Here is a 56,275-nt window from a genome sequence, read left to right as displayed (position 1 = left end):
CTGTTCAGGGATTCTATTTAACCATGAATCTCCCTTGCGTCCCCAACGATTTGTCACACAAAAAATTGTCAGCGCAGCTTGTAATATTGCTCAAGGCATTTCTCAAAAATTACAGTTAGGTAATGTCACTATAAAACGAGATTGGGGTTGGGCTCCAGAATATGTTAAAGCGATGTATTTAATGTTACAACAATCTCAACCGGATGACTATGTAATTGCCACAGGAGAAAGCTCTTCTTTAGAAGAATTTGTTATACAAACTTTTGATTATTTAGGATTAAATTGGCAAGATTATGTCACAACAAATCCTAGCCTATTCCGACCAACTGATCTTGCCTATAGTTGCGGCAACCCCAGTAAATCATGGGAAAAACTAGGCTGGAAAGCCCAATACAAGATGCCAGACGTGGTAAGAATGATGATTGATTATAATATGCAATCACTGAAAAAGGAGTAGAAAATTTAATAATTTCCTACCCCTGATTGACTTAATTTAGGTCTTAGTATTGGTTGCGTCTTCCTCTGCCGCCGCCTCCACCGAAGGAGCCTCCTGAACGTTGTTCGCGTTCCTTGGCTTTGTTGACCTTTAAGGTGCGTCCCATCCATTCTGCTCCGTCTAGGGTAGAAATAGCGGTCTCTTCTTGGGTGACAGAGTCCATTTCGACGAAAGCAAAGCCACGCATCCGACCGGTGTCACGGTCAGTGGGGATATGAACGCGCTTGACTGAACCATAATCGGCAAATACCGAGTTAAGGTCAGCTTCAGTAACGTCATAGGATAGGTTGCCTACATAAATTGACATTTGGGATTATCTCCGTGAATCTAAGATGTTTGTAGAGATTGAGCGGTCGGAGAGAATCGTGCCAAGGCTGAACGGGAAATACCTGTCAATGCTGATAACAAAATCTACTACCGATACTTAGTTGTCTCGTCTTTCATTATAACATAGTTTCTCATTTTGAGTGAATCAACGGACAAGAAATTTAGTTTTCAGGGGATCTTGGATCTGATAGGGGTTTGGGGTTCAGGAATTCGTTGAAAAGGGTAAACTTTACATTGTAAAATCGTGATCGAGCAAAAAACTCGTGAGCAACCTCACAAATAAAGCAATGAAATTATTAATGATTTGTGCTACATTTCCCTATCCACCTAGTCGTGGGGGAACTCAAGGACGGACGTTTAATCTACTAAAATTTATCAGTAAAATTCACGAGATTACATTAATTACTCAATTAACGGAAGACGTTACCAAGGAAGAAATTGAACAACTTCGTTCCTATGTTACAGACTTAAAGGTATTTCCCCGTCCTACGGAAGACAGCAACGGATTTTTGGATAAAGTTATGAGGTTTAGTCAATTTTTTCTGGAAGGGACTCCTCCCAATGTGCGCTATCTTTATCTAGCAGAAATTCAACAATGGATAGATCAAGCGGTAGCTGAGCAACGGTTTGATGTCATTACTTGTGAACATAGCGTTAATGAAATTTATATTCGTCCCCAGTGGAAACAAAAAATAAAAACTATTATTGATATTCATAGTTCGGTATATAAAACTTGTTTAAATCAATTGGCAACGGGAACCTCAGAGAATAAACTCAGGGATCGTCTTTATCTTCCTTTATTGCGTCGTTATGAACAACGGACTGTCTCTAAATTTTCCCAAGTTGTGGTAACAACGGATGAAGATGAACAACAAATGCGGGACTTTGCTCCCAATGCAAAAATTGCTTTAATTGCTAATGGTGTAGACTTAGAAACCTTTCCTTATCGTTCTCATGATCCAGGAGGACATCGTTTAGTATTTGTTGGGGGATTAGATTATTTTGTTAATATTGACGGTGCTGTCTTTTTTAGTCAAGAAGTTTTGCCATTATTGCAAACAAAATATCCTGATGCAACCTTAACCTTAGTGGGTTCTAAACCCTCTCCTGAAGTACAAGCATTAGCAAAACGTCCTGGTATTACCGTAACGGGAAGAGTCCCTTCTGTGGTTGATTATTTACATCAAGCAACTGTGGCAGTTATCCCTTTACGGACAGGGTTTGGTATGAAATTTAAAACCCTGGAAGCGATGGCTGCAGGGGTTCCCGTGGTGGCAAGCGATCGCGGTTTAGAAGGAATGGAAGTGGCGGGAGAAAATGTTCCTTTAAGGGCTTTAAGAGCGAATACGATAGAAGAATATATTAATAAGATTAGTGATTTATTTGAGGATGCTAATTTACGTCATACATTATCTAAAAATGGTCGAGAGTATATTGAGAATAATTATACTTGGGAAGCCTTGGGGAATGAGTATGAAAAAATTATTGCTGCATGATCCCAGACTTTTCTAACAGTTGTTCGAGGGTTATTGTCCCCTGCATAGATAATAAAACGCTAATGAGAAATTCACGAGCAGTGTCAGGATAGGCAAAAAGCTGATTAACTTCATCAATGGCAATAACCAGAGGGCGATTGCCATTAGGGAGGAATCTATAATCATTTCCTTACTTTTCAACTCCCCAGGTAGGATTCGAACCTACGACCAATCGGTTAACAGCCGACCGCTCTACCACTGAGCTACTGAGGATTGCTCACACGATTACTAACTATAGCAATAACCTATGTCATTTGGCAAGGCCTAAATTAATGATTTGTAAAAAAAATCATTAAAAAGGGCGTTGTGAAATCTTACATTAGGGCTTTATCGTAGAAGTATGCCTCTCTCAAGATAAATCCCCATGCCTACCAATCATCGTCGTCCCGTCTCTCTCTCCTTGATGTCTACGGACTTACCCATTCTCTCGACCATTGAAACTGCTGCCACTCTGTACCAAAAAGATCGTTGTCAGTTTCATCTCCTCCTCAACCAACCGGAAGCGATGAAATCAGTAGCTGACGAGGAACCCACTTCAGCCTTAGAAACAGCCAGACAATTACTCTGGTTAGAACTTTCTCCCGCGCGAGTGATTATGACCTTACAAGGTAACGGTAAGTTTTGTTATCGCCATTTCTGGGAACCCGGTATTTATGGGGTCAGTCGCTACTGGCTAAATGATGACTCTGGGGACATTTCTAACGCCTTTCGTCTACGAAACTATACTCGCAGCTTAAAATTAGAGGGAGATGTCTTACCAGAATACTTAAGACTCGAATATGAGTTATGGTCAGGCAAGGTACAACTCGGCAATTATATCTTGCATTTAGACATTCACCATTGATCAACCTTTCAATATCTTCTCCTCTGTCAATATTGGTAATGGGACTTACGCAGCCACATAATGCGTAGAGGTTTAATCCTTTAATTTGGGGGTAAGGTGTTACGCTTTATTCATTTTAATCTACCCCCATAAAGTGGCTTGTTTGTTTATACTTTTGAGACAAATTTGGGAAGTGATGACCCGACATCAAGATTTTTTTTGCCTTTCATGAGCATTTTAACTCCAGTTTCTGGGGCTAAAGTAATACCCCGTCTTTTGGGTTTTTCAGGACGAGAAGTGACTAAACTCAAATCATAATTAGCCAAAATTGTTGCTAAGACCAACTTCATTTCAAATTGGGCTAAAGCATCCCCAATACAACGACGGGAACCTCCCCCAAAGGGGATAAATTCATAGGGAGAAAATTGTTTTTCTAAAAAGCGTTCGGGTTTAAATTGATCGTGATCAGGATAGATATCTTCTCGTTGATGAATTAAATACATACACCCTGCGACAATTTGCCCTGGTTCTAGTTGATATCCCATTAATTCTACGGGTTGTTCCACTTTTCTTCCCAAGGTTAACATGGCAACGGGATAAATTCTTAAGCTTTCTTGGCAAACTGCGGTTAAATAGGGCAGTTTTATGAACTCCATTAAATTAGGATTTTTCCCTAACGTGGCAATTTCTTTGCGAACTTTTTCGCTAATTTCTGGGTGGTAATGTGTCCAGTATAATGCCCAAGTCATGGCAGTTGCTGTGGTTTCATGACCCGCAAATAAAAGAGTTAGTAATTCATCTCTTAATTCTTGATCACTGAGTTGGTTTCCTTGTTCATCAGTTGCTGACATTAATAAAGAGAGAATATCGGTGCGGCTGGGGTCAGGATTTGCTCGACGTTCTGCAATTTCATTATACAGTAAGTCATCAAGTGCTTGTCTTGTTCTTAAAAATTTACCCCAAGGACTCCATGCTCCTAGATCCCATTGTAAAATAGGAAAAAAGACAACCGATGTAGTTAGGGGTGATTTGAAAATTTCTAACCAATCAATTAATAATTTTTCAAGTTTTTGCTGTTTTTCTCCTTCGGGAAATCCAAATACTGCTTCAATAATAACCTGTAAAGAAATACTTTGCATGGCTTTTCGGGCAATAAATAAGCTACCGGGAGAAATTTCTTCCATAACTTTATGGGCTAATTTAATGATTAATTCCCCATAACTTTGCATTCTTTCTCCATGAAAGGGAGGCATTAAAAGTTGACGACGTTTTTTATGGCGATCGCCGTTTATCATCAAAACTGAAGCATCTCCAAATAACATTGATAGGCTTTTATTAATATCTCCTGGCGCACTAAATTCTTGGCGATCATGGGTTAAAATTTGTTGCACAGCTTCAGGATGATTGACAAAAATAATCTCATCCATATCAAAACTCATTTTAACTCTAAATATATCCCCATGAAGTTGCATGGCTTTTTCCATATAGTTAACAGGATCAGCTATCCATTTAATGACTTCTATCAGCGTTGGGGCATTGGCAGCAGCAGGGATTTTAGAAGATCTTATCATGTTTCTTGAAATTTTAATTTCTCTTATTTAGTTTAACAAATATTTTTTGATTTGGCATTGGGTTTAGAGGTCAATTTTCATCTTTACCCAAAAATATTAGGCATATTTTTTTTAATCTTCTCCTATATTTCAGCCATGACATAAATTAATCAATAGCAAATATATTTTGATTATTATTTTAACCTATTGAATCAGTTTTATTGAAAGTAAGAGTATTTTTGAAAATACCCTTACCAAGTTAATTTTTTAGGGATTTATGCCAAGGCTTTATCAGGAAAATATTTCTTGAGTTTAGCCAGTTTTGGAGGAATACTAAAAGCACAATAAGGTTGATTAGGGTGCTTGTTGAAATAGTTTTGATGATATTCTTCAGCAGGATAATAGTCAGTCAATTCCTCTAATTCTGTGACAATTTTTCCCTTAAATATCTCGTCATCATTGAGTTTCTCAATAAGGATTTTAGCTGTCTCTAATTGTTGTTGTGATTCCCAAAGAATAATAGAACGATATTGTGTCCCTACATCATTTCCTTGTCGGTTAAGAGTGGTAGGATCATGACTGGCGACAAAAAAGATTTCTAGGATTTCAGTGAGGGATATTTTTTGCGGATTAAAGGTTACTTTTACGACCTCTGCGTGTCCAGTTTTTCCACTACAAACAGCCTCATAAGTAGGGTTTTTTATCTGGCCACCTGCATAACCAGATTCTACAGCTTCAACCCCTTCTACTGCTTGAAACACTGATTCTACACACCAGAAGCAGCCGCCACCTAATACAATTGTTTCTGACATTTTTTCGTTCCCTTTATCAGTGAATATTATTTTTATTGTAAACACATAAAAGACTATTTAGACAAGGTATAATAAATTATAGATTTAGAACTGACTTGGTAGGGGCCATCCTAAGCGAGTGGGTTGTTGGTAAATTTTTTTTAACGTATTAATATCTCTAGAAGAAATGGTGGGAGGGTTGCCTACTTGGGAGAAATAAAGGGCATCAGTTTCTTCTAAACTATGACCCCAAATTCCCAAAGCGTGACCCAATTCATGACGAGCGGCTGATAAGACTGATAATTCTCCTAAACGGGGACTAATTTGAATGGTCATTTGATGAAATAGTTGTTGATTTTTGATATAAAATTTATAACGAGTTTGGGCAGTTCTAGCTCTAGGAATTTGTAATTTCCCTGTTTCTGGATTAATATTTGTATCTAAGGGAGGATCGTTTCTTTCTATGATAATATCTGCCTGTTCAGGCTCAGAAACTTCAATCATAGATAAGTAGATATTCCATTCAGCGATCGCTTGTTCAACAGCCTTTAACCATTGATTAAAACGACGGGTGACAGCAGCAGGATCATTAGGGTTAGAAGGGCGGTCAAGATATACTTTAATGGGCAATTTTGACCAGATAAGATAACCTGCTAAAATCGGTTTAATTTGCTCGAAATAGTTGCCCAAATTATTAGAATCTTGCCATTGTTCTAAAGTAGTGGGTAGAGGATGAATTTGCAGAGGAGGCAGTAATTTTTCCAGGTCATCTTCTGTAGCATTGGTTGGCATTTTTGTCAACAGCAAAAGGCTAAATATTAGCCATAAATTAAAGATAAATAAGGCAAATTTATTTTTAATTAGTTGACTGGTAATTTGGTTGTTTTTTTTCATTAATTTAACAATTAGGAACAGTGTTTTTATTGTGAACAGGAACAAATTTATAACCGTATTCTGATGAGGTATCGGCAACAACTTTGACTAAAATGGTAGGAGGATTTTTTCGATTGCCATTAGGTTCAAATTCAATTGTTCCGGTTACTCCTTGTAGTTTAAAATCATCCCTTTTTAATTGGTCATGGATTTTTTTACGTTGAAAATTAGAATTGAATAATTGCTCCATTTTTTGAGAAAAACTATTGACTGATGTTTGTTCTATAGCTGTCATAATTGTTTTAGCTGCATCATAACTATTAGCAGTTCGATAACTAGCATATCCTCCCCAAAGTTGCTTAGATTCACAAACAAAGTTATGATCAGCACTATTGAGATAATGCCAAGATATAGAAATTATAATACCTTCAGAAAGTTCTTGTTTAGCTAAAATATCTCTACTGTATAAAGCATCACCACCAATAATTAAAAAGTTATTGTGATTAGCCACAATAATATTTATCGCATTTTTAAAGGCATCATTATCAACTTTAGCATCAGGAAATAAAACCAAAGTATTGACTCCTTTTGTTGCTATTTCAGCAATTGTTTGTCTTTCATTAAAAAGGGAATCGGATAAATTAAAAGTTTGAACAATATTTAATTCCGTGTTAGCATCTTGTTTCAAAAAAGCATTATATAAAGAGAGACTATATTGACTATAAGGATTATATAAAACGGCAGCTTTTTCTCCTTTTTTTTGTTTAATAAGATATTGTGACAGGTTTTTAATATTATCACTATCTTGAGCAATTGTTCTCAAGAAAAAATCTCCTTGACTAGATAATTCATCAGCAGAACTGGTGGGAGAAATTAACACTAAATTCTGAGCTTGATAAATAGGTAAGGTAGTAATTGTGATATCACTGCTATAATGACCAATCACAGCAACAATACTGTGATTTTGTCCGAGAATTTTAGCATTTTCTTCAGCCTGTTTTGGGTTGTTATCATCATTTGCAATAATAATTTGTAATCCAAATTCTTTTTTTTTCTGATTAATTTTATTTTGAAACTGAGCAACTCCCTTTAATATTTCTTGTCCAGCATCGCCACCTTCTGATGATTTTCCTAAAGGAATAGCCACAGCAATTGTTGAAAATTTTCTGTTTTCTAATAACAGTTTTGCATTGTTGATATAGATGAGAGTTTCTGGGTCATTCGGGACTTTTTTAAGAGCTTTATTCCAGCTATCAATAGCACTTTTATAATCTCCAATTTTAAAAAATCTAACACCTTTCTGCTTGTCTAAATTAGTAATTCTAATTAGAGCTTTTTCCCCACAACTTATCTGGTCATAATCTTCAAGTTTTTTAGCACAAGATTGAGTAAAAATTATAGATAAAAATTTTAAATTTCCCATTACTAAAATTGTAAATAATATACAAAAAAATAGAGTTAAATAAACTTTATTTCCCCAAACACTCCCAATCTTAATACTTTCTATATCTCTTAAAACATCTTTACCTAATTGATATCGATTACCAAAGTAAAATCGGACTAATTTATCGATAATCTTAGCAAGATTATGACTAACTTTGATTTCAGGTGATCGCCAAATTATTTCATGATTTTGATCTCGATTAAAGTTGTATGGATGAATTCCTGTTAAGGCCTTAATTGCCGTCATTCCAACCGCATAAAGATCACTACAAAACATCGGATTTCCTGTCAGTTGTTCCGGGGGAGTATAACCTCTTGTCCCTCCACCATGGGTTTCTGGTGGTTCCACAACATATAATGAGGAAATATCTTCGGTAATCTTTCCCAGGCCAAAATCAATTAGACACAGTTTATTATCTTTTTTACGACGGATGATATTAGAGGGCTTAATATCTCGATGAATAATATTATTTTCATGAATATAGACTAAAATATTGAGAATATCTTTGAGGAAATTTAATACATATTCTTCACTATGTTTACATCCTTCTTTAATCTCTTGATTAAGAGGAGTTCCCTCAATATATTCTTGAACTAAATAAAAATCATTGTTTTCTCGAAAAAATTCAATAAATCGAGGTATTTGATCATGGTTTAATCGATATAATGCCTTAGCTTCTCTCTGTAAAATCCCTTCTACTGCTTCTAAGTCTAAAGAATTATGATTATATGGCTTTAAATACTTAACGACGCAATACTCATTGAGTCTTCTCTGATTTATTGCTAGGTAGGTTTCCCCAAACCCCCCTTCTCCGAGAAGCGAGATAATCTCATAATGTTCACCAATAATATCGTGAGGGTGATGACGAGGAGACATGGACATAATGGGAATAGATGACTCAGATTAATCTTGATTTTGCCACAAAATTTCGGTTTAGTGGGTTAATTTGAGAAATTGTGTGTTTTTTTTAGATGTTTATTAATTTAATTAATGAAAAATCTGAACTTTTTTATGAAGTTTATGAATTGATTTTTCTCAACAAAACTATTAGGTAGTGTTTAATAAGTAGTGATAAGTTGAAAATGGTAATGGGATGACGTGGATAAATTCGGATTCAAGTTGAGTTTTGGATGTACAACAAAAATCGGATAGTTGTTGGTATAAATTTTCCTGTAGGAGATTGATTTGTGGGTTTCTTTAAGTTAAGCTATCGAGATAGCTAATCAGACTCAATAGTTCTGCAATGTCCTTAAAACCCCCTTGTCTTTCTTATTGATAAACTGTTATTAGAACGTATTTCTTTAGCAGGAATTACAAGAATTGTAGGAGTATCTATGACTTGGCTTCAAAATTATGTTAATACTAAATATGCTAAGATACCCCGTGAAGTAAAGGTTTCAGGCAAAAAAAATGAAAAGTAACGGTCGAAATAGACGAACTATATTCATTATTACAATGAAACTCTAGCTAACTAATATTTTTTATCACTACATATTTAACTCTACCTACTAAGTTTTAAATAAAGGGACAGAGAAAATACAATAATAAATTTTATAAATAATTGAGGATTGTTATGATAAAATAACTACTATCATCCTATTTCAGCTTTCTCAACTTATTTGGTGAGTTTAGGTTTAGAAGTATCATTAATGAGTTATTCTATGAGTAATTATCAGCTTAATATCTCTCTTATTGTTAGTGACTTATCGAGTAAAGGCGCAGGGCGTTGGGGTGGCGCAATTCGTCCCTTTTTACTAGCCCAAGCATTGCAAAAATTAGGACATAAAGTCAAGCTATTTGGTATTGCTTATGATCAAGATGCTCCCCCTGTTACTTATCAAGATTTACCGATTATTTGTGTTCCCTGTTCCTATTATACAGGGTTAGGAGGAACTTGGCGATCGCTGACTGAATTATTACCTAAAATTGATGGAGATATTATTTATGCAGTCAAACTAAAACCGAGTAGTTTTGGCATTGCTTTACTCAAAAAATATCTAAGTCACCGTCCTTTAATTGTGGATATTGATGACTGGGAAATGAGTTGGTTTGGGGGAGATAGTTGGCGATATAAGTTTAAAATAAAAGGCTTAGTTAAAGACATTTTAAAATCTGATGGCCCTTTAAAACATCCCGATCATCCTTTGTATTTACAACAAATAGAAAAATTAGTTTCCCGTGCGGATGCAATTACTTTACATACTCAATTTATTCAACAAAGATTTGGGGGAATTTATATTCCCAACGGAAAGGATATTAGTTTATTTAATCCTGACAATTATGATCCTGAAAGTAGTAGAAAAAAATATGGATTAGAAAACTATAAAATCATCATGTTTCCTGGAGCCCCTCGTCCCTATAAAGGAGTTGAAGATGTATTAATGGCTTTAGAAAAACTCAATAATCCTGAGTTTAAATTAGTAATTGTTGGAGGAAGTCCCTATGATGAATACGATCAGAAACTACAAAAGAATTGGGGAAACTGGTTAATTCAATTACCAAAATCCCCCGTTCAAGAAATGCCTGAAATTGTTGCGGCGGCTCATTTAATTGTTGTTCCTCAACAAAATACTTCAGCGACTAAAGCGCAATTTCCTTTAAAATTAACCGATGGAATGGCCATGGCTAAACCAGTTTTAGCGACAAAAGTTGGAGATATTCCTGAGATTTTGGGAGCAACAGGTTATTTAGTTGATCCCAGTTCTCCTGAACAATTAGCAGATAAAATTAAGTGGATTTTTGAACATTTAGAAGAAGCTAATTTAAAAGGAAAGCAAGCAAGAGAGCGATGTATTAAATTTTATAGTATTGAGGCGATGTCTGAGATTTTAGCTGAAGTTCTAGAACCTTTTCAAAGAGAGATTAAATCCTAGAAATTCTCATATTAATTTTGAGATAATAAGTTTTAATTTTTGTATCTTTCTTCAAAAAAATTATTAATAATCAGAAATTATTCTATAATTAAGTTAAAGATAAATCTAGCAAAAGGCTAAGGTCTTGAATAATCGAATTGCCATTAAAGAAACCCTTCTTAACACGATTGAGCGACAAAAAAAAACCTATCAAATTAGAATCGGTTCACCGATTACAGATATAAAAATTAAGGCTGAAGCTAAACAAAAAATTGATGAATTAACCCAGTCTTTAGAAGCAGTAAATCCCAATTTATATCCCTTATTGTATAGCCCAAATCTACTTGATGGGGTTTGGCAGTTACAATATGCAACTGCCGGAGAAATTCGTCGTTTATCTTCTCTGAAGTATGGGTTAAAAGTTGGGCCTATTTATCAAGTTATTGATCTTCAGAGTCAGTCTTTCTTTAATCAAGCATTTGTTCAACATCGTTTAGGTTTAATTTCTGGTTATGTTTTAGTGACAGCTATCTTTGAACCTGCCAAAGATGATTCATCACCCCTTCCCAATGACACCCTTAATATTAATTTTAAAAGGCGTTACCTTGCTATTACTAATATGGCTCAAATTAGTACCCCAAATCTTGATCCATTTAAAGTGGTTCCTGCTAATAATCCTAAACAAAGAGTGCCGAGTTTTAAAATCACTTATTTAGATGAAGATTTAAGGATTGGCCGGGGAGGAGACGGAGGATTATACATTTTATCTAAATCACCTGATGCAACAGCAATTCAAGCTTACTATCGATTTATTCAATAGACAGCCTAATAACTTATAACCATTCAATCTCTTTCGCTTTTTCCGGTAATTTAGCCATTTTTTGTCCTTGATTTCTGGCATAAAAACTAAATAAGTCAATGGGCATTTTGATTAAATCAATGGGACTACCTTGGCCAATAATTATCTTAACAGTATCTCTTGGTAAATCTTTAACTGCCCATCTTACGAGGCGATATAAGACCTCTTTTGCCGTAAATTCTCGCATTAAATCTACTCCATATAATTCATGTAAATATTGATTAGATTGACCATAACGTTGCCATTGATTGCGTAATTCTTTAAAATTGGAACGATGACGATGACGAATAATTGCTGCAGGTGAAAAAGTTAATTTCCAGTCAGTTTCTTGTTGAATTCGCCAACAAATATCCGCATCTCCTCCTGTTGTTAAATAAGGACGAAAAAAACCAATTTGAAAAAATATAGACCGACGAATTGCTAAATTGGCTGTTTGCCCATAGGGAAGAAAAGAATGTTCTAAGAGAAACTTTTGGGACATCACCCCATAGCGTTCAGCGTATTTTTCGAGTAAACTATTACCAGCTAAAGCTGCTAATTCTCCCACGACAATACCGATAGTTTCATCAATAAATGGTTGCACCAATGCTTCTATCCATTGGTAAATCGGACGACAATCAGCATCAGTAAATGCTAAAATATCTCCGGTTGCTTGACGAATTCCTTGATTGCGGGCCGCATAGGAACTTTGAATCTGGTTTTCATTTAAAGCTTTAAGGGTAATGCCAATTTTCTGAGCATCGATAGCAGCCTTTTCAAGAATTTGGGGAGTGCGATCACTGCTATTATTGTTAACCAAGAGATATTCAACTCGGTCTTTGGGATAGGTTTGCGATCTTAAACAATCAATTAAATTCGGCAAATCTTCTTCTCCATTATAAATGGGAATAATAACCGAGACTTTAGGTAAAAAATGAGGGTTGGTAGATAGGTTTTCTGTCGAGTTTGACATAATGGTTAGTAAAAATAAGGTGATTTATGGGTAATTTAATGATAAGATAAATTATTCTTAGAATCAACCTCAAACCTGATTTTGAACCCAAGATGAAAAGCTTTCTCAGAAAAATCCTCTTTTTTTTAGGAATTATTGGTGTTTTTCCTCTCTTAATTCCTTTTATTTTAACCACAGAACAAAAAATAATTAAAGCTGATGTTGAACGTTGGCAGGATTGTTTGGGTTGGGAACAACGCCCGATTATAATTCAATTACTCGCTCTTTTAAAAGAAGCGAAAGAATTTAGAAACCTATATTATTTACGTTTGTTCAAAGGAAACTTCTTGGGACGATTTTGGATGTATTTACTGAAAACAATTTATCGAAAATGTCCCTACTTTTTTCTAGATAGTTCCTGTAATATTGGCCCAGGATTATTTATTCAACATGGTTTTAGTACGATTATCATGGCAGATATGGGGGCAAATTGTTGGGTAAATCAACAAGTTACTATTGGTTATAAAGATAAAACGGGACGACCCCAAATTGGAGATAATGTGAGAATTACCGCAGGTGCTAAAGTGATTGGTAATATTTGTTTAGGGAATAATATTACGGTGGGAGCGAATGCTGTTGTTATTAAAAATGTTCCCGATAATTGTGTGGTTGTTGGGGTTCCTGCTTATATTATTAAACGTGATGGAGTCAAAGTTAAGGAAGAGTTGTAAATTCTGTATAAAGTTAATAAGGTGGACGAATGAAAACAGTATTAAAGTGGACAGTAGAGGATTATCATTATTGAGATTATAAGGGATAAGTTTTGGCAATAAATCTCAGTTATAATCGCTGTTTAAGAATAAATTCAGCAATGGCCAAATCAACGGGGGTTGTTACTTTTAAATTGGTTTCTTCTCCTTGGACAATTTTAACGGGTAGCTGACATTTTTCAAACAAAGCGGCATCATCCGTTACTGCCCATCCTAATTGATAGCCTTTTTCATGACAATCTTTTAATAAGTTTACATCAAATCCTTGGGGGGTTTGAGCCGCCCATAAATTATCCCGATTAGGAGTATCTTGAATCAAATAATTACTATCAACCACTTTAATGGTATCTTTAACTGGAATAGCGGCAATTAATCCCTGACAATGGGATAATTCTGAAGCACATTTATCTAATAAATCACCCGTGACTAAACATCTTGCCCCATCATGAATTAAAACCTGTTTAGCTTCCATTGGTAGGGCTTTTAATCCTTTAAATACAGAGGCTTGACGAGTTTTTCCTCCTTGAATTAATTCAACAGGTTTACTTAAAGAAATAGTTGATAACATGGACTTAAATTCAGGGAAATCATAGGGCTGTCCAATAATACCAATCCAGCGAATTGTTTGAGAAGCTTCAGCCGCTAACAATGTCCAAGTTAACAGAGGTTTTCCTAAAAGAGTGAGGAGAAGTTTATTGCGATCACTTCCCATACGTTTTCCTAATCCAGCAGCAGGAATTAATAAATACATTCTCTTGATTTTTAAATACTTTACTGTTTAATTATAACAAAAAAAGTCTCTAAATAAACTAAAGTATTGTCTCAATTTCTGCTACTTTTTTATCATAGTCGGCATCATTAAACACCTCTTGACTTCCTTCTAATATAATTGAGTGATTGAGTTGAATCCAAGAACGACATCCCCCATATTTATCGCTATAAGAAATTAAAACAGGTTTCGGTAATAAATAAACCCGTAATAACAATAGAAAAAGGGGTTGCCCAGGTTGCCAATTAAATCGTTCTTCAGCAAATTTTTCTGTCCAAATATGGTAGGGTAATAAAAGGTTTACTTTAACAGATTCTTGAATTTGAAAAACCTTAGTAATATTAGCCCAACTTTTAATGGGAATGGTATCAGGATGCCAACCCGAAGGCACAGGGGTTACTGAAGTCTGATAAGCTGACTTTAATAAATCCGGTTTTTGGTGTTCATAGGTAGGGTATAATAAAATCGGATTGTAATTGATTTTAAAATGACCGCCGGCTTCTCGAATTCCACCCTTACGCAGTAGCAAAATTGTTTGTCCTTTTTCTAGGGCATTAACGGCAATATCCCATTCTTTTAAAGCATGAATTAGGGGAGTTAACATCAGTAAAAACTCAGTTACAAGGGGTAAACAATTAGAGTCATGATCACCATATTAATTATTGGAAATTTGTCAAGTAAATATTCAATTTCCTGAACAAAAATTAACGTTTGACTAACAACTATCTATGAATGAGATTGCAGCAGTTATATTAGCGGGAGGTTATGGAACCAGGGTTAAACACCTACTTCCTAATATACCAAAACCCATGGCTCCGGTGTCAGGTAAACCCTTTTTAGAGTGGATTATTAGGTATCTCAAACAACAAGGAATTACCCAAGTAGTTGTATCAACAGGTTATTTAGGGGAAGTAATTGAGGAACATTTTCAACAGCAAAAAGTCAAAGAAATGGACATTTATTGTTGTCGAGAAGAACAACCTTTAGGGACAGCAGGAGGATTTTTAAATGCTGTTAATCAGAGTAAGCTATCTCCTCAAGCTTGGTTAGTAATGAATGGAGATTCCTTAATTGTAGCCCAATTTAAACAACTTTCTCATTATTTAAAAGATGATGCCGTCGATGGAGTAATCTTAGGAGTATCAGTGGATGATGCCTCTCGCTATGGTTCTTTAGTTATTGATTCAGCAGGAAATCTGGTCAGTTTTGCGGAAAAAAAAGCAGGACAAGGTATCATTAATGGTGGCGTATATTTGTTTCGGCATCAACTATTGAAACAATTTCCTTCAGGGTTTCCCTTGAGTTTTGAATATGATGTTTTTCCGACATTACTTGAGGAGAAGATCAAGGTTAAAGTTCATAGCATTCAAGCCCCATTTTTAGATATTGGAACCCCTGAAACATTGCCAAAAGCTGAAGCATTTATCCAAGAAAACTTTAATTATCTCAGAGAGCTATGTTAATTTCACGCGCACCCGTTAGAATCAGCTTTTTTGGTGGAGGAACAGACTATCCTGAGTATTTTTTACAACAGGGTGGAGCCGTTTTAGCTACAGCCATTGATAAGTTTTCTTATGTGACAGCAAGTCCTTTTCCCAGTCATTTATTTGACTATTCAATGCGCGTATCTTATCGCAAAGTTGAGTTAGTTAAAACCGTCGAAGAAATTGAACACAAAGTGTATCGTGAATGCTTAAAATTTTGTGGTTTAGAAAAAGACATTGAATTACATAATGTGGCTGATTTACCTGCTTTTACAGGATTAGGTTCTTCCTCAGCCTTTACTGTCTCTTTACTCCAGGCTTTACATAGTTTTAAAGGGGAATTTGTGAAACCATTAGACTTAGCTTATGAAGCCATTTATGTTGAGCGTCATCTGGTTAATGATCGGGTTGGTTGTCAAGATCAATTAATGTCAGCCATGGGAGGATTTAACTTAGTAGAATTTAGAACAGAAGAGGATATTATTGTTAATCGTGTGGCTATTTCTCCCCAACGGCTTGCTGAATTTGAATCCCATATTTTTATTGTATTTACGGGTATTAAACGGCGGGCATCTCAAGTTGTTGAACAACAATTAAAACGAGTGGCTGATAATACTGAAACCCTCAAAAAAATGCGTAAAATGGTTGATCAAGGTTGGGATATTCTCACCAGTAATCAACCTCTTTCTGCGTTTGGAGAATTATTACATCAAGCTTGGGTGGCTAAACGTAGTTTAGATACAGTTATCTCTAACCCAGAAATCGATCATCTTTATCAATTAGGCAAAGAATCAGGAGCTTGGGGTGGTAAATTATTAGGAGCAGGAGCAGGAGGATTTATGTTATTTTTTGCTCCGCCAGAAGTCCATCCTCAGCTACAAAAAGCCTTTGTAAATCATCAGGTACTTTCAGTTAAAATTAATGCCCCAGGTTCTCAAATTATTTTCTCATAACTATTTATTTAAGTTTGTAGTAAGCCCTTTAGGGCTTATTTTGAAGGCTAAAGCCCCAACTACGAACCTAATTAAATCAGCTTAATGTATGAAAATTTTTGCCTATATATATAGTGATCCATTATTAGAATCTTCTGATAATTTATCAACTCATAATCTCAGGTTTGATCAAATTTATCATGATATGGGGGAACGTGATCAGTTACAAACCCTGTTAAAAGATTGTCAAAAAAATCCTCCTCATTATTTAGGTATTCGTTGCTTAGAGGAATTAGGCAACTCTTGGGAAGAAATTACTAAATATTGGCAACAGTTAACCTCTCTTGGTATTTTAATTATTCTCATTGAATCTGATGATAATAGGGATAAATTATTTAAGAAACAACCGTTACATATTGATCTCAATTCTTCAGAATTACAGGAAAAAATTCAGCAAAATCAATATCGTTTAAAACGGCAAAAAGGACAGGCAATTAACCGTATTAAAGCCTTACCTCCCCCTGGAAAAGCCCCCTATGGTTATCGTCGAGGTAAAGATCGTTATATTCTTGATCGTAGTACCTCTCCCGTTGTTAAAGATTTTTTTGAACAGTTTTTATTATTTGGATCTCTAAGAGGAGCAGTTGATTATTTAGAGAAAAGATATGGTAAAAAAATTGCAGTTTCAACGGGTAGTCGTTGGTTAACAAATCCCGTTTATCGAGGAGATTTAGCCTATCAAAATAATGAGATTATTTCTGATACTCATACCCCCATTATTTCACGGGAAGAAGCAGCACAAATTGACCGTTTATTGCGACGAAATCGTCAATTACCCTCTCGAACTGCCAGTGCTGCTCGTTCTTTGGCAGGATTAATTATCTGTCAAAACTGTCAACAACCAATGACTATTACGCAAGTCACTCAGAGAAATAAAAAACAAACTTATCTGTATATTCGTCCGAAAAATTGTCCCACTAAACCGCAATGTCAATCCCTTATTTATCAAGATGTTTTAAACAAAACCATTGAATATATTTGTCTAAATTTTCCCGAAAGAGTAAAAGAATTTAACCTGACGAATCTTGCTCTTCTTAAAGAAGAAATACAACAGAAAATACAGAAAAAACAAACAATTATTGAACAACTTAAGGATTTAGTTACGACAGAAATTCTCGATGAGCAAACCGCCCAAATTAGAGAGTATAAACTGAAGGTAGAAATTAGCAAATTACGTTCTCAACTTGCACAATTACCCCCAGAAAATCTGAAAAATATTGCCGATGCTGTGTCCTTACCGAGATTTTGGCAAGACTTATCAGAAGCAGAAAGACGCTTTTATTTTCGTGAATTTATTCGTCAGATTCAGATTAATCAAATTGGGAAAAATTCCTGGGAATTAGAGATAGTATTTATTTTTTAACCATGTTAGGGATAATTCATAAATTATCCCTAACACTGTCATCAAGATATAGGATTAACCATCAAAACAACACAAGACCGAGCTTGAACGGGATAACTTTCCCTTGTAACTTGAGAAGCGGACTCTAACTCACAAAAGGTTTGATTCAAGGGTAAAGCCGTATCAATAATGCGATACCAACAGTCTCCATGGCCCAAAAGTGGTAATTCAAACTCGACAGGTTCCCAATAGGCATTAAACATCACGTGCAAATATTCATCAGCCTCAGGATGACGCAAACTAAAGGCCAAACAATGGGAATAAGAAGACCAGTCTGGTTGACCCAATTTCATGCCATGCCAACTAATATGGGGATGATGAAGACTAGCATAAGTGACTTCTAACCGTCCCTCTTGACGAAATAATTCTAATCCTTGGATAAAGTGAATTAAGCGTCGAATAAAACACCACAAATCATATTCTTTTTCAACCGCATCCCAATCAAACCAACTTAACTGATTATCCTGACAATAACCATTATTATTTCCCCGTTGAGTCCGTCTCACCTCATCCCCCATTAAAATCATCGGGGTTCCTTGGGATAAAAAGAGAATGGTCAGCAGATTTTTAATTTGTTGGAGTCGCAATGCTTCAATTTCAGGCTCATTTGTTTCCCCTTCAATCCCACAATTCCAACTATAATTATCATTCGCACCATCGCGGTTGTTTTCGAGGTTTGCTAGATTGTGTTTTTCGTTATAAGAAACCAAATCATTGAGGGTAAATCCATCGTGACAAGTAATAAAATTAATACTGCGGTTAATGTCAATATCCATACGGTGATAGATATCGGGACTACCTAAAATTCGGGCCGCTAAACAGGGAACCATCCCATCATCACCTCTCATGAAACGACGGACATCATCCCGAAATGGCCCATTCCATTCCGAAAACCAGTCCGCTAATTCCACAAACCGCCCCACATCATAGAGTCCCGCAGCATCCCACGCTTCTGCAATTAATTTAGTCCCGGCTAAAACGGGGTCAGATTCAATCACCCATAAAATATCAGGAGCATAAGTTTTCCACTCTTCTAGGGGACTTCCAGAGGCATCTCGCGCCAAAACAGAGGCGAGATCAAAGCGAAACCCATCGATGTGCATTTCTGACACCCAATAGCGCAAACACTCTAAAATGAGACGACTGACAATGGGATGATTGCCCCGAAAGGTGTTACCACAACCACTATAGTTTTTGTAATGGGCTTTATTTTTCTCTAAAATGTAATAGGTTTCATTGTCTATGCCCCGAAAACAGAGGGTTGGCCCCCGTTCATCTCCTTCTGCTGTATGGTTAAACACCACATCAAGGATCACTTCAATTCCCGCTTTATGTAAGGCTTTTACCATGTCCCGAAATTCATTGAGGGGGCCGAGGGGACTTTGATCGGAACTATAGGGATGATAGGGGGCAAAAAAGCTGATGGTACTATATCCCCAATAGTTGGTGAGGCCCTTCATGGCATCTTCGGGATCAAAATAATGAACGGGGAGTAATTCAACGGCTGTAATGCCTAAACTTTTGAGATAGGGAATTTTTTCGATTAATCCGGCAAAGGTTCCCCTTTTTTCAGGAGATACCCCAGAATTAGGATGACGAGTGAAACCTCCGACGTGCATTTCATAAATAACACTACTCGCATAGGGGGTTCGTAAACGGGGATGTTCTGCCCAGTCTCCTTCCCAGTCGTAGGTTTCGTTATCAACAACGACGTTTCGCAAGGCTTGGGCGCAATTATCCCCTAGCTCGACTGCTGCTTCTCGATTATAAATCGAAGATCCCACAATCGCTTTGCCATAAGGATCTAAGAGAACTTTGTTAGGATTGAAGCGATAACCGTTTTCGAGATCATAGGGGCCATGGACTCGGTAAGCGTAAACTTGTCCTGCGGTGAGTCCAGGGATGAAAACGTGCCAATAGTAATTGGTTCGATTGATTTTGGGATCTAACGGGATAATTTCACTGGGTTGGGGGGCGTTGGGTTCATCAAATAACAGTAATTCTATAAGTGTGGCGTGTTTAGAAAAAAGGCAAAAATTAACCCCATTTTTACCGTCTTTTTCAAAAGTAGCACCTAGGGGGTAACTTTCACCAGGAAGGGATTTCAGGGTCATAATACAGAAAAGATTTAAACTTGACGGATCTACCCATAGTCTAGGCTATTTTTTGGAGTTTATTTGGTTTTTTTAGTATATTTTTATAAGAATGATTTTGGTGTTTTTTTATGATCATTTTTCCGGTTTTCTGAAGAATAATGTTAAAGGATTTGATGTCCAGTGACGGTAATAAGTTTGTTGATCTATGGTTAATTTATTAGGGATGTTTGGAGAATTTTTTTGAGGTTTTTGGATTATTAAAATACCGCAAGGATGAAAGGTGTTAAAGGGGAATTTGGTACTTTGTTGATAGGATTCGTTTTTCATCGAGGAAAAATGCTGAAATCGGAATGATTTTTCTGGATTATTTGATTTTGTTAAGGGCCACAAGGGATATTCCCAAACCTGGGAAGCTGTATCAGGAAAATCTAGGCCAATTTGACGACACTCTTGATTTTTTAAGATAGTAGCTGCTTCTAGATAAGGGGTTTCGAGAAATTGACGATTAAGAAAATAGATTCTTTCTCTTTCTGTGTTTAAGATATTGGTTTCACCTAGCAGGGGTCGCTGTTTAATAAATAATAAAAACTGTAGGGAACTTACCAAAAGTAATACAGAGACAGAAATTACAATCAAGGATTTCCAATATTGAGAGATAAGTAACCCAAATACAGGAGAGAAAAGCACAAAAATAGACAGGTGATGACGACTCTGATAGGGTTGGATTTTTAACATAAGGCAAAAAAGTAAAAATCCAGAAATTACGATTAATGAATAGGAGAGAATTTCTTGCTTTTTAGGAAGGGATTTTAAACGCCATAATAACAACGATAATAAAGTCAAAATAATCAGGAGTAAATGGAAAGGATTTCCCGCTACATCTTCGCTAAAAGATACCCCAAGAACACCATAAGAATTCGGGGGATAAGTGGTTCTGATATCATTAACATCAACTCCCAAAAGCTTGTGAATTAAAGCGATAATTTTCATAGATATTCCCGTAGTAGGTGTTATCCAATTATCTAAGTTAAAATAGCGGACAATATCTAGATGTAGGGAAAGATTACGAATAATATTAGAAATCAACGTTGGTAAGCTATAAACCTCAATTCGATAATGATTTTTATATTCTGCGGTGGATAAAGGATTCCCATAAACTTCAAAATTTCGTAAGTAATGGTTGCCATTGATGACTAAGATAAACACAAGAATTATCGCAAAAGGTAGCCATAATTTCCAGCGTAGCTTATTGAAATGTATCCACAATAAAAATAGCATAAAAGGTAGGGTATAAATATAGCCAGAAGTCTTGGTGAAAATGGCTAGACTAAAACTAGCTGCAATCGCAACTATAACGGTTAGGGGAATTTTGGGGGAGGAGAGACTTAAGAGAGTAAAATAAGCTAAACAAACTAACCAATAAGCAACTGCATAATCATTTTGGGTACTGGTTGATTGTAAGATTCCCATAGGAATTGTTACGCAAAAAATAGAGGCTAAAATTTGTCCTATGATACTTGAACCTAATTGTTTTGCAATTAAAGAAACCCCAATAACACTACCGATCATACTCAACCATTGGATTAAATTAACATAGCGATCGCCCTCACTTAAAATTCGCAGATTTAAGATAGCAAATTCCGCAAAAGGAGGATGCACTAATTGAGCAGAATAATAAGTAGGATAATGCTGAACACTGTGATTTTGTATCCAGTGCATTACCCTAGGAAGATGATAAGTCATCGAATCCCAATTATTCGGTGCGGCAATAATTCCGATAAATCCTGTTACTATAATAAATAAAATTATTGCACTGACTAAGATCAAATCAACAAGTTTTAGTCTGTTAAAATTTATTTTACTTGGGGTGATTTTTTGGATCTTTAGAAGACGATAATAAAACCAGATTAACCCCAAAAGTGTGAAACTCCAAAGAGTTAAAATCACCCCGAAGGTTAATTGATGAAATAAACTTGGAATTTCGGTAAAAAGAGTAATTAAAACACCCCAAACCAACGATCCAGATAACACTGAAATTCGCCAATCATCGCTATAATAATTACTAATCAAAATCAGCAATAACAAGGTACCTAAAGGAATTAAATCTGGCATAATTAAGAAAATTAGATGATGATCAATTAAGAAAATTTCCATTATTATACACAATTTATTCAAATTCCTTTAGTCGGCTTTTTATTGATAATTAACTCATATATCCCATTTTAAGCTGATTTGTTGGGGAATTATCACTAATCACCTTACCAGGAATGTAAAGCCCTTAACTGAGGGGTTTTTTTCGATTGATGGGCCTCCATTCTAGATAAAACCCCATCTAAAGTCGTCACAGCTTCTCCGACAAATTTCCCTTTATTTAACATGACACATTCTGCTCGTTCTGCCATCGCTGCATCAGTCATTTCTGCACGAGAAGGAATACTGTTTTTGACTAAATTTTCTAAGACTTGAGTGGCCCAAATGACTGGAACATGGGCCGCTTGACATAACCAGAGAATTTCTTCTTGTATTTCAGCTAACCTTTGATAACCAATTTCAACGGCTAAATCTCCTCTAGCAATCATTACACCAAAGGGTTGTTTTCCGGCCCCATGAATGATTAATTCTGGTAGATTTTTGACCGCAGTAGGAGTTTCAATTTTAGCGATTATTGCTACTTTTTGCCAATCTTTTCCGAGGCGATTTTTTAATTCCCATTGCAATATTTCAATATCATTGGCTTTTTGGACAAATGAGTAACCAATTAGATCAGCATGAGTCGCCACAAAATCAAGATCTTGGCGATCTTTTTCCGTTAAAGGGTTAAGATCTAATGTGGTATCAGGAAAATTAATTCCCTTATCATCTTTTAATTTTTCTCCTTTGGAACGGGCATGATTAATTCGTAATAATGCTCCTTCTGGCATTAACTCTTCAACGGTTGCCCCTATATGACCATCATCAATCCAAACTGTTTCTCCAATTGTCAGTTGATCGAAAATTTCAGGCAGGGTACAACTTGCTTGGAAATACATTTCATCGGGTGTTTCTGGCTCATTTCTTGTTAATAAAAGACCATCTCCTTGATGAATACGCTTTTTGCTATTTGGCAATAAAACATGATTCAACCTGATTTTTGGACCCCCTAAATCCATCAAAATTTTACAAGTTTTTCCCAGAACTTTTTCCGCTTCACGGATATGATTGATCATGGCTTGCCATTCTGTTTGGGTGTCGTGGGCGCAATTAATTCTGAAACAGTCAGTTCCCCGTTTAATTAAGTCTAAGATTAACTCAAAATCAGTGGCGGCCGTTGTGGGTAACGTAACCATGATGCGGACTTGACGGCTTTCATCTGCATGACCAAAAACTTCATCGGTATGACTTTTTAGGAGGCGATCGCCTTCAAAAAATGCTCTGAGGGGAGGATGTTTCGGTAACAATGTCGGATCTTGGCCACACAAGGCCCCTAAAGTGGCAATGACTCCATCTAAATTGGGTAAAACTCGCGCTTCAATTTGTCCAAGGGAGGAAAGTCCCCAAGGTATTAAGGATAATTGAATTTCTCGCATATCATGGCGACGGAAGGCTAAATAGTAGGCCAAATTAATGGAACTAGGGATAAATGCTTTTCGTTCAATCAGCGATCGCCATTGTTCAAAAATTGCGCTTCCGTCCCTGACAACAGCATGACGCACAGATTGCAACACTTTGAGTAAAATATGAGGGGAAGCGAGTTGTTCTTGTGTTAAGGTTTCTTGGTAAAAATCTATTTTCGACATACTTATTACTCTCCTGATTGTTGGCACTTTTTTAAAGTTCTAAACTTTTAAAGAAAAGTAGCTTAGTTCTTTAATTGAAGCTTGAAAATTATTATTCCACGATGGCCTTTGAGGAGAATTAACGGGGGATTCTCATGAAAGCTAAGTAAAGTATCTAATATCCCCTATTATCTTAATCGTATAAGGTTAAGTCGGGGTTAAAATAACCAAATTCCTATAAGTAAGTCGTCGGAAAAAATTACGGTTAAATAGGAGGTAATGCCACAGACAAGAGTTTTTGCTAGTTTACATTTATTAACAAAAGTTATAGTGATTTATGTTTAGTTACTTAACAGTCTTAGTTTATAATAGAAAAAGAATCATAAAAGATACTGTATATGGACTGGAATTCATCCACCGTTGAAGAAAAAATCAGCTTTAACTTTAAAAATCCCGATCTGCTATTTTTGTCCTTAACTCATCCTTCCTACGCTAAACAAATTGACCAGCCAGAAAATGATAATGAAAGACTAGAATATTTGGGAGATAGTCTACTCAAATTTATTATTGTGGATTATCTTTATCATCACTTTCCCTATTTAACGATTAGCAAACTCACTGCTTTACGAGATAAACTTTTAGAAGGAGAACGATTAACAAAACTTTGGTTTAATCTGGGATTAGGAGAAAGTTATCCATTTATTGTAACTAAAGAAGAAAGACACCGTTTGCGTGTTAAAAGTAGTAACCCCTTTGAAAAAACCCTAAAAGCGTTAGTGGGGGCTATTCATATTGATCGGGGATTTTCTCAAGCTTATAATTGGGTGAATAAACAATTAATTGCGCCTTTATTAGAACGTCATCAAAAAGACTCAAAAGAGCGTGTTTCTCCTGATAAACAAGTAAAACTTCTCGGTGATACTCTTTTTTCTACCATCATCATTGACCATTTATATGGACTGCTTCCATTAGTTAATCCAGGAAGACTTAGCAAATTATCTAAACCCTTAATGAGTAAGGAAAAACAAACAAAATACATTAGTAAAATAACTCCTGAAGATTGGGAAATCATTACAGCTAAAAATGAGAAAACATCTAAAACTTCATTTCCTACCTTATTAGGGACAATATATCTACACTTTGAGCAACAAAATCACAGAACTCGCTATCAAAATACTCAAAAATGGTTAATTGAAAACTGTTTAGATCAGGAAGAACTTTTACAAGAAGCCATTATGTTGTTACTCAAAGATGGTGTTCCTCAAAAGTGGATTGTTAATGAAATTTTGGGATATAAAGGCAAAAATTACGATCAAGGAAGAAAACGTTTTCATGAATTAATGGATCAAAGTGGTGAGATAAAAATTGATGGTGAAGAAGAATAAAAAAACTGGTAGAGGCAATTCATGAATCGTCTCTACTCTTAGATAGTTGAATAACAAAATTTTGATGTTCAGGGGTAGCAATTCCCTGTTGTAATAATTCTAAAACGGCAGCTAAGTCTCCCCTTAATAAAGCATTGATATCTAACCATAAACCATGATAAACTTGACTTTTAATGATCCCTTTTTCATCAGGTTGCAGTTTAATATATTTTTCTTCTTTCAATCTAAACCAATCAAATTCATCATCTTCAACTCGCCAAACTAAATATTCTTGAACTTGATTACGACGATAGGCTTTAAATTTATCATGTAAATCAATGGAAACCGTACTCGCTGCAATTTCAACCACTAATTCTGGCGTACCTTCTACATAACCATCCTCACTAATAATTGATTGTCCTCCTGTTTCTATCCTTAGTAAAGCATCGGGTTGAGGTTCATTTTCAGGATCTAATCTGACAGTACAATTATCTCCTAATTGAACACCATTAGTATAAGCACTATAAAAACCAAGCCATCCCATAATATTAGCATGAGGTGCGCCGTGTTTATTAATTCGTAAAGGAGATCCCATATATACAATTCCTTCTATTAATTCTGCTTTTTTGACATGAGGCATTTGCTGATAACGGGTTTCAAACTCAAGACGAGTTAAGTGATCGCCATTTTCTAAATGACGAATTTTTCTAGTAGGTTTTGTGATACTTTGTGTCATTATTATTCCCCTTAACTTCACTTCTACTATTATATTGTAAATTCGAAAGCTACATTTTCTCCATGACGACGATTAATGATGAATACTTGATGATCTTCTGCGACTTTTTCTAATAGATCGAGGTGAAGGAATCGATGGAGAAACAGCTATTAACCAATTGGGGGAAAATTTACAACAGAATAAAGAAGGGTAATAATGACTCAATATATTATTGCACCCGAAGCCATTCAAGACCTTTTTTATCGCCTGAGTCAAGATACTATAGAAATTATGCGAGTTGTTAGGGGTAATCGTGATTTAGAAGCACTTTTTAACACCGATCAAAAAGATTAAAACTCAAAACTATCTGAGTCTTAAAAGTCATGCAACTCTTTACAAAACTTCACGTCATGGCTATAGTATCTCTACCTGACCCCTTTTTTTTAGGAGTCAATGCCGTTTATATGATATTACTATGAAAATCTTAGTGACAGGTGGGACTGGGTTTCTCGGAACAAACCTCTGTTCTCAATTAGAAGCACAAGGCCACGACTTAATCAAATTAAACTCTAAAAATTGCGATCTGACTCAACCAGATTCGTTATTAAACTTTAACAATGTTAGCTATGATCAAATTTATCATTTAGCCGCTTGGACACAAGCTGGAGACTTTTGTTTGTACCATCCAGGGGAACAATGGATCATCAATCAGCAGATGAATACTAATGTTTTGACCTGGTGGCAAAAACACCAATCCCAAGCTAAATTTATTTGTATGGGAACAAGTTGTGCCTATGATCCCGACTTACCTTTAGTAGAAGAGAATTATCTAACAGGGATGCCTATTAGTAGTCTATTTACTTATGCTATGACCAAACGGATGCTTTATGCGGGACTTTTGGCCTTAAATAAGCAATATGGCTTAAAATATCTCTGTTTAGTACCCTCAACCCTTTATGGGACGGGATATCATACCGATGGACGACAGATGCACTTCATCTTCGATCTCATCCGTAAGATTATTCGAGGTAAACTCTATAGTGAACCCGTAATTCTCTGGGGAGACGGCACCCAATCACGGGAATTGGTTTTTGTCGAAGATTTTGCTAAGCTTGCCATTCAACTCTCCCAAACCGTCGATAATGACATCATTAACATCGGTGCAGGAGAAGAATACACCATCCGACACTTTGCTAAACTAATCTGTGAACGAGTCGGATACGACTTCAACCAGATTGAGTTTGACACCTCTCGTTATGTGGGGGCCAAGTCAAAGTGTTTAGTTGTTAACAAACTTAAGCAATCTTTACCCAATTTCAGCTTAACTCCATTAGAATTAGGATTAACGAAAACGATTGAGTGGTTTTGGCAGGAACAGGAAAAACTGGTACCTGCTAATTAAGTGAGGAAGGAACGGTGAATTATTGGATTCAACATAGGCTAAATAGCCTAGAGCAAGCGTTTAACCCTAAATACTGTCGTGCTGTCGAGCATACCATTGGCTTAATTGCCAGACAGTTTCAAGCTGGTAATAAATTGCTGATTTGTGGAAATGGTGGCTCTGCGGCCGACGCGCAACACATTGCAGCAGAATTTGTGGGACGGTTTCAACTTCATCGTCGGGGTTTACCCGCGATCGCCTTGGGAACTAACCCGGCAACTTTAACGGCTTGGGCTAATGATTACGAGTTTGAAACCATTTTTGCTCGTCAAGTGGAAGCGTTTGCCAAACCAGGAGATATCCTTTGGGGAATTTCTACCTCTGGTAAGTCTGCTAATGTAGTTCGAGCAATGGAAATGGCCAGAGAATTAGGGGTTATTACCATTGGTATGGCCGGAAATAGTGGGGGAAAGTTAAAAGATCTGACTGATTATCCCTTGTTTGTCTCGGAATATCATACCCCCTATGTTCAAGAAATTCACCTCATTAGCTATCATCGTATATGTGAGCAGGTTGAGGCGCAATTGTTTGCTAAATCAGGTTTGGAAGCGCAAATTGCTGTCTAATTAACGGTGAATATGACAACGACGTTTACCCCTTATAAACAACTTCAAAAAGCTCTATTTTTGGATAGAGATGGGGTTGTTATTAAGTACGTCCCTTATTTGAGCAAACCTGAACAAGTTGAGCTTCCCCTCGGTGCAGGGGAAGCTTTAAAGTATTGGCAAAATGCTGGTTATTTATTGATTTTAGTGACTAACCAATCAGGGATAGGAAGGGGTTACTATTGTTTGGATGAGGTGGAAAGGGTACACCGTCATATTTGTGATGAATATGGAAAGTTTGGGGTAACATTTGATGATATTTTTATCTGTCCTCATCATCCTCAAGATAATTGTTTGTGTCGTAAACCTTCCCCCCAAATGCTGATTAATGCCTCTCAAAAACATCAGATTTCTTTGTCTCAATCTTTTTTTATTGGAGATGCACCCAGTGATGTAGAATGTGCCATTAAAGCAGAATGTCAACCTGTTTTAGTTTTGACGGGAAGGGGACAGGAAACCTTGAGGAAACTGAGTGAATATTCTACTAGAATTGAGGTGTTTGAAGGCTTACGAGATACGGTGAAGCTGATTAAATCATGACTAATTATTACCCATGAGTCAAGATGAAGGAAAGGGAGAATTATTACCAATATTTGTGTCTTTAATTCCTAATTTGATGGGGGGTGAGGGCCACATTCTTCCCTATCATAAAGCTGTTGGTCAAGCGGTTAAACAGTTGGGATGGACTCATTTTGTTGCTGTTCCCTATAATAGCAAAGTTGATGATTTACCGATGGGTTGGGATCAAGTTTTAAGTAATTATGATTTGGAAAAAGAAGGGAGTTTAGGGGATAAGTTTTTAAGTATTCAGGGTACTTGGGCATTAGGAAAAAGTATGGCTGATTATTTAAACAGTCAAATTATTCCCCAGTCAAGATCATCAATTATTTTTTTTGAACGGTTTATTCATTTACAATTATTGGCTTTATTAATTGCTTTATTTTTGGTTAAAACTGATAATTTATCGGTTTGGTTACTTTATCGGAGGGATACCCATAAAGATCAAACTCGATGGATTTATAAACTGCTTAATTCTTTGGTTAAATGGCGATTAAAAAGTCATAAATTCCAACTATTAACTGATAGTGAATTGCTCAGTCAATCCTTAACTAATTATTTTCAAGAATTAGTTAAGGTGATGCCTATTCCTCATACCGATATTATTAATTATACCACAAACTTAAGTGATAATGCTACAATTTTGTGTTGGTGGCCGGGTTCCCCTAGGGAAGAAAAAGGCTGGACAGTTATTAACCGATTAATTAGTTATTCAGGGGAAGAAACCCAAAATCTTAATTTAGTTTGTGCTGAAAGTTCCCAGTTAAAATCAGTTAAAAATGGTGTAGATTTAAAATTAATCAAAACTCATTTAACCAGGGATGAATATCATTATTGGTTTGGGTTAAGTAAAGTGATTTTATTACCTTATAATTCTCCCGCTTATCAAGCTAGGACATCAGGGATTTTTACAGAATGTATTATGGCTGGTAAAATTCCTTTGGTCACGGATCAGACTTGGATGGCCTATGAATTGCTTAAATATAATTTAGCAGAATTAGTGATTGATTGGCAAGAGGCAAAAACTGTTTTTGAATTAATCAAAACCATTGTTAAAAATGACATCATTCGAGATAAAATACAAGCCATGCAACGAAGTTATGAACAATTCCACTGTGTTGATAACTATGCTAATATCATGGACAAGCTATTTCAGGAGAAAGTTGATTAACAAGAATGTTTAAAGTTTGTGTTGACGGAACACCCATTAGAGGCAAATTAACAGGTATTGGCGTTTATACTTTAAACTTAATTAACGCCTTATATCAATTACAAGAAAGGGAAAACTTTACCCTAGATATTTATTTTCATCCTTCCGTTAAAAATTGGTTACTGAGAAAGTTATCAACCCCTGAATTATTAAGTCACTATCCTCAAGTTTCTTCCTTTCCTATTCCGGTGAGTTTAGCAAATTTATTGGCTAAATATTCTCCAGTTGTTTTACCTTATTTTGATCGGTATTTAGAGCAACCTAATATTATTCATGGAACAGATCATTATGTTTATCCTTACCGTAAAGGGGTAAAAGTAATGACTATTCATGATCTCACTTTTATTAAATATCCTAAATATTCCACCACTATTGTTAAGGGGTATCTGGAAAGAATTAAGCGGTGTTTAAAGTGGACAAATTTAATTATAACCTTTTCTGAGAATACTAAAAAAGATATTGTAGAATTACTCCATGTTAACCCAGATATCATTTATATTACACCCCAAGCAAGTCGTTATTCTGCTAATTATTTAACTCGTAAATTAATTTATGATCATCGAGATGTGATTGATTATTATTTATATAAACCCTATTTTCTTTTTGTTAGTACCTTAGAACCCAGGAAGAATATTTTAACGCTAATTGAAGCATTTGAATATTTAAAAAATAATTATAAAATTCCCCATCAGTTAATATTAGTTGGTAAAAAAGGCTGGAATTATCAAGGGATTTTAGATAAGATTGAAGCATCCAATTTTAAAGAGGATATCCAACATTTAGATTATTTATCGGATGAATTAGTGGCTTTATTTTATAATCAAGCAGAAGCTTTTATTTATCCTTCTTATTATGAGGGGTTTGGTTTACCTGTGTTAGAAGCAATGACATTAGGTGCGCCTGTTATTGCCTCTGATACCTCCTCTTTACCGGAAGTTGGAGGAGATGCGGCTTTATATTTTAATCCTTATGATTATCATGAATTAGCTCAAAAAATGTTAAAAGTGATTGATGATTCTTTTTTGAGAAAGGAGATGATAAATAAGGGTAAAAAGCAAGCACAAAAGTTCTCTTGGGAAAGGACAGCACAAGCGACTTTGAAAGCTTATCAATCAACCGATCAGGATTTTTAGGATGATGGGATTAGCAGGATTAGGTTATGATTAGGATTGGGATGGGATTAATTATTAGTTGTATTTATTGTCTAAGAGAATGAACCAAGATTCAAAATTATTGATTAATCTTTCCTTACTGTTATCAAAACCGACAGGTATAACTGTTTATGCTAACAATGTTTTTCCTTATTTAAAGTCTTTACAACCGACTTTATTAGCTTCTCAACAATATCAAGATTTTAATACCTATTTAGTACCGAATAATTTAACTCCAGAGCAAGGAACTAAAGGTCATTTAAGCCGCTTAATTTGGACACAGTTTAGCTTACCTAAACTTTATACAAAACTGCAAGCGTCTCTGTTATTTTCTCCTGTCCCTGAAGCTCCTTTATATAGCAAATGTCGTTCAGTTGTAATGGTTCATGATTTAATTCCTTTGCGCTTTCCTAACAAAAAATCTCCCTTAACTCCTTATTTTAAATATTATATTCCTCAAGTTCTTAAACAAGCTGAACATATTATCTGTAATTCTCAAGCAACAGCAAAAGATATTCATGATATGTTTAAAATATCTACCAATAAAATTACGCCTATTCTACTTGCTTATGATCAACAACACTTTAAACCTTTAGATAGAAAAAAAGATGCTGTAACTATTCCCTATTTTCTTTATTTAGGTCGTCATGACCCCCATAAAAATGTTAACCGCATTGTTGAAGCTTTTGCCAAACTAAAAAATAACCAAAATTATCAACTTTGGTTAGCTGGCCCAACGGATAAACGTTATACTCCTAAATTAATACAACAAGCACAAGAATTAGGCCTTGAAAAACGAGTAAAAATCCTTGATTATGTAGAATATGAACAGTTAGCTATATTATTAAATCAAGCATTAGCTTTAGTGTTTCCTTCTTTATGGGAAGGGTTTGGTTTTCCTGTTTTAGAAGCAATGGGTTGTGGTACTCCTGTTATTACTTCTAATATTTCTTCCTTACCTGAAGTCGCAGGAGAAGCAGCCTTATTAATTGACCCTTATAATGTAGAAGAAATAACAGCAAGTATGGAAAAAATTGCTAGAGATGATGAGTTGCGATCGCAGTTAAAAACCCTAGGGTTACAACAGGCTAAAAAATTTAGGTGGGAACAGACGGGAAAACAGACCCTAGAAATTCTCGAAAAGTTTGTGTAAGCTACAGTATAAATAAGAATAAGTGTTGAGGAGTTTTATGGAAATTGGTGTCCCTAAAGAGATTAAAGATCAAGAATTTCGGGTTGGGTTAAGTCCCAATAGTGTTAGAGTATTATGCGATCGCGGACATCAAGTTTTTATCGAAACAGGTGCAGGAGTGGGGGCCGGGTTTACAGATGAAGATTATCATCAAGCAGGGGCCAAACTCGTTACCACCGCAGCAGAAGTATGGATGAAAGATTTAGTGGTGAAAGTAAAAGAACCCCTTTCCCCAGAATATCCTTACCTCAAAACCACCAAATTACTCTTTACCTATCTTCATTTAGCAGCAGAAAGACAGCTAACAGAAGCATTATTATCATCAAAAATAACAGCTATTGCCTACGAAACCGTCGAACTACCAGACGGAAGACTTCCCCTACTAACCCCCATGAGTATCATTGCAGGACGCTTATCTGTGCAGTTTGGGGCGCGATATTTGGAAAAACAACAAGGAGGTCGTGGAGTCCTTTTAGGGGGCATTCCTGGGGTTTCTGCGGGGCGTGTGACCATTTTAGGGGGTGGTGTGGTAGGTACAGAAGCAGCCCGTATTGCAGTGGGAATGGGGGCGCAAGTCCAAATATTTGACATCAGTGTGGAGCGTTTAGCCTATTTAGAGACGATTTTTGGCTCACGGGTAGAATTGCTCTATAGTAACGCTTCTGCCATCGAAAAGGCGGTTCCTAAGGCAGATTTATTGATAGGTGCAGTCTTAGTGACGGGAAGACGGGCCCCTATTCTGGTTTCTAGGGAATTAGTGGCTAAAATGCACCCTGGTTCGGTTATTGTAGATGTGGCGGTAGACCAAGGGGGATGTATCGAAACCCTACGCACCACGTCCCATAGTAAACCTACTTATGTCGAGGAAGGGGTTGTGCATTTTGGGGTTCCTAATATGCCAGGGGCCGTTCCTTGGACTGCAACTCAAGCTTTGAATAATAGTACCTTACCCTATGTGTTGAAATTGGCTAATGAGGGGTTAGGGGCCTTAGATAAAGATGCTAGTTTAGCTAAAGGGTTAAATGTCAAAGATGGGGTGTTAATTCATCCCGCAGTAAAAGAAGCCTTTCCCGATCTTAAATGATAAGGTAGGGTGGGCATTGCCCACCCTACAGATTAATTATATCTATATCAAACCTTGTAACACTTTTGTATTTTTAATCTATAAAATTTTAGCTTCTCATGGGCAAAAAAGTATCAAACTATACCAAAAAACCGGGTAGTTTTGGTGCTTTAGGGCAAAATTTGTCAGAATAATTCTCAATAAATAACGAGAGAATGGGACTTGAAAAACTGTAGTATTTTTTGTGCTAGAATGAGAAAGTGGAAGATATGTTAGGGGTATACTGTCTTAAATGTCACCCTATCCAAACAGTAAGCAAACAGATGGAAAATAGCGAATTTCGGGAAAGAGAACCCATTTCCAGCTTATTTCTATATTACCTATTCAAAGGCTCAATCATTGTCCCAACCTTTTATAGTTACTTTCGTGGACGGGTGTATGGGAGAGAAAATGTCCCCATGAAACACCCTTTAGTGGTGGTGAGCAATCATGCCAGTTATTTTGATCCGCCCCTTCTAGGTTCTGGTATGGGTCGTCCTGTGGCTTTTATGGCCAAAGAAGAATTATTTGAAATTCCCATCTTAAAGGAGGGAATTCGCTTATATGGGGCATATCCCGTCAAAAGAGGAGCAGGAGATCGCGGGGCCATTCGTTCAGCGATCGCAGCCCTCAAAGATGGGTGGTTAGTGGGGATTTTTATGGAAGGAACCCGCACCGTAGACGGGCGAATTAATGACCCCAAATTAGGGGCGGCCATGATTGCTGCTAAAGCGCAAGTTCCCTTACTTCCCGTCTCTTTATGGGGAACAGAAAAAATCCTACAAAAAGGGTCTTCTTGGCCTCGTCCTGTACCTATTACAATCCGTATTGGGGAAGTCATTAATCCCCCCCAATCTAGTAAACGCAAAGACTTAGAAAGTGTGACGGAAAAATGTGCCATGATTATCAATCAAATGCACGATCTTGGACGTTAATAATTAATTAGTATTAGCAATAGAGGGAGAATTTGCCAGGGCAAGAGAAGCGGCTTTCATAACATCAAGATCAGCAGGTTGCCAATGTTTAGTATCCTGGCAATTATGGGCAATTAATAGACCCCATAGCCCCAAATTATTAAGCACAGGAACGACTAAATTAGCACGCACTTGTAACCGTTGTAAAAACTCTCGATGACAAGGGGTAATAGGTTCGATTTCAATATCATCTATCGCTCTAATTCTACCCTGTTCATACCAACTCGCATAATCTCCATTAAAGCAATCATCTGGCCCCGTCGATCCTAAAATTGAAAATTGTTTTGACTGTAATGCTTCATAGGTAACTTGTCCCGTCCAATGACGATAAAAATAATATAAAACAACCCGATCTACTTTGAGGGTATTTCTTAAATCATGGGTTGTTTCATACACCAAACGATCTCTATCTAAAGCAGAAGTTAATCGTTGGGTGATACGTTTTAAAGCAGGATCAGACATGGACTTTTTAGGCAACAATAGTTATCATATTCCAAATTCTACTATAACAATAAATTCACGAATAAATTTTTCAACCTAACTCAATTATTTTTATGGCGACTCTGACATTTCCCTGGGACAAAATTACGACGGAACTCTCTCATCTTGAGATTATCACCGATCCAATTCAACTCACCAAACTTTCCCTAGACTATTACCATTTTAGCCCCATCCTCCAACAAAAACTCCAGGATAAACGGGGAAAGTTAGTGATTCGTCCCACAACAGAAGCAGAAATTATCGAAATTGCCCAAACTTGCCTTAAATACAAAGTTCCTCTCACTGTTCGAGGGGCCGGAACGGGAAATTATGGTCAATGTATTCCCCTGGAAGGCGGAATCATTTTGGATACGACCAAAATGAACCAAATTCACTGGATAGAAAAGGGAGTCGCTTGTGTCGAACCTGGGGTCAAAATGGCAGCCTTTGATCAGCAAGCAAGGCAAATGGGGTGGGAACTACGCATGGCCCCTTCTACCTACCGTATCGCTACGATAGGGGGCTTTATTGGGGGGGGAAGTGTGGGTATGGGATCAATTACTTATGGACAATTACGCGATCGCGGTAATCTCCAGGCTCTAAGAGTTGTTACCTTAGAAGATGAACCCTGTATTATTGAATTACGGGGAGATGAAGTACAAAAAGTCAATCATGCTTATGGTACAAATGGCATTATTATTCAATTAGAAATACCTTTGGCCCCTGCTTATCCTTGGGCAGAAATTATTGTAGTTTTTGATGATTTTATGCAAGCTGCTAGGTTTGGTCAAGGGTTAGGGGATAGTGATGGCATTGTGAAGAAATTAATCAGTATTCATTCGTCCCCAATTTGTCGTTATTTTCACCCATTACAGGATTATTTACCTTTAGATAAACATGGTGCTTTATTGATGGTATCTGAATATGATTTAGAAGCATTTCATGATTTAGTTTATGAATATAAGGGAGAAGTAACTTATCTAAAAACTGCCCAAGAAGCGAGTAAAGGAACCAGTTTATTAGAGTTTACTTGGAATCATACCACTCTTCATGCTCGGAGTATTGATAACACCTTAACTTATTTACAAACTTTTTACTTTACGTTAGATAGGGTTGAGCATTTTTATCAAGAGTTTGGGGATGAAGTAATGATTCATTTAGAGTTTATTAAACTTAATGGTAAAGTGATTCCCGCCGGGTTACAATTAGTCAGATTTACGACAGAAGAAAGACTTAATGAAATTATTCGTTATCATGAAGAAAATGGGGCAGGAATTGCTAACCCCCATACTTATATTTTAGAAGATGGAGGCCGAAAAGTTATTGATTTTGAGCAATTAAACTTCAAAAAAGAAGTTGATCCCTATGGGTTAATGAATCCTGGTAAAATGAAAGCATGGATAGACTCATAATCTAAAAATAGTGACTCACAATTAAATCATGAAAACTAAACCAGTTTGCCATCATTGTGAAGGAAAAGGCTATATTTCTATTCGAGATTGTAGTGCAGAAATTCAACGAGAAGAAACCTGTGTATTCTGTCATGGTACGGGAACTTTAACGGAGGAAGAAAAAGAAGATTAGATGCTTTCATCTGAGCAATAAGCTAAGCTGTTAAGCATCTAAATGGCTAGTTTAGACTGCGGGAGAGCAGGGAGTAGGGAGCAGAGAGAAAGGGGTTGATCGTTTGTACCAAAACTTTAAATAAGGGGTTTTAATCTCTTAGATGAATAAAAAAGGGAAATCTTTAAATTAACTATGATTTCGACATTGTTCCACTAAGCCATCAAACCCTTCCCAAATTTGATCATCAGATGCTTGAATAAGTCCAAAAGCAAACTTAGTTTTTTTCTCAATTTCTAACACTAACATCTTTTGTGATGGCTCAAATTTATAGGAAAGTGTCGCTGCTACCGTACCATCAGAGATCATCGGTTGATTTCTCACTTTAAGTTCAATAGTACCATCATTTTCCCCATAATATTCAGCCCAACCTTGATTAGATCCGTTGGAATCGGGGGGTTTGATGCACTCATTGAACTGCTTCTGATTGATGTTTTCATATTGTCTCAGAGATTTAGCCATAGCTGGAAACATTACCCCCATACTCAACCCACAGGAAACAGTCGTCAGTGCAGCGATAAAGCGGATTTGACTTGACATATAAATATTCATAGTGGCACTGCAAATTAGCGTTTCATGTATGATAGCGGGTTTCACTGAGAGCAACGAAACCAAAAATACAATTTAAGGAAAATTCAAGATTTCCCCCTACCCACAGGTTATAAAGTTATCTCTACTAATCCTTGACAGTAACTAATTAACTGTTCAAGGCGATCGCTGATCTTTTGTAACCGTTGTTGTGTCGTCCCTGCTTGACGAGAAGACTGTAAAAATAAGAGATCAGTTCCCAAAAGTCTTAACATTCGGTGAATTTCCGTTTTGGCAGACTGTTGTAAAGCGATCGCGCTAGAATCTAAATCTTCCAAAGTCACCCCCATGATCTCTTGTTCAAACACCTGCTGTACCTGCTCAAACCTTGTCCTAAGGCCATCAATTTCTAAATCCTTGGCCCTGACTTGTTCCTGGAGGTTTAATAAAGCTTCCCCTAGGTTGGTATAGGATTGGTGAGAAAATTTCGGTAACATTAAACACCATATTGCGCTAAAATTTGTAAACTAATATTAAACTTTTTGAGCGACTTTAACTAATCTGAATCTGTTCTTAAACTGAAATTATTAAAATATAGCCTCACTTTTCAGCCCAAAGACAGTGCTGATGGTAAAAATAGAACTTAAGCGGCAGTAAAACTCATCCTTTGCCCCCTGAGTTTCCCATCAGAGAATAATTCGCGTTTTAACTCACTAATCATCGTTATCTCAATCTATCCCTTGCTTAAGTCATTACTTCTATGAACGCAGTTACTCTTCCTGATCCCAAACCTGATTCCAAACCCGTTGAACTGATCCTTCCTGACTGGTTAAGCCAATGTTTGATAGAGTATCAAACGAATCAAAGTAGCCAGGATCTTGGTTTAATCTGCCGCGCCTTTAATTTTGCCTATCAACTCCATGAAGGACAGTATCGCAAGTCAGGGGAACCTTACATTGCTCATCCTGTGTCAGTCGCTGGTATACTGAGGGACTTAGGGGGTGATAAAGCCATGATCGCAGCAGGATTCCTGCATGATGTGGTTGAAGACACAGAAGTCACCGTAGAAGAAATAGAAGAGAGATTTGGCCAAGAAGTTCGACTCTTGGTTGAGGGAGTCACAAAGTTATCAAAATTTAACTTTTCGAGTAAAACCGAACAACAGGCCGAAAATTTTCGGCGAATGTTTTTGGCCATGGCCCAAGATATTCGGGTGATTGTGGTAAAGTTAGCTGATCGCCTCCATAATATGCGAACCTTAGAGGCCCTAAACCCAGATAAACAAAAACGTATTGCTCTAGAAACCAGAGAAATTTTCGCCCCCTTAGCCAACCGTCTCGGAATTTGGCGATTAAAATGGGAATTAGAAGATTTATCCTTTAAATATTTAGAAGCTGACGCTTATCGAGAAGTTCAGAATCATGTCTCTGAAAAACGGGCAGATCGAGAAACCCGTATCGAAACCGTCAAAAGCATTTTACAGCAACGACTCCAAGAAATTGGCATCCACGTCATAGAATTACAGGGACGACCCAAACACCTCTACGGCATTTATTATAAAATGCAGAGGCAGCATAAAGGCTTTCATGAAATTTATGATATCGCTGCCTTACGAATCATTGTCGAAAGCAACGAAGAATGTTATCGGGCCTTAGCCATTGTTCATGACGCATTTCGACCCATTCCTGGCCGATTTAAGGATTATATCGGACTGCCTAAACCCAACCGCTATCAGTCCCTACATACAACTGTAGTGGGGTTAAATGGTCGTCCCCTAGAAATCCAAATCCGCACCATAGAAATGCACCATATTGCTGAATATGGAATCGCGGCCCATTGGAAGTACAAAGAAACTGGCGGCTCTGATCAGATCCTATCCCAAGAAGATGAAAAATTTACTTGGTTACGGCAACTTTTAGAATGGCAAAAGGATCTTAAAGATGCTCAAGAATACGTTGACAATCTCAAAGATAATCTCTTTGACGATGATGTTTATGTCTTTACCCCCAATGGTGATGTTGTTTCTTTATCCAGAGGGGCCACAGCAGTAGATTTTGCCTATCGCATTCATACTGAAGTGGGAAACCACATGAAAGGGGCGCGGATCAATGGAAAATGGTCAGTTTTAGATAAACCTTTGCATAATGGGGATATTGTCGAAATTATCACCCAGAAAAATTCCCATCCTAGTTTAGACTGGTTAAACTTTGTTGTCACCCCCACGGCCCGCAACCGTATTCGTCAATGGTATAAGCGATCGCGTCGAGAAGAAAATGTCTCCCGTGGTCGGGAAATGTTAGAAAAAGAATTAGGGAAAAGTGGCTTAGATGCCCTACTGAAATCTGACCCCATGCAAGCGGTGGCGGAACGCTGTAATTATCAAGCTGTCGAAGATTTACTGGCGGCCCTAGGCTATGGAGAGATTACCCTTAACCAAGTGGTCAACCGTGTTCGAGAAGCCACCGTTAAGGCACAACAAGGGGATGTTTCCGCCATTACCTTACCCACAGCCTCCCCTTCCCCTCTATGCCCTACCAAACCTAATAAGTCCCCGATTGTCGGTGTGGAAGGATTGGTCTATCATATTGCAGGTTGTTGTCATCCCTTGCCTGGTGAACCGATTATGGGGGTGGTGACGCGAGGGGCCCGAGGCATTTCTATTCATGCTCAAGGCTGTTCTAATGTTGAAAGTGTACCGGGGGAACGCTTAATCCCTGTCCGTTGGAACATCACTGATGACAAAGGGTGTCTACCCACTTATCCCGTAGATATTTCAATTGAAGCCATTGATCGGGTGGGTGTCCTCAAGGATATTCTGTCACGGGTGAGCGATCACCATGTCAATGTGCGAAATGCTGGGGTCAGAACCAGTCGCAATAAACCCGCGATGATTAATTTACGCATTGATATCCGCGATCGCCAACAACTAGAATGTTTAATTAATAACATCAGAAATATGAGCGATATTTTGAATATTCATCGGGTGAATGGGGTGGAATTTTAAGAAATTTAACAGAATTGTTTTCTGGATATTTGTGAGTAAAATTGAAGTCAAAAGGACAACCTGAATTTATTCAGGAGGAAATACTCATGAATGAAAATCCTCACAATGATTCAACAACCCATTCTGAAGATCACATCGAACGTCAACAAGAAATTCAATTACAAGAAGAAGAATTAAGATTACGACAAGAAGAACGTCGTATCAACAATGTCCGTCGTACGGTCATGATCAATCGCTTGCTTCGAGGAATGTTTTTCTTGGTGGCAGCCCTAGAAAGTTTATTGGCTCTCCGTTTCATTTTAAAGCTTGCTGGAGCCAACCCAGACAATTTATTTGCTCAAGTTATTTATGGTTGGTCAAATCCCTTTATTTACCCCTTTAACAACCTGTTCGGAGAACCCGCAGTGAGTGGCAACATCATTGAATTTAACACCATTGCTGCCATGATTATTTATGGACTGTTAGGAACTTTAGGCACAAGATTGGTGGAGATTATCGGCGATCGTTAAAAAAGGGAGATATTATAGGTATTGCTCAATACATAGAAAAAAAAATATGTCAAGCATTTGTAATACTTATTTGCAGTTTGTAAAAAAATGTTACATAATGGGAGTGAAGGAGATAAAGCAAAGACTAAAAGCTACTCTCCTAGTAGATACAGTGTCAATAGACTCCAAGAGGAATCATGGCTTACACAGCAACCAATCCAGCTACAATTCTAAACAACCAAGCTGTTGACGTTACCTCTGTAACAGCAAGATTTCAACGTCTCAGCACCGACGACAAACTCGGTTTGCTCTGGGTTGCCTACACAGAAATTGGACGTTCTATCACCCCTGCCGCTACTGGTGCAGCCCGTTTACAATTTGCTGAAGGGATTCTCAACCAAGTCAAACAAATGTCCCAAGACGAGCAACTGAAGTTTATGCGGGATTTGGCTAATAAAGTAAGCACCCCCATCACCCGTGCTTATGGAACCCTCACCAACAATACCAAATTAGCTTTCTGGTATCAACTAGCTGAACTTATGGAATCTGGTGTTGTCATTCCTGTCCCTCCCTACTATCAGTTGACCCAAGAAGCAAATGCTGCGTTAGTAGCGATTCAAAGCCTAGATTTTAATCAACAAATTACTGTCTTACGCAACGCCGTGGTTGATATGGGAGTTGATCCCCTGGCGTAATCGTTTATATCTATTTTCCCTAATCTCCTAACCGTGAAAGAGCAGAACTTCCTGCTCTTTCTTTTAGTCCTAGACCTATTAAATGTAAATATGACTGTACTTGAACAAACTCAAATAGAAGGCATCACTGAACCCGTAATTGAACGTTATTTTCAGACACTAAACTCAGGAGAATATAACCAAACAGCTAGATTATTTGCTGCTGAAGGTGTTTTACATCCTCCTTTTGAGTCTCCTCTGGTGGGACAAGACGCGATCGCAATTTATTTACAAACAGAAGCCAAGGGGATGAAACTCCACCCCCGTCAAGGTAAGGTCGAAACCATAGAAAAGGAACACATCCAAGCTAGAATTACAGGAAAGGTACAAACCCCCCTATTCGGCGTTAATGTGGCCTGGACATTTGTTCTTAACCCTGTTCAAGAAATTATTTCCGTTGAAGTTAAGCTCTTAGCTTCTTTAAGTGAATTAGCTGGTTTGCAACGTTAAATAGCATAAGCAGGTTGCCTAAAAGCAGCCTCTAAAAGCTTACGTCCCAATTCTAGATCTTTTGCTGAAGGAATCCAATCAGGATGAGCAGTCATCAGTAAGGTTTCCATGGCTTCCTTATCAAAAAGATGCCAAACCAACGCGCCGTTAACTCTTCCCTGAATAGCATAACAATTGCTACTAATACATTGAATAGTAAAGCCGCCAACCATACGCTGGATAACCATTTTTTCTTGCGGTTGAAGAGAACGGAAATGTAGAATCACTTCTTTTAATTCCTGGACGGATGACACCCATAAACCAGGAATAACCACTTGTAATCGTTGATTGCCATTAACAGCTAACCAATAGCGTCGAGAAGGATCAACCCCTTCTAACCAGGGTGAGGAATCATCAAGGCGATAGCGGGGCGAGAGGATAAAGGGCTGCGTCATCATTGATATCTTTATCGCTAGAATTCTGAGCAAGTTTCCGTTAATTTTCGGATCTGTTGTTTCAGATTCTAAAGGCTTATCGCAAAAGTGCCAGATAAGTTTACAAAACTTATCTTAAAGTCTCTAGATTGCGATTCTTAGGGTGATATCAATAGTTCTAGTTAAGAGGGTTTCGGATAACTTCTGGCATAATAATCAGACGCAACCACCTCAAGCACCTCTCCTTCCCCTAACAGGGGATAAACGCAATTTACCCGATTTTCCCAAACAATATGAGCAATTTCGTAATCAGGGCAGTTAATGCGATAAGTGGTATCTGAAACCACTGAGAGACGACACCCTCTTGGTAAAAGTATAGAGAGTAGTAGTTGAAGATTTTGGGGGCCTAAATTGTTGGAAGCCATGTATCTGAAAAGTTTTTATATTTTTTTAAGACTTATTCTCGATTGTACAAGGTAGTTGTCAATCTTTGATATATTTTGCTGTCTTAACGAGAATTTTATTTAGGCTAATTCCCTGAAATGTTGCTAAATACTTAATATTTGTTTACAATATTTTACATAACATCACCTATTTTGCTATCCATCATGAAAAGCAACAACCAAAACGAAGGAAAATTCGGCTTTACAGGCTACGCTGAAAACTGGAATGGTCGCCTGGCCATGATTGGCTTTGTCTCTGCTTTAATTGTGGAATTAGTAACAGGTCAAGGGGTACTCCATTTTTGGGGAATTCTGTAACGAAATATTCCCATTTTTGTCAATCTCATTGCTATTACTGGGTTTCTTTGCAGAAATCCAGTTTTTTGTCTTAAACAGGACTTACGCATCAGCACTACTCGTATTAATAATTCTTGATTCTCTTCTATGCACAATCGGGCTGATTTGTCAATCCACAAGTATTTATGCTAAAACATTATTTAGTACATTTGCTCAAATAAACCAGTAAAAAATAACTTAACGAGGAATCAAAACAGAAAATTTTAAGACTATTCAACGAAATAATGATACTTGTAAGGAATATATTCAGGACAAGACACACTGGCCGTAGATTTTTAACTATTAAACATCATACCATAAAGGCGTAACTTCGTTAGCTATTGCTAAAGATTTTCATTACTTGTCAAGAGCAGTCTACGGGAAATGATTGAAATTTCAAAATACAAGAGCATTAATATATAACTTTATTTTATGTAAAAATCTAAACTTAAATCCGATCAACCATAAAAGCTGATCGGAGTCATTAACGCTGAAAACAAAGTTCAGAAAAACCTTTACTCAAGCTGTTACCGAATATATTCCTTGAGAATACTATTACGATTGGGATGACGTAATTTTCGGAGAGCTTTGGCTTCAATTTGCCGAATACGCTCACGGGTAACATTGAAAATCTGCCCGATTTCCTCTAGGGTTTTCATCCGTCCATCATCTAAGCCATAGCGTAACCGTAAGACATCCCGTTCCCTCGGACTCAAAGTGTCCAGCACATTCTCTAGGTCTTCCCGTAGGAGATTTTTAGAGACTTCATCTTCTGGGGTTTCTCCATCCGCTTCAATAAAATCCCCCAAACGGGAATCTTCTTCTTTCCCGATGGGGGTTTCTAACGAGATAGGTAATTGAGCCGATTTAGCGATGAACCGTAACTTTTCGATGGTCATTTCCATGCGGGTAGCAATCTCTTCCTCCGTGGGTTTACGACGCATTTCCTGAGAAAGAATCTTTGTCGTTTTCTTAATGCGGGAAATAGTCTCGTAAAGATGAACCGGAAGACGAATTGTCCGAGACTGATCAGCGATCGCCCTGGTAATTGCCTGACGAATCCACCAAGTGGCATAAGTTGAGAACTTATAACCCTTTTCATGATCGAATTTTTCTGCTGCCCGAATTAATCCGAGAGAACCCTCTTGAATTAAATCCTGGAAAGACAGACCTCGATTCATGTATTTTTTGGCGATAGAAACCACCAAACGAAGGTTAGAATGAACCATCTTATCCTTAGCTTTGCGGCCCAAATAAAGACGACGCTTAAACTTAGGCAGATAAGACTTCAAGGCTAAGTTCCAGGATTTCTCCAAATCAGCGAGAATCTCTGGTTTTTTGAGACTAGCGGTAATTTCAGACCATTTAGGCTCTTTTGACGACTGAGCGCGGAGCATTTCCTCAGAGGTTTCCCACTGAAAGATTCGTTTGCCCCATTCTGTCTCCGTTGGCTCCTTGTCCAGTTCCTCCCAGAGAGCTTCCCTGATGCGCTCTAACTTCAGTAAATCGGCGATTTTCCGGGCCAGTTCAATTTCTTCTTCAGCGCGCAAGAGTCGAATACGACCTATTTCTTGCAGATAGACCCGAATTGAATCCTCAGTGTAAGGCTTTTTCTTACTAGGATCTCGACGACGAGAAGCACTGATCTTTCGGGTTTTTTTTCCTTCCGGTTCAGTCATTGCCTCATCGAGTACGTCATCAGTTACGTCATCTATGTCTTCATCAATAAAGAACGCTACATCCATCTGAGGCTCATTCAGGGTTAGTAGGTCATTAGCCTGCGTCATGCCGTTTTCCTCTTGCTCCTTCAGTGCAAAACTAGAAGATAGGGTGAATTATTAGTTGAGTTAAGTCAGTGAGTCTAACTCGATTACTTTTAGGATAAACTTAATTTTCTTGAAGGGGATCAATGTTTGGGCTTCTTTTGTTTGGGAGAATTATCATCAGAATAATCATGTGTCATCCTTGCTATAATCGCCGTCACTCCATCGTCCCAGGTCAAGAAAATTAAAGACCTATCCGATTGTAGCCTCGATTACAAAAAATCGGGAACGGTTTTTGATTTAATGGCAAAAGATTCCATAAATTTTTGGGTATGTTACCAGAGGTTAGAGATGGGAAGCCATTTGAGTTCATAATGATAGAAAAGTGTCTAACGACAATGGGGAAGTTGACTAATGTTAATTCACGTCATTGGGGAATGTCACGGATTAGTTAGTCTTTGAGTGAATTCAGCTACCTTATGGGCGGAAAAACCTCTCATGAGAGTTAACTGACTTCAGCTAAGGATCGTAATGAGTAAACAAGCCATACCTGGTCGCTATTGCCACCGGGTAATTCTCCTCAGCACTGGTTGAATCTTCAGCTATTGTAATGAATTCTCATCGAAAGTGTCCCTAGATTATCCTTTCGCAACGTTTGATGGTTGAGAAAAGTCTGGTACGTTTGTTCCTGGTAGGTGAAAATATTAGTGTGTTTACTCATACGTTAGCAAAGTTTTTTGCCTGTCGATCAGATCCGGGCAAACAAATATGATGAAATATCAAAATTCGATGACCCTAATTGGTCGATTTGTCAGTCCAAATTTCAATTGGGCTAGTCAGTTACTTTTCCTTTGTAAACGCAAGTAACAACACAGTGCAGTGATACATATCACAGAAAAGCTGAAGGCTTGCTGGGTAGGCTTGTCCAGATTTTACAACACGGGGAAGGCTAAGACAGAAATCCCTATTCCCCAAGCTAAGCCAACCAAAACTTGAAAAGGCGTATGTCCCAGCAACTCTTTTAACCGTTCTTCCGCATTAAGATGATGAGCGTCGTGAAGAAACTCATCGAGTAATTGGTTCAGAATACGTGCTTGTTTCCCGGCTGCTTGACGGACTCCTGCCGCATCGTACATGACAATGACGGCAAATAAAGAGGCGATCGCAAATTCCGCACTTTCCCAACCTTTGGTAAGGCCGACACCTGTAGCTAAGGCACCCACTAAAGCTGAGTGGGAGCTAGGCATTCCCCCTGTACTCATGAAAAAGCGAAAATTGATTTTTCGATGACGAATCAATTCAATAATCACTTTTAACCCCTGAGCCGAAAAACAAGCGATTAAGGAAGCTAAGAGTATTTTGTTTTGAAGAATTGTTTCAACATCCTGCATAATATATGGTGAGGGAAAAATTTAGTTTTTGCGGGTAACAATAAAGTGGGCGATCGCCGCTAAGGGGGCTGCTTTATCCCCATAAGGAGTCAATTGAGCGATCGCTTCATCAACTAGGGTTTGGGCTTGTTTTTGAGATTCTTCGATGCCCCAAATACTAGGATAGGTGGCTTTTTGCGCCCGTTCATCTTTCCCTGCGGTTTTACCAAGCTCTTCTAAGGTTGCCGTGACATCTAAAATATCATCCACAATTTGAAAAGCCAAACCGATATTCTGGGCGTACTGGGATAACCGTTGGACATCATCAGCAGAAGCACCTGCTAAAATTGCTCCAGACACCACAGAAGTCTCTAATAAAGCTCCGGTTTTATGAATATGAATTGATTTTAATGTCTCAACTGTAACATCTGATTTCCCTTCAGATTCGAGATCTAAGACTTGACCCCCCACTAACCCAGCGGCCCCGACGGTACGCCCTAAACGAGCAATTACGTCAACCAGGTTAGGCAAATCTACATTACGGGTTTGGGTGGCAACGTGTTCAAAGGCGTAGGATAATAGGCCATCTCCGGCCAAAATAGCGATATCTTCCCCATAAACTTTGTGATTCGTCAATTTTCCCCGTCGATAATCATCATTATCCATGGCGGGGAGATCATCATGAATTAAAGACATGGTGTGAATCATTTCCAAAGCACAGGCCGTAGGAAGTGCCATCTCAGTTGTTCCCCCCATGAGATCACAGGTGGTTAGACAAAGAATAGGACGAAGCCTTTTACCACCGGCTAAGAGAGAATAACGCATGGCCTCATAGATTTTTTCGGGACGACTAATGGGAAGAGATGCGTCGAGTGCTGCTTCAACTAACTGTTTTTTTTCATCGAGATAGGACGCGAGGTCGAAACTGGATGCTTCTGATTGCGCCACACGGTTTTCGCTTGTCATAACCATGTCTAACTGCCTTAACCAACCAATTGCTTTGTATTATTTCTCTCAGTTTACAGGATCTTTGGTTCCCATTCCTAAACTCTAACTAACTGGGTTCAATTTTGCTTCGTCGGTGTTATTTTCTCGGCTTTAGCTAAGGAGGGATGATTTTTAGGGGTTATTGATATGATTTGACCTTAATTTGGGTATTCTTTAAAAGAGATCTTTTTTTTTACTTGATTAGAAATGATCATAGTTGGTTTTAATCAACACTAAAGCATAAATAGGTTTAAATTTATGTTCCCACTTAATCGATTATCTCTTGCTTATTTCTTGAGACTTGATAATAAGTTTCAACAAGGATTTACTTTGCTTGAATTACTCATTACCGTCATTATTATTGGCATCTTATCATCTATTTCAATCCCTGCTTATGTGGCAATAGTGGATAAGTTTCATTATGGCGAAGCAAAAATTCACATGGGATGTTTAAAAAGGGAATTAGAAGGAGTTAGGCTAGAGAAAGGTTATTTTCCTCCAGATGTAGGCAATAATAATGTTCCAGTCGGAACAGAATGCTTTATCAAAAATGAGACAAACTTAGTGCCTTATAATTCTAAATATGACTATGAAAATTGGACTGCTTCTGGAGGCTGTTTAATTCAAATTAGTTTTTTCGGTAAGAATAAAAAGAGAGATCAGCCGGGAAACAGCATTCTTTTTACAGAGCCAGGTTTTCATGAATACAAGTTAAATAATGGGGATGATTTAATTTTAAGTTTAGGTATTCAACCCAAAGAATTTTGTAGTCCTTAATTGGCTTTAATTAACCCAGATAGCTACTTATTTGATATGATGTCAATAAGTTGATTATCTTGAGGAATTATGTCGCAACAAGAAACTTATAAGGTGTGGGAAAAAGCGGAACTCTCTAAAAGCTTTTTGGAAGGAGTTAGAGGCGCAATTCCGTTGGCAGCAGAACAAATTGAAATAATACTAAGATTAATTAATTTAACTCAATCTCAGGTTGATAAGTTTCTTGATTTAGGTTGTGGTAATGGTATTTTAGGGAAAGCTATCTATTCAGATTTTCCTCAAGCAAAAGGCTGCTTTTTAGATCTCTCAGAACCCATGATTAAAGCAGCAAAAAATAATTTGAGTGAGCAACAAGAATCAACTTTTATCATAGCTGATTTTGGACAAAAAGATTGGATTAATTTGATTGATAAAACAGTTAAATTTGATGTCATTGTTTCAGGTTTTGCCATTCATCATCTACCAGATAATCGTAAAAGAGAAATTTATGAAGAAATCTATCAACTCCTGAAACCAGGGGGATTATTTTTGAATTTAGAACACGTTTCTTCAGTTTCTCCTTTAGGGGAAAAAGCGTTTAATGATCTTTTCGTTGATTCTCTTTATGCTTTCCATCAACAACAAGGTTCACAAAATTCTCCTCAAGAAATTGAGGCAGAATATTATAATCGTCCTGATAAATCAGCTAATATTTTAACTTTGGTGGAAACTCAATGTCAGTGGTTAAGAGAAATTGGATTTGTTGAAGTTGACTGTTTTATGAAGATTTTTGAAATTGCTCTATTTGGGGGTATTCGTCCTCATTAATATAAAATATTTTGGACAAAACAGGCCAAAGAAAGCCCCCTCAATGCAAGGAGAGCAAAATATCTTTATAATATTACTGTTGATGATGAGCCAATAGACTAATTTTTTGATCAAGCAAATCTTTAGATTGGTGGGTTACGGTGGATAATCAATTAACTTATTAGTTGCCTAAGATATCCCCACCTAACCCATCCTACACAAGAGTTTTAGAGTTTATGCTTGACAAGTCATACTCATTATGACTACACTAAGCTTAATTAAACTCATAATGACTTCCACTTAAGAACCCAAGGGTTTGCCCTCACGGATAAAATCAGCCTGTAGGGGGAGTGGAGTAGAAAGATTAACGCAAAGGAGACATAATCATGGCAACAGCACAAGTCACGAAACCCCAAGCAAAAGACCGTTTATACCCCACTCGTATCGATATTGCTGCGGATGTACGTCAAGAAATTATTGCTATCCTTAGTCAAACCCTAGCTACCAGTTTGGATCTCAAAACCCAAGCTAAACAAGCCCATTGGAATGTCAAAGGACTCGATTTTTACCAATTACATGAGCTTTTTGATACCCTGGCCGGTGAATTAGAAGGCTATGTGGATATGGTAGCGGAAAGAATTACTGCCTTGGGAGGGACAGCGATGGGAACTGCAAGAATTGCGGCATCTGAGTCCTTAATTGCCGAATATCCCTATGATATCGTGGATGGTGTCCAACATATCACCGCCTTAGCTGATCGTTATGCTACCTATGGGGCCCATCTTCGTGAAGCCATTGCTAAAACTGATGAATTAGGGGATGCTGATACGGCTGATCTTTATACAGAGATTTCCCGTGATATTGACAAACGATTATGGTTCTTAGAAGCTCATCTGATTAAGCAATAGGATTAGCATGATGATGGGGGCAGAATATTTTTTGCCCCCATCTATTTTAGAAATCTCGTTAAAATATTGATTGGTTAACAAAAATCAATACTTAATTGAGTCATGACAGTTTCCTATCCTCACAAACTCTACAATGGGATGAACGCCCGCGATATCTTAAAAAGAGTCGTCAGTGATCGTGAAATTCATCTGATTACCCTCAACCGCTATCGTTATAATGAACAACGTAGCTGTAAAGACCTTACCGATGTTATTGAAAAACTCAATGGTCAACCCAAAGATTTAGTCCAAGAGTTGTCCCGTCATGTTTGCGATGAGTCCCGCCATGCCATGTGGTTAACCGACTTATTAGTAGACTTGGGGGCGGATATTGGTACGCCTCCTGGAATGTCTTATATTGATGAATTTGAACGCTTATTAGACCAAGATTCCTACGTTAATGAAAATCAGAGGGAAGAAGCCATTATTGCTGCTTTAGCTGCCATTAATGTGACAGAAAAACGGGGTTGTGAATATTTTTCTGCCCATATTCATGCCTTGAAAGAAGCCCCCCAAACGGAAGAAAATATCAAGATTCGAGAAACCTTAGAAAAGATTTTCCCTGAAGAAGCGGGCCATGTCCGTTGGGGAAATCGTTGGTTAAAGAAAATTGCCCAGAAAAGTTCAGAAACTCAACAAAAAGTTGAGCAAGCGAAACGTAAATATACTGCCATTGAACAAGCGGCCTATGAAGCGGGAATGGATATTATGGCCGGGGCCGAATTACGTCGATTAAACCATCTTGTAGACATTGCCAACACCTTACCGCTATGGGAAAGACCGCAATATTTAATGCAATATCTTCCCCAAACCTTACTTGATCCTCAATTGCAAAAAACCCGTCTACAGGCAGCACAACGAGCTTGGAACCGCAATCCCCAGGACTTTGTTGAAAAGTTTGTGCCAATGTTTTTAAATGGGTTAAATCAGCCTCAATCTGTGAAAACCAAATCTTAGGTTTAAGGTCATAATAAGTAAAAAAATATTAGGGATGAAGATGGGAATGATGGGTTGGATTTTAACTTTACTGACTATTTTAGGAATTTGGACGGCAGCTATCCCCGCAGGATTTGCCCAAGAAGCGACGATTCCCCCCATTACGGAGGAACAGTTACAACAGGGGGAAGAAATCGCTAAAAAAGCCATAGAAGCCACGGAAAAAGGAGATTTTGCCCAAGCTGAAACCTATTGGACTCAATTAGTAGACCAGTTTCCCAGTAATCCGGCAGTCTGGAGTAATCGGGGGAATGCTCGTGTCAGTCAAAATAAGTTAGAGGAGGCGATCGCCGATTTTAACCATTCGATTGAATTGGCCCCAGATGCACCAGATCCTTATCTTAATCGAGGGACAGCTTTGGAGGGCCAGGGACAATATTTAGCGGCGATCGCGGATTATAATCGGGTTTTAGAACTTAATCCCGATGATCCCATGGCCTACAATAATCGGGGTAATGCGGAAGCTGGCCAGGGAGATTGGACACAAGCGTTAATTGATTATCAAAAAGCGGCAGAAATTGCCCCAAATTTTGCCTTTGCTCGTGCTAATGCGGCCCTTACTTCTTATCAGTTAGGGAAAACCGGAGAAGCGATCACCGAAATGCGGAATTTGGTTCGCAAGTATCCGATGTTTCCTGATATGCGGGCCGCTTTAACTGCGGTGTTGTGGGATATGGGACAACAGGGAGAAGCGGAAAGTCATTGGGTAGCAGCGATGGGTATGGATAACCGTTATCAAGATTTAGATTGGGTTAAAAATATTCGTCGCTGGCCACCGCAAATGGTTGCTGCTTTGGATAAGTTTTTAAACTTGAAATAAACTCAAGAATCTCCATAAAAATAGGGGTAAGGTTGTTATACTATAGGAGTTCTTAACTTCCTCACCCCTAATATTTTTAATCAACAAACATTCAAGTTCTTACTTGACAAAATCTAGATAAGATGGTTGTTTTTTTAAGCAGCTTGTAAGCGATAATCGGGTTCAACCCAACAATGGGGAAGGGGTTCACCAGAAGGAAATGTTAACTCTGATTTTCCGAAAGGTTCGGGATCTTGCATTTCTTCTCCACAGTGAAACCGTCCTAAAATTGTCCTTTGACAAGGATCATAAAGATGATCGATGTTAAGGACTTCGATGATATCACCACTGGGTTTATGTTGTAAAAACATTGATTATACCCTCCGTTGTTCATCTCCATTAATTCTGGTATAACACAAACCAATCAGGACAAACCTTAAAGATAATAAACTGTTGCAAAACGTTGTCTAACTGTTAAGAATTGAAAACCTATGACTTTAATCCGTTCGAGTTTTCGTATTTCTCCCTTGATTCAAGTTACTTTAATTAGTCTCTATGTTGCCCTCACTATTCCCCTTCCTTTCTTAGCTAAAGTGACAGATGCTCCGGTTTCTCCTTTGATTTTATGGGCAGGTATTATTCTGGGTTTATTGCTGTTAATTGGGGCATTAAGTGAACGGGTTGTAGTTGATGAAACCCAAATCAAAGTGACTTATCCTGTTTGGTTTCCCTCTTTTTTTCGTCAGGGATGGTCATTAAATTGGCAAGAGATTAAGGACTTAAAATTACGGACGACTGGACAAGGGGGATTAGTTTATTATTTTATTAGCGAAACTTCAGATAAAGCTTATTTATTGCCGATGCGAGTGGCTGGATTTTCTTCTTTAGTTAAAATTGTCACAGAAAAAACAGGAATTGATACCACTGATATTCGTCCTCTATCTCAACCTTGGATGTATTTAATTTTGTTAGTGGTTACGCTATTTTTATTATTAATGGATAGTTGGACAATTTGGACAGCTATGACTTATCAAGGATGATCTTTGACCCTTAATTCATTTTTAGGCAATAGAATTAATGCTTAACCTATTGCCTTTTTTAGTTAGAAATTATAACAATTTCTGAAAAATAAAGGTTTTACTTATCAACTTTAACCCCTCGCCAAAAAGCAACATATCCTTGAATATTTTTGGCTTTTTCTTTAGGATCGGGATAATACCAGGCGGCATCTTTATTTTCTTGTCCATTGACTTCAATGGTGTAATAACTGGCGACTCCTTTCCAGGAACAAGTGGTATGAGTTTCGCTGGATTTAAAATAGGTTTGATTAATGGACTCAGGGGGAAAATAATAATTTCCCTCTACAATTTCACCTTGATCACTTTCTGCTAAGATAACACCGTTCCAAATTGCTTTTGCCATTTTTCTAAAACTTTAAACACTGCTATTGTCTATTATGAAGGAGATGAGTTAAGTTGACAATACTTTGATGAAATTTACCCTACTAAAGAAAATCCCTCATATTTTTATTCTATGTAACATTTTAAGTTTAATATTAATGCTGTTGATAATCTTGTATGCAAAACACTTTGAACCATCGATTGATGGTTTATTTATTCCTCCAGCAACCCCTCCCTATCCAACCGGGGGACTATTAACCCATACTTTTCAAATTCTCTGTAGTATTCCTCCTGTGGTTTGTGGGTTTACTTTTACTTTATTAAGACGAATTGAACCTAAAAATAAAAGTAACTTTTTTTTGTTAGGTTCAGCTATTTTCACGGGAGGATTTTTACTCAATGAAATTTACCGTATTCATATTATTTTACTTTATTTCAATGTATCTAAAATGTCCACAATTCAAGTTTATGGGGTGATTTTATTAGCCTATGTTTTAATGTTCTGGAACAACTTTAAAGCCACTCCCTATGGTATGATTATTTTTGGTGTTTTTCTGTTGTTTTTGGCTGTGTTAATTGATTCAATTTCTGCTAGACTTTCTTTTCACTCTCTTTTAACAGAAGGAATTCCTAAATTATTTTTTGGTATTAATTATGCGCTTTATTTTTGGTTAGTTTGTTATCAACAAATTGTCATTATTTTTCAAAATAATTCTCAGAAAGTTAGGTAGAGACGTTATCTACAACATCTCTACGGTTAATTCCTTAAGGTGAGTTTAATTAAGAACGATTAGCATATTCTTTGGAATCATTAGGAAGATAATCATTAAACCCTTGTTGATCGTAATGATAAACTGTCCGAATGGGATAGGGAATATTGATATTTGCACGATCAAATGATTGTTTGATCGCCATAATCACTTGACTTTGAATACGTCGAACATCTGCTTGAAAAGGTGCTGTCCAATAGCGCAAGACTAAATCAATGGAACTATCCCCAAAATTGACTAAATCCACCTCTGGTTCTGGGTTTTCTAAGACTCCATTGACATCATAAATTGTTTTGAGTAAAATAGCTTTTGCTTGAGGTAAAGAAGTATTATAGTCAACACCAACTCCTAAATCTGTGCGCCGAAAATTAAATGCTGTTCGGACTTGTACTGCATTGGTAAAAACTGTAGAATTAGGCAATAAAACCCGTTCGCCCTGATAGGTACGAATTTGAGTTGTCCGAATATTAATCGACTCAACAGTACCTTCATATTCACCAACAATAATTTGATCATTGATACGAAAAGGTTCTTGCAATAATAGAAGAATTCCCGCTAAAAAGTTCTTGAAAATGTCTTGAAATGCAAAACCAATGGCAACTGAACTTAACCCTAAAGTTGCAATAACATCCCCTAATCTTAACCCTGGAAAAGCAGCAACACCAGCTAAAAGACATCCCGTTACCCAAGCAAGAATATAGCTTGTTTTGGTGAACAAAAGTTGTAATGAATGGCTTTTAATTACTTGTTTGCCAATTTTATCAGCTAGTTGTGCAATAAAGTCAGCAGCAAAGCGAGTTAACACAAGAATGATAATCGCAAAAATTACAGCAGGTATTCCTTTAATACTACTACTAATTAGATCGTTAATACTATTAGTGACTGTTTCTAAAATTTGATTCATCTATCTCCACAAACTATGAGATTAAGTATTCTGAGAAGACTGTCTAAAAGGCAAGGTGGAGGGGTTCCTCCACCTTGAAATCACGCCATAAAAACCAGACGGCTTTCTTAAATTAGTTCTTGACAGTTCTGTCCTAATGTAAATGACAGACTATTCAGTTTAAAAGTTCCTATTTAAACTTTTTAGCGGCATTTTCAAAAGAGGATTGTAGATTATTCCAGGCACTTTCAAATCCAGTTTGAATCTCCATCCAAGCATCTTCCCCTGCTTTTTGAAGTTCCTCAAATTTCTGATAAACAGCATCTCGTTGGGCTGATAATTCTTCAATTTGACTGTGATATTCAATCTCAGTATCAGCTTTAGCTTGTTGTGCTTTTGCTTTCAGTTCATCTATTTGTGCATTTAGCTTATCCAGTTGCGCTTTAACTTTCTTTTCGTAGGTTTCTTTGTTGAGATTTTGAGTGTTCATGGGTGCTTGAGTAGACATGGATATACCTCTTAATTACAATGTTCAAAAATGTTGTTTTTCCGGTTTATAATCTAGCTAACGCTGATAGCAATGAAGATTAAACCAATCACAAATGCAGTAGCTAATCCTCCTAAGATCATGTAAGCATATTGCTCTTTAGGAGTGGGATATTTTGACCCTTGAAGTTTCGGTGTGACTGGATAATTATTGATCAACCCTTCTTGATCGACAGTATAACCTTTGGTTGTGGTTGGGTTATTTAAACTCTCTTTTTTTTGTGCTTGAGAAACAGGATTATTTGGGGGTTCACTTCCTTCTCGTTTCTCTCTTGCAGCGACTTCTGCTGGAATAAGTTCGCTACCGTCACTATAGTTGTGTTCTAAGGTTTTGGTAGAGGTGTTCATACATATCTCCGATTCGACAAACAGTGCAGTTTTCTTGCGCCGTTATTACTATCATAGGACAAAATTTATACTTTGTCAAGTTATTGTACTAACAAAATACAGTGAAGGGGCTTGAAACCCTGTAAAATCCTGCTATAATCCTGTTAGGACAAATAAAGTACAATGTTAGTATGTAAAGAGAATGGCCAGAACAAAACCCAAGTCTGATAAGGTGTTAACCATCCGTCTTCCTGAAAAGGAATTATTGCGTCTTGAAGCGTATTGCATCATGGATGGAAAGACGAAAACGGAAGTCATCAGACAGTTTATCCATAGTTTACCTGTTCGGGAAACAGCAGTCATGGAATAGCTTGAAGGGTTGAAGGTTGGGAGTTTTTCGGTTTAAAGTTCTCAACTTTTAATCATTTAGAGATTAAATTTTAACCAATTAAATACCTGTTCAATCGAGATTATTTAAAAGTATTAGGAATGTTGATTTATGAATATGAAGAAAATTCAGAACCTATCCCAAAATTAGAAAGTGTTGAATGATTTTACGAAATTACACTGATAAGCAACCAAAAAATTTAGAATTTTTCCTGTAATTACAGCAGTTTACGTCAAGTAGATTGACTGAGATAGACTAATACTTAATAAATTATAGGATTAATCTATGTCTCATACAAATCACTCAAAATCAATGGCTAAAGTTGCTAGTTTAGGATCAAAAATTATTGAAGCAGTTGCTCCTCCTGTTACAAAAGTTCTTATTGATGAGCTAGAACAAAAACATAAACAGGAACGTAAAAAAACACAAAATAAAGGCTCTATCGAACCTGCTATGTAAAACTATTAAAAAATATAGGCTCAAACCCTTAAGGGTTAAGCTATACAGACAAAACCCGCCTACGCGGGTTCAATTTAGTCTCCGAAGGGAGACTTAGTTTCTATAGTATCAGGCTTCAGTCTGTATGTAGGTGTTGATTTAGCTTTAGTGAAGCACTTAAAATGGGCAAAAGCAAAATTTGATAAAGTAGTAGAGTTGGTTCCTGACTTAAATCAAAAATGGATAGAAGAACCCTTTAAAGAAACTCAACTTTTGTTATTAGATATTTCCAATTGTATAACACTTTTAGATCGAGAACATGATATCTATGATCAAAATGATCGAGTCATAAAAATTGGTGATCTGGTTGCTGTACATTGTACAGATGAAAATAACAAACCTTATAACCATTAAGTGCCTAAACAAAATTAATTACATAGTCTTTTCCAAAATTATCAAGCACTTTTTTGAGATAGCTAAGTAAGCTATTCCAATTGTCGTAAGCCTCAACTTCAATCCACTCATATTTAATAAATTT

61 protein-coding genes, 1 tRNA gene and 2 pseudogenes (1 of these 64 cut by a window edge) are annotated in these 56,275 nt (G+C 37.2%); 37 read left to right on the top strand and 27 right to left on the bottom strand.

What is annotated here, in order from left to right; all coding sequences use genetic code 11:
- A protein-coding gene (locus VB715_RS15635) for a GDP-mannose 4,6-dehydratase (RefSeq protein ID WP_323302146.1) crosses the window boundary here: on the top strand, window positions 1–457 show its final stretch. The gene continues 518 nt to the left of window position 1, outside the view; only the last 457 of its 975 coding nucleotides appear in the window; the start codon falls outside the window, past its left edge; the stop codon is at window positions 455–457.
- A 43-nt stretch (window positions 458–500) separates the two neighbouring features.
- On the opposite strand, the gene VB715_RS15630 is transcribed toward VB715_RS15635, so the two are convergent.
- Window positions 501–803, bottom strand: coding sequence for an RNA-binding protein (locus tag VB715_RS15630; RefSeq protein WP_323302145.1), 303 nt, complete (start codon window positions 801–803; stop codon window positions 501–503).
- Between the two features lie 307 nt (window positions 804–1,110).
- On the opposite strand from VB715_RS15630, the gene VB715_RS15625 reads away from it, so the two are divergent.
- A complete protein-coding gene (locus tag VB715_RS15625; RefSeq protein WP_323302225.1) occupies window positions 1,111–2,319 on the top strand; it encodes a glycosyltransferase family 4 protein in 1,209 nt (402 codons plus the stop codon).
- A 180-nt stretch (window positions 2,320–2,499) separates the two neighbouring features.
- Here VB715_RS15625 and VB715_RS15620 read toward each other — a convergent pair.
- A tRNA-Asn gene (locus tag VB715_RS15620) sits at window positions 2,500–2,571 on the bottom strand.
- A gap of 151 nt (window positions 2,572–2,722) precedes the next feature.
- Between VB715_RS15620 and VB715_RS15615 the strand changes: the two genes are divergently transcribed.
- Window positions 2,723–3,202: a hypothetical protein gene (locus VB715_RS15615; RefSeq protein WP_323302144.1), complete on the top strand. Its 480-nt coding sequence runs from the start codon at window positions 2,723–2,725 to the stop codon at window positions 3,200–3,202.
- Window positions 3,203–3,348: 146 nt separating this feature from the next.
- Here VB715_RS15615 and VB715_RS15610 read toward each other — a convergent pair whose 3' ends face one another.
- From VB715_RS15610 to VB715_RS15595, 4 genes are all read right to left on the bottom strand, one after another.
- Window positions 3,349–4,752, bottom strand: coding sequence for a cytochrome P450 (locus tag VB715_RS15610; protein WP_323302143.1), 1,404 nt, complete (start codon window positions 4,750–4,752; stop codon window positions 3,349–3,351).
- A gap of 254 nt (window positions 4,753–5,006) precedes the next feature.
- The gene (msrA, locus tag VB715_RS15605) at window positions 5,007–5,543 is read right to left on the bottom strand and encodes a peptide-methionine (S)-S-oxide reductase MsrA (protein WP_323302142.1); all 537 of its coding nucleotides are present in this window, start codon (window positions 5,541–5,543) and stop codon (window positions 5,007–5,009) included.
- An 84-nt stretch (window positions 5,544–5,627) separates the two neighbouring features.
- The gene (locus VB715_RS15600; RefSeq protein WP_323302141.1) at window positions 5,628–6,416 is read right to left on the bottom strand and encodes a peptidase; all 789 of its coding nucleotides are present in this window, start codon (window positions 6,414–6,416) and stop codon (window positions 5,628–5,630) included.
- Window positions 6,417–6,420: 4 nt separating this feature from the next.
- Window positions 6,421–8,721, bottom strand: coding sequence for a bifunctional serine/threonine-protein kinase/ABC transporter substrate-binding protein (locus VB715_RS15595; RefSeq protein WP_323302140.1), 2,301 nt, complete (start codon window positions 8,719–8,721; stop codon window positions 6,421–6,423).
- Window positions 8,722–9,107: 386 nt separating this feature from the next.
- Between VB715_RS15595 and VB715_RS15590 the strand changes: the two are divergent.
- The 3 genes and pseudogenes from VB715_RS15590 to VB715_RS15580 all read left to right on the top strand — a co-directional run.
- Window positions 9,108–9,292: pseudogene (locus tag VB715_RS15590) on the top strand (IS1 family transposase); the annotation flags it as partial.
- A gap of 196 nt (window positions 9,293–9,488) precedes the next feature.
- Window positions 9,489–10,712, top strand: coding sequence for a glycosyltransferase family 4 protein (locus tag VB715_RS15585; RefSeq protein ID WP_416336943.1), 1,224 nt, complete (start codon window positions 9,489–9,491; stop codon window positions 10,710–10,712).
- A gap of 124 nt (window positions 10,713–10,836) precedes the next feature.
- Window positions 10,837–11,511, top strand: a complete 675-nt coding sequence (locus VB715_RS15580) for a PAP/fibrillin family protein (protein ID WP_323302138.1) — start codon at window positions 10,837–10,839, stop codon at window positions 11,509–11,511.
- Window positions 11,512–11,524: 13 nt separating this feature from the next.
- Here the strand turns inward: VB715_RS15580 and VB715_RS15575 are convergent, their stop codons facing one another.
- Entirely contained in the window at window positions 11,525–12,502 is a 978-nt protein-coding gene (locus VB715_RS15575) for a glycosyltransferase (protein ID WP_323302137.1), read from the bottom strand.
- 92 nt (window positions 12,503–12,594) lie between these two features.
- On the opposite strand from VB715_RS15575, the gene VB715_RS15570 reads away from it, so the two are divergent.
- Window positions 12,595–13,212: a serine acetyltransferase gene (locus tag VB715_RS15570; protein ID WP_323302136.1), complete on the top strand. Its 618-nt coding sequence runs from the start codon at window positions 12,595–12,597 to the stop codon at window positions 13,210–13,212.
- Between the two features lie 109 nt (window positions 13,213–13,321).
- On the opposite strand, the gene ispD is transcribed toward VB715_RS15570, so the two are convergent.
- On the bottom strand, window positions 13,322–14,002 hold the full coding sequence (ispD, locus tag VB715_RS15565) for a 2-C-methyl-D-erythritol 4-phosphate cytidylyltransferase (RefSeq protein WP_323302135.1): 681 nt from the start codon (window positions 14,000–14,002) through the stop codon (window positions 13,322–13,324).
- Between the two features lie 58 nt (window positions 14,003–14,060).
- Window positions 14,061–14,624: a DUF1802 family protein gene (locus VB715_RS15560; RefSeq protein WP_323302134.1), complete on the bottom strand. Its 564-nt coding sequence runs from the start codon at window positions 14,622–14,624 to the stop codon at window positions 14,061–14,063.
- A 124-nt stretch (window positions 14,625–14,748) separates the two neighbouring features.
- Here VB715_RS15560 and VB715_RS15555 point away from each other — a divergent pair, with 124 nt between their 5' ends.
- The 3 genes from VB715_RS15555 to VB715_RS15545 all read left to right on the top strand — a co-directional run bounded on the left by VB715_RS15555 (window position 14,749) and on the right by VB715_RS15545 (window position 17,859).
- On the top strand, window positions 14,749–15,483 hold the full coding sequence (locus VB715_RS15555; RefSeq protein ID WP_323302133.1) for a nucleotidyltransferase family protein: 735 nt from the start codon (window positions 14,749–14,751) through the stop codon (window positions 15,481–15,483).
- Window positions 15,477–16,457 (top strand): GHMP kinase, encoded by a 981-nt coding sequence (locus tag VB715_RS15550; protein ID WP_323302132.1) that lies wholly within the window; start codon window positions 15,477–15,479, stop codon window positions 16,455–16,457. Before VB715_RS15555 ends, VB715_RS15550 begins: the two co-directional genes overlap by 7 nt.
- A gap of 88 nt (window positions 16,458–16,545) precedes the next feature.
- Complete coding sequence (locus VB715_RS15545) at window positions 16,546–17,859, top strand: recombinase family protein (protein ID WP_323302131.1); 1,314 nt, start codon at window positions 16,546–16,548, stop codon at window positions 17,857–17,859.
- A gap of 41 nt (window positions 17,860–17,900) precedes the next feature.
- Here VB715_RS15545 and glgX read toward each other — a convergent pair whose 3' ends face one another.
- The 3 genes from glgX to VB715_RS15530 form a co-directional block, all read right to left on the bottom strand.
- Complete coding sequence (glgX, locus tag VB715_RS15540) at window positions 17,901–20,012, bottom strand: glycogen debranching protein GlgX (RefSeq protein ID WP_323302130.1); 2,112 nt, start codon at window positions 20,010–20,012, stop codon at window positions 17,901–17,903.
- Window positions 20,013–20,126: 114 nt separating this feature from the next.
- The gene (locus VB715_RS15535) at window positions 20,127–22,148 is read right to left on the bottom strand and encodes a hypothetical protein (RefSeq protein ID WP_323302129.1); all 2,022 of its coding nucleotides are present in this window, start codon (window positions 22,146–22,148) and stop codon (window positions 20,127–20,129) included.
- Window positions 22,149–22,252: 104 nt separating this feature from the next.
- Complete coding sequence (locus VB715_RS15530; protein ID WP_323302128.1) at window positions 22,253–23,770, bottom strand: pyruvate kinase; 1,518 nt, start codon at window positions 23,768–23,770, stop codon at window positions 22,253–22,255.
- 377 nt (window positions 23,771–24,147) lie between these two features.
- Here VB715_RS15530 and VB715_RS15525 point away from each other — a divergent pair, with 377 nt between their 5' ends.
- Window positions 24,148–25,134 (top strand): ribonuclease III domain-containing protein, encoded by a 987-nt coding sequence (locus VB715_RS15525; protein ID WP_323302127.1) that lies wholly within the window; start codon window positions 24,148–24,150, stop codon window positions 25,132–25,134.
- Window positions 25,135–25,153: 19 nt separating this feature from the next.
- Here VB715_RS15525 and VB715_RS15520 read toward each other — a convergent pair whose 3' ends face one another.
- Window positions 25,154–25,849, bottom strand: a complete 696-nt coding sequence (locus VB715_RS15520; protein WP_323302126.1) for a Uma2 family endonuclease — start codon at window positions 25,847–25,849, stop codon at window positions 25,154–25,156.
- A gap of 195 nt (window positions 25,850–26,044) precedes the next feature.
- Here VB715_RS15520 and VB715_RS15515 point away from each other — a divergent pair, with 195 nt between their 5' ends.
- The 9 genes from VB715_RS15515 (at window position 26,045) to VB715_RS15475 (ending at window position 34,022) form a co-directional block, all read left to right on the top strand.
- Entirely contained in the window at window positions 26,045–26,182 is a 138-nt protein-coding gene (locus tag VB715_RS15515; RefSeq protein WP_323302125.1) for a hypothetical protein, read from the top strand.
- Window positions 26,183–26,303: 121 nt separating this feature from the next.
- The gene (locus VB715_RS15510) at window positions 26,304–27,230 is read left to right on the top strand and encodes an NAD-dependent epimerase/dehydratase family protein (protein WP_323302124.1); all 927 of its coding nucleotides are present in this window, start codon (window positions 26,304–26,306) and stop codon (window positions 27,228–27,230) included.
- 14 nt (window positions 27,231–27,244) lie between these two features.
- Entirely contained in the window at window positions 27,245–27,835 is a 591-nt protein-coding gene (gmhA, locus tag VB715_RS15505) for a D-sedoheptulose 7-phosphate isomerase (RefSeq protein WP_323302123.1), read from the top strand.
- A 12-nt stretch (window positions 27,836–27,847) separates the two neighbouring features.
- On the top strand, window positions 27,848–28,414 hold the full coding sequence (locus VB715_RS15500) for an HAD family hydrolase (protein ID WP_323302122.1): 567 nt from the start codon (window positions 27,848–27,850) through the stop codon (window positions 28,412–28,414).
- A 13-nt stretch (window positions 28,415–28,427) separates the two neighbouring features.
- Window positions 28,428–29,603: a glycosyltransferase family 1 protein gene (locus tag VB715_RS15495; protein WP_323302121.1), complete on the top strand. Its 1,176-nt coding sequence runs from the start codon at window positions 28,428–28,430 to the stop codon at window positions 29,601–29,603.
- 5 nt (window positions 29,604–29,608) lie between these two features.
- Entirely contained in the window at window positions 29,609–30,775 is a 1,167-nt protein-coding gene (locus VB715_RS15490; protein ID WP_323302120.1) for a glycosyltransferase family 1 protein, read from the top strand.
- A gap of 79 nt (window positions 30,776–30,854) precedes the next feature.
- Window positions 30,855–31,946, top strand: coding sequence for a glycosyltransferase family 1 protein (locus VB715_RS15485; protein WP_323302119.1), 1,092 nt, complete (start codon window positions 30,855–30,857; stop codon window positions 31,944–31,946).
- Window positions 31,947–31,983: 37 nt separating this feature from the next.
- Window positions 31,984–33,069, top strand: a complete 1,086-nt coding sequence (ald, locus tag VB715_RS15480; protein WP_323302118.1) for an alanine dehydrogenase — start codon at window positions 31,984–31,986, stop codon at window positions 33,067–33,069.
- Window positions 33,070–33,371: 302 nt separating this feature from the next.
- Window positions 33,372–34,022 (top strand): lysophospholipid acyltransferase family protein, encoded by a 651-nt coding sequence (locus VB715_RS15475; RefSeq protein ID WP_323302117.1) that lies wholly within the window; start codon window positions 33,372–33,374, stop codon window positions 34,020–34,022.
- Between the two features lie 3 nt (window positions 34,023–34,025).
- On the opposite strand, the gene VB715_RS15470 is transcribed toward VB715_RS15475, so the two are convergent.
- Window positions 34,026–34,523 carry a GAF domain-containing protein gene (locus VB715_RS15470; protein ID WP_323302116.1) on the bottom strand — a complete coding sequence of 166 codons (498 nt, stop codon included), beginning with the start codon at window positions 34,521–34,523 and terminating at the stop codon, window positions 34,026–34,028.
- A gap of 101 nt (window positions 34,524–34,624) precedes the next feature.
- Between VB715_RS15470 and VB715_RS15465 the strand changes: the two genes are divergently transcribed.
- Window positions 34,625–35,953, top strand: coding sequence for an FAD-binding oxidoreductase (locus VB715_RS15465; protein ID WP_416336946.1), 1,329 nt, complete (start codon window positions 34,625–34,627; stop codon window positions 35,951–35,953).
- A 28-nt stretch (window positions 35,954–35,981) separates the two neighbouring features.
- Entirely contained in the window at window positions 35,982–36,125 is a 144-nt protein-coding gene (locus tag VB715_RS15460; RefSeq protein WP_323302114.1) for a hypothetical protein, read from the top strand.
- Window positions 36,126–36,293: 168 nt separating this feature from the next.
- Here the strand turns inward: VB715_RS15460 and VB715_RS15455 are convergent, their stop codons facing one another.
- Together VB715_RS15455 and patD are read right to left on the bottom strand one after the other, a co-directional pair.
- Window positions 36,294–36,716, bottom strand: a complete 423-nt coding sequence (locus VB715_RS15455; protein ID WP_323302113.1) for a hypothetical protein — start codon at window positions 36,714–36,716, stop codon at window positions 36,294–36,296.
- A 107-nt stretch (window positions 36,717–36,823) separates the two neighbouring features.
- Complete coding sequence (gene patD / locus VB715_RS15450) at window positions 36,824–37,189, bottom strand: heterocyst frequency control protein PatD (RefSeq protein ID WP_323302112.1); 366 nt, start codon at window positions 37,187–37,189, stop codon at window positions 36,824–36,826.
- Between the two features lie 263 nt (window positions 37,190–37,452).
- Between patD and VB715_RS15445 the strand changes: the two genes are divergently transcribed.
- The 4 genes from VB715_RS15445 to VB715_RS15430 all read left to right on the top strand — a co-directional run bounded on the left by VB715_RS15445 (window position 37,453) and on the right by VB715_RS15430 (window position 41,368).
- Window positions 37,453–39,696: a bifunctional (p)ppGpp synthetase/guanosine-3',5'-bis(diphosphate) 3'-pyrophosphohydrolase gene (locus VB715_RS15445; RefSeq protein WP_323302111.1), complete on the top strand. Its 2,244-nt coding sequence runs from the start codon at window positions 37,453–37,455 to the stop codon at window positions 39,694–39,696.
- Between the two features lie 86 nt (window positions 39,697–39,782).
- The gene (locus VB715_RS15440) at window positions 39,783–40,205 is read left to right on the top strand and encodes a YggT family protein (RefSeq protein ID WP_323302110.1); all 423 of its coding nucleotides are present in this window, start codon (window positions 39,783–39,785) and stop codon (window positions 40,203–40,205) included.
- A 176-nt stretch (window positions 40,206–40,381) separates the two neighbouring features.
- Window positions 40,382–40,879, top strand: a complete 498-nt coding sequence (locus tag VB715_RS15435) for an orange carotenoid protein N-terminal domain-containing protein (protein ID WP_323302109.1) — start codon at window positions 40,382–40,384, stop codon at window positions 40,877–40,879.
- A 90-nt stretch (window positions 40,880–40,969) separates the two neighbouring features.
- Window positions 40,970–41,368: a ketosteroid isomerase family protein gene (locus VB715_RS15430; protein WP_323302108.1), complete on the top strand. Its 399-nt coding sequence runs from the start codon at window positions 40,970–40,972 to the stop codon at window positions 41,366–41,368.
- On the opposite strand, the gene VB715_RS15425 is transcribed toward VB715_RS15430, so the two are convergent.
- Both VB715_RS15425 and VB715_RS15420 read right to left on the bottom strand, forming a co-directional pair.
- Complete coding sequence (locus VB715_RS15425; protein ID WP_323302107.1) at window positions 41,365–41,805, bottom strand: hypothetical protein; 441 nt, start codon at window positions 41,803–41,805, stop codon at window positions 41,365–41,367. The genes VB715_RS15430 and VB715_RS15425 overlap by 4 nt on opposite strands.
- A 158-nt stretch (window positions 41,806–41,963) precedes the next feature.
- Entirely contained in the window at window positions 41,964–42,206 is a 243-nt protein-coding gene (locus tag VB715_RS15420; protein ID WP_323302106.1) for a hypothetical protein, read from the bottom strand.
- A 183-nt stretch (window positions 42,207–42,389) separates the two neighbouring features.
- Here VB715_RS15420 and VB715_RS15415 point away from each other — a divergent pair, with 183 nt between their 5' ends.
- Window positions 42,390–42,542 carry a chlorophyll a/b-binding protein gene (locus tag VB715_RS15415; RefSeq protein WP_007308517.1) on the top strand — a complete coding sequence of 51 codons (153 nt, stop codon included), beginning with the start codon at window positions 42,390–42,392 and terminating at the stop codon, window positions 42,540–42,542.
- Between the two features lie 545 nt (window positions 42,543–43,087).
- Here the strand turns inward: VB715_RS15415 and rpoD are convergent.
- From rpoD to crtE, 3 genes are all read right to left on the bottom strand, one after another.
- Window positions 43,088–44,371, bottom strand: coding sequence for an RNA polymerase sigma factor RpoD (gene rpoD / locus VB715_RS15410; RefSeq protein ID WP_323302224.1), 1,284 nt, complete (start codon window positions 44,369–44,371; stop codon window positions 43,088–43,090).
- An 884-nt stretch (window positions 44,372–45,255) separates the two neighbouring features.
- Window positions 45,256–45,714 (bottom strand): divergent PAP2 family protein, encoded by a 459-nt coding sequence (locus VB715_RS15405; RefSeq protein WP_323302105.1) that lies wholly within the window; start codon window positions 45,712–45,714, stop codon window positions 45,256–45,258.
- A gap of 21 nt (window positions 45,715–45,735) precedes the next feature.
- On the bottom strand, window positions 45,736–46,665 hold the full coding sequence (gene crtE, locus VB715_RS15400; protein WP_323292709.1) for a geranylgeranyl diphosphate synthase CrtE: 930 nt from the start codon (window positions 46,663–46,665) through the stop codon (window positions 45,736–45,738).
- A gap of 273 nt (window positions 46,666–46,938) precedes the next feature.
- On the opposite strand from crtE, the gene VB715_RS15395 reads away from it, so the two are divergent.
- The 5 genes from VB715_RS15395 to VB715_RS15375 all read left to right on the top strand — a co-directional run bounded on the left by VB715_RS15395 (window position 46,939) and on the right by VB715_RS15375 (window position 51,006).
- The gene (locus tag VB715_RS15395) at window positions 46,939–47,457 is read left to right on the top strand and encodes a type II secretion system protein (protein WP_323302104.1); all 519 of its coding nucleotides are present in this window, start codon (window positions 46,939–46,941) and stop codon (window positions 47,455–47,457) included.
- Window positions 47,458–47,526: 69 nt separating this feature from the next.
- Window positions 47,527–48,264 carry a class I SAM-dependent methyltransferase gene (locus VB715_RS15390; RefSeq protein ID WP_323302103.1) on the top strand — a complete coding sequence of 246 codons (738 nt, stop codon included), beginning with the start codon at window positions 47,527–47,529 and terminating at the stop codon, window positions 48,262–48,264.
- A 365-nt stretch (window positions 48,265–48,629) separates the two neighbouring features.
- Complete coding sequence (gene dps / locus VB715_RS15385; RefSeq protein WP_323302102.1) at window positions 48,630–49,151, top strand: DNA starvation/stationary phase protection protein Dps; 522 nt, start codon at window positions 48,630–48,632, stop codon at window positions 49,149–49,151.
- A gap of 102 nt (window positions 49,152–49,253) precedes the next feature.
- Window positions 49,254–50,147: a ferritin-like domain-containing protein gene (locus tag VB715_RS15380; protein WP_323302101.1), complete on the top strand. Its 894-nt coding sequence runs from the start codon at window positions 49,254–49,256 to the stop codon at window positions 50,145–50,147.
- 46 nt (window positions 50,148–50,193) lie between these two features.
- Window positions 50,194–51,006 (top strand): tetratricopeptide repeat protein, encoded by an 813-nt coding sequence (locus tag VB715_RS15375; protein ID WP_323302100.1) that lies wholly within the window; start codon window positions 50,194–50,196, stop codon window positions 51,004–51,006.
- 134 nt (window positions 51,007–51,140) lie between these two features.
- On the opposite strand, the gene VB715_RS15370 is transcribed toward VB715_RS15375, so the two are convergent.
- Window positions 51,141–51,356: an acetyltransferase gene (locus tag VB715_RS15370; protein ID WP_323302099.1), complete on the bottom strand. Its 216-nt coding sequence runs from the start codon at window positions 51,354–51,356 to the stop codon at window positions 51,141–51,143.
- Between the two features lie 120 nt (window positions 51,357–51,476).
- Here VB715_RS15370 and VB715_RS15365 point away from each other — a divergent pair, with 120 nt between their 5' ends.
- Window positions 51,477–52,025: a hypothetical protein gene (locus VB715_RS15365; RefSeq protein ID WP_323302098.1), complete on the top strand. Its 549-nt coding sequence runs from the start codon at window positions 51,477–51,479 to the stop codon at window positions 52,023–52,025.
- 97 nt (window positions 52,026–52,122) lie between these two features.
- Here the strand turns inward: VB715_RS15365 and VB715_RS15360 are convergent, their stop codons facing one another.
- Window positions 52,123–52,407: a DUF427 domain-containing protein gene (locus VB715_RS15360; RefSeq protein WP_323302097.1), complete on the bottom strand. Its 285-nt coding sequence runs from the start codon at window positions 52,405–52,407 to the stop codon at window positions 52,123–52,125.
- A gap of 136 nt (window positions 52,408–52,543) precedes the next feature.
- Between VB715_RS15360 and VB715_RS15355 the strand changes: the two genes are divergently transcribed.
- Window positions 52,544–53,116: a hypothetical protein gene (locus VB715_RS15355; RefSeq protein ID WP_323302096.1), complete on the top strand. Its 573-nt coding sequence runs from the start codon at window positions 52,544–52,546 to the stop codon at window positions 53,114–53,116.
- Window positions 53,117–53,165: 49 nt separating this feature from the next.
- On the opposite strand, the gene VB715_RS15350 is transcribed toward VB715_RS15355, so the two are convergent.
- From VB715_RS15350 to psb34, 3 genes are all read right to left on the bottom strand, one after another.
- Entirely contained in the window at window positions 53,166–54,059 is an 894-nt protein-coding gene (locus VB715_RS15350) for a mechanosensitive ion channel family protein (RefSeq protein WP_323302095.1), read from the bottom strand.
- A gap of 169 nt (window positions 54,060–54,228) precedes the next feature.
- Window positions 54,229–54,546: a hypothetical protein gene (locus VB715_RS15345; protein WP_323302094.1), complete on the bottom strand. Its 318-nt coding sequence runs from the start codon at window positions 54,544–54,546 to the stop codon at window positions 54,229–54,231.
- A 53-nt stretch (window positions 54,547–54,599) separates the two neighbouring features.
- Window positions 54,600–54,932 (bottom strand): photosystem II assembly protein Psb34, encoded by a 333-nt coding sequence (gene psb34, locus VB715_RS15340; protein ID WP_323302093.1) that lies wholly within the window; start codon window positions 54,930–54,932, stop codon window positions 54,600–54,602.
- Between the two features lie 181 nt (window positions 54,933–55,113).
- On the opposite strand from psb34, the gene VB715_RS15335 reads away from it, so the two are divergent.
- The 3 genes from VB715_RS15335 to VB715_RS15325 all read left to right on the top strand — a co-directional run bounded on the left by VB715_RS15335 (window position 55,114) and on the right by VB715_RS15325 (window position 56,151).
- Complete coding sequence (locus tag VB715_RS15335; RefSeq protein ID WP_323302092.1) at window positions 55,114–55,281, top strand: ribbon-helix-helix protein, CopG family; 168 nt, start codon at window positions 55,114–55,116, stop codon at window positions 55,279–55,281.
- Between the two features lie 330 nt (window positions 55,282–55,611).
- On the top strand, window positions 55,612–55,758 hold the full coding sequence (locus VB715_RS15330) for a hypothetical protein (protein WP_323302091.1): 147 nt from the start codon (window positions 55,612–55,614) through the stop codon (window positions 55,756–55,758).
- 147 nt (window positions 55,759–55,905) lie between these two features.
- On the top strand, window positions 55,906–56,151 hold the full coding sequence (locus VB715_RS15325) for a hypothetical protein (RefSeq protein WP_323302090.1): 246 nt from the start codon (window positions 55,906–55,908) through the stop codon (window positions 56,149–56,151).
- Between the two features lie 4 nt (window positions 56,152–56,155).
- Here VB715_RS15325 and VB715_RS15320 read toward each other — a convergent pair.
- A pseudogene (locus VB715_RS15320) lies at window positions 56,156–56,275 on the bottom strand (IS630 family transposase); the annotation flags it as partial.

The sequence above is a fragment of the Crocosphaera sp. UHCC 0190 genome, assembly GCF_034932065.1.
Lineage (GTDB): Bacteria > Cyanobacteriota > Cyanobacteriia > Cyanobacteriales > Microcystaceae > UHCC-0190.
This window is presented reverse-complemented; position numbering and strand designations above follow the sequence as displayed.

What these genes read in the sequence shown, in the direction of transcription:
- VB715_RS15630 (WP_323302145.1), bottom strand. Translation starts at nt 803, where the DNA reads ATGTCAATTTATGTAGGCAACCTATCCTATGACGTTACTGAAGCTGAC.
- VB715_RS15625 (WP_323302225.1), top strand. Translation starts at nt 1,111, where the DNA reads ATGAAATTATTAATGATTTGTGCTACATTTCCCTATCCACCTAGTCGT.
- VB715_RS15615 (WP_323302144.1), top strand. Translation starts at nt 2,723, where the DNA reads ATGCCTACCAATCATCGTCGTCCCGTCTCTCTCTCCTTGATGTCTACG.
- VB715_RS15610 (WP_323302143.1), bottom strand. Translation starts at nt 4,752, where the DNA reads ATGATAAGATCTTCTAAAATCCCTGCTGCTGCCAATGCCCCAACGCTG.
- msrA (WP_323302142.1), bottom strand. Translation starts at nt 5,543, where the DNA reads ATGTCAGAAACAATTGTATTAGGTGGCGGCTGCTTCTGGTGTGTAGAA.
- VB715_RS15600 (WP_323302141.1), bottom strand. Translation starts at nt 6,416, where the DNA reads ATGAAAAAAAACAACCAAATTACCAGTCAACTAATTAAAAATAAATTT.
- VB715_RS15595 (WP_323302140.1), bottom strand. Translation starts at nt 8,721, where the DNA reads ATGTCCATGTCTCCTCGTCATCACCCTCACGATATTATTGGTGAACAT.
- VB715_RS15585 (WP_416336943.1), top strand. Translation starts at nt 9,489, where the DNA reads ATGAGTTATTCTATGAGTAATTATCAGCTTAATATCTCTCTTATTGTT.
- VB715_RS15575 (WP_323302137.1), bottom strand. Translation starts at nt 12,502, where the DNA reads ATGTCAAACTCGACAGAAAACCTATCTACCAACCCTCATTTTTTACCT.
- VB715_RS15570 (WP_323302136.1), top strand. Translation starts at nt 12,595, where the DNA reads ATGAAAAGCTTTCTCAGAAAAATCCTCTTTTTTTTAGGAATTATTGGT.
- ispD (WP_323302135.1), bottom strand. Translation starts at nt 14,002, where the DNA reads ATGTATTTATTAATTCCTGCTGCTGGATTAGGAAAACGTATGGGAAGT.
- VB715_RS15560 (WP_323302134.1), bottom strand. Translation starts at nt 14,624, where the DNA reads ATGTTAACTCCCCTAATTCATGCTTTAAAAGAATGGGATATTGCCGTT.
- VB715_RS15555 (WP_323302133.1), top strand. Translation starts at nt 14,749, where the DNA reads ATGAATGAGATTGCAGCAGTTATATTAGCGGGAGGTTATGGAACCAGG.
- VB715_RS15550 (WP_323302132.1), top strand. Translation starts at nt 15,477, where the DNA reads ATGTTAATTTCACGCGCACCCGTTAGAATCAGCTTTTTTGGTGGAGGA.
- VB715_RS15545 (WP_323302131.1), top strand. Translation starts at nt 16,546, where the DNA reads ATGAAAATTTTTGCCTATATATATAGTGATCCATTATTAGAATCTTCT.
- glgX (WP_323302130.1), bottom strand. Translation starts at nt 20,012, where the DNA reads ATGACCCTGAAATCCCTTCCTGGTGAAAGTTACCCCCTAGGTGCTACT.
- VB715_RS15535 (WP_323302129.1), bottom strand. Translation starts at nt 22,148, where the DNA reads ATGGAAATTTTCTTAATTGATCATCATCTAATTTTCTTAATTATGCCA.
- VB715_RS15530 (WP_323302128.1), bottom strand. Translation starts at nt 23,770, where the DNA reads ATGTCGAAAATAGATTTTTACCAAGAAACCTTAACACAAGAACAACTC.
- VB715_RS15525 (WP_323302127.1), top strand. Translation starts at nt 24,148, where the DNA reads ATGGACTGGAATTCATCCACCGTTGAAGAAAAAATCAGCTTTAACTTT.
- VB715_RS15520 (WP_323302126.1), bottom strand. Translation starts at nt 25,849, where the DNA reads ATGACACAAAGTATCACAAAACCTACTAGAAAAATTCGTCATTTAGAA.
- VB715_RS15515 (WP_323302125.1), top strand. Translation starts at nt 26,045, where the DNA reads ATGACTCAATATATTATTGCACCCGAAGCCATTCAAGACCTTTTTTAT.
- VB715_RS15510 (WP_323302124.1), top strand. Translation starts at nt 26,304, where the DNA reads ATGAAAATCTTAGTGACAGGTGGGACTGGGTTTCTCGGAACAAACCTC.
- VB715_RS15500 (WP_323302122.1), top strand. Translation starts at nt 27,848, where the DNA reads ATGACAACGACGTTTACCCCTTATAAACAACTTCAAAAAGCTCTATTT.
- VB715_RS15495 (WP_323302121.1), top strand. Translation starts at nt 28,428, where the DNA reads ATGAGTCAAGATGAAGGAAAGGGAGAATTATTACCAATATTTGTGTCT.
- VB715_RS15490 (WP_323302120.1), top strand. Translation starts at nt 29,609, where the DNA reads ATGTTTAAAGTTTGTGTTGACGGAACACCCATTAGAGGCAAATTAACA.
- VB715_RS15485 (WP_323302119.1), top strand. Translation starts at nt 30,855, where the DNA reads ATGAACCAAGATTCAAAATTATTGATTAATCTTTCCTTACTGTTATCA.
- ald (WP_323302118.1), top strand. Translation starts at nt 31,984, where the DNA reads ATGGAAATTGGTGTCCCTAAAGAGATTAAAGATCAAGAATTTCGGGTT.
- VB715_RS15475 (WP_323302117.1), top strand. Translation starts at nt 33,372, where the DNA reads ATGGAAAATAGCGAATTTCGGGAAAGAGAACCCATTTCCAGCTTATTT.
- VB715_RS15470 (WP_323302116.1), bottom strand. Translation starts at nt 34,523, where the DNA reads ATGTCTGATCCTGCTTTAAAACGTATCACCCAACGATTAACTTCTGCT.
- VB715_RS15460 (WP_323302114.1), top strand. Translation starts at nt 35,982, where the DNA reads ATGAAAACTAAACCAGTTTGCCATCATTGTGAAGGAAAAGGCTATATT.
- VB715_RS15455 (WP_323302113.1), bottom strand. Translation starts at nt 36,716, where the DNA reads ATGAATATTTATATGTCAAGTCAAATCCGCTTTATCGCTGCACTGACG.
- patD (WP_323302112.1), bottom strand. Translation starts at nt 37,189, where the DNA reads ATGTTACCGAAATTTTCTCACCAATCCTATACCAACCTAGGGGAAGCT.
- VB715_RS15445 (WP_323302111.1), top strand. Translation starts at nt 37,453, where the DNA reads ATGAACGCAGTTACTCTTCCTGATCCCAAACCTGATTCCAAACCCGTT.
- VB715_RS15440 (WP_323302110.1), top strand. Translation starts at nt 39,783, where the DNA reads ATGAATGAAAATCCTCACAATGATTCAACAACCCATTCTGAAGATCAC.
- VB715_RS15435 (WP_323302109.1), top strand. Translation starts at nt 40,382, where the DNA reads ATGGCTTACACAGCAACCAATCCAGCTACAATTCTAAACAACCAAGCT.
- VB715_RS15430 (WP_323302108.1), top strand. Translation starts at nt 40,970, where the DNA reads ATGACTGTACTTGAACAAACTCAAATAGAAGGCATCACTGAACCCGTA.
- VB715_RS15425 (WP_323302107.1), bottom strand. Translation starts at nt 41,805, where the DNA reads ATGATGACGCAGCCCTTTATCCTCTCGCCCCGCTATCGCCTTGATGAT.
- VB715_RS15420 (WP_323302106.1), bottom strand. Translation starts at nt 42,206, where the DNA reads ATGGCTTCCAACAATTTAGGCCCCCAAAATCTTCAACTACTACTCTCT.
- VB715_RS15415 (WP_007308517.1), top strand. Translation starts at nt 42,390, where the DNA reads ATGAAAAGCAACAACCAAAACGAAGGAAAATTCGGCTTTACAGGCTAC.
- VB715_RS15405 (WP_323302105.1), bottom strand. Translation starts at nt 45,714, where the DNA reads ATGCAGGATGTTGAAACAATTCTTCAAAACAAAATACTCTTAGCTTCC.
- crtE (WP_323292709.1), bottom strand. Translation starts at nt 46,665, where the DNA reads ATGGTTATGACAAGCGAAAACCGTGTGGCGCAATCAGAAGCATCCAGT.
- VB715_RS15395 (WP_323302104.1), top strand. Translation starts at nt 46,939, where the DNA reads ATGTTCCCACTTAATCGATTATCTCTTGCTTATTTCTTGAGACTTGAT.
- VB715_RS15390 (WP_323302103.1), top strand. Translation starts at nt 47,527, where the DNA reads ATGTCGCAACAAGAAACTTATAAGGTGTGGGAAAAAGCGGAACTCTCT.
- dps (WP_323302102.1), top strand. Translation starts at nt 48,630, where the DNA reads ATGGCAACAGCACAAGTCACGAAACCCCAAGCAAAAGACCGTTTATAC.
- VB715_RS15380 (WP_323302101.1), top strand. Translation starts at nt 49,254, where the DNA reads ATGACAGTTTCCTATCCTCACAAACTCTACAATGGGATGAACGCCCGC.
- VB715_RS15375 (WP_323302100.1), top strand. Translation starts at nt 50,194, where the DNA reads ATGATGGGTTGGATTTTAACTTTACTGACTATTTTAGGAATTTGGACG.
- VB715_RS15370 (WP_323302099.1), bottom strand. Translation starts at nt 51,356, where the DNA reads ATGTTTTTACAACATAAACCCAGTGGTGATATCATCGAAGTCCTTAAC.
- VB715_RS15365 (WP_323302098.1), top strand. Translation starts at nt 51,477, where the DNA reads ATGACTTTAATCCGTTCGAGTTTTCGTATTTCTCCCTTGATTCAAGTT.
- VB715_RS15360 (WP_323302097.1), bottom strand. Translation starts at nt 52,407, where the DNA reads ATGGCAAAAGCAATTTGGAACGGTGTTATCTTAGCAGAAAGTGATCAA.
- VB715_RS15355 (WP_323302096.1), top strand. Translation starts at nt 52,544, where the DNA reads ATGCTGTTGATAATCTTGTATGCAAAACACTTTGAACCATCGATTGAT.
- VB715_RS15350 (WP_323302095.1), bottom strand. Translation starts at nt 54,059, where the DNA reads ATGAATCAAATTTTAGAAACAGTCACTAATAGTATTAACGATCTAATT.
- VB715_RS15345 (WP_323302094.1), bottom strand. Translation starts at nt 54,546, where the DNA reads ATGTCTACTCAAGCACCCATGAACACTCAAAATCTCAACAAAGAAACC.
- psb34 (WP_323302093.1), bottom strand. Translation starts at nt 54,932, where the DNA reads ATGAACACCTCTACCAAAACCTTAGAACACAACTATAGTGACGGTAGC.
- VB715_RS15335 (WP_323302092.1), top strand. Translation starts at nt 55,114, where the DNA reads ATGGCCAGAACAAAACCCAAGTCTGATAAGGTGTTAACCATCCGTCTT.
- VB715_RS15330 (WP_323302091.1), top strand. Translation starts at nt 55,612, where the DNA reads ATGGCTAAAGTTGCTAGTTTAGGATCAAAAATTATTGAAGCAGTTGCT.